Here is a 57,559-nt window from a genome sequence, read left to right on the forward strand (position 1 = left end):
AGCTGTACAGTTCATTGTTGAAGATCACAATATTTTTTGCACTGCGCCAGTTCTGCTCCAGAATATGCACATCAGCCATTTTAGGTGAGACTTCGCTGTGGTTGATAATGCCCAGCATCAGTTTACTTTCGCCACCCCGGAATCTGTAGATACTTTGTTTCGGATCGCCCACAACAGTAAAGGAAGTACCGTCTTCGGACACGCTGTGATCCCGCAGAGGCAGGAAATTTTGCCACTGAAGTTCGGAAGTGTCCTGAAATTCATCAAAGAAATAATGCTGGAACTGTGTCCCGATCTTTTCATAGATAAAAGGTGAGGGTTCATTTTTCAGATTTTCATTGATCAGTATGTTGAATTTGGAAAGGAGGACTATATCGTTCTCGCTTTCAATCTTTTCCAGCTCTGTCTGTATGTCCCTGTTCACCTTCAGAGGCAGGAGTGCTGCCAGTACTTTTCCTTTTTTTTGGCTGATGATATAGTTTCTGATAATTTTCCGGCGGCTCTCAATCAGGAAGTCAATGATTTCCATAATCAGGTGTTCTTTTGCCTTTCCTTTTACTGAGGCACCGGACAGGTATTTATTGATCTTTTTCTCTTCTGCTTCCACCGAAACGGGTAGTTTAGGAGCTTCGTTGGCAAGATAGTAGTCAAAGAAATACTGAATACTTTGGTTCCCGCCGCCGGCAAAATCAGCATTCTCAAGACCTTTTTCTTTAATCAGCTGCAGCGCTGTGTTTGCAAGGTTTTTATTTTCGGCTTTCAGGTCTGCAATTTCCTTACGGAGCTTCGCCGTGGCCTCCCGGTAACTTTCATTATTGAAATTACTGTTCTGCTTAAGGTTTTCGTAATGGATGTCATTTACAAATTCTTTTGCTGACTTATAGAGGGTTTGGTTCAGGTTAATTCTTTTCTCATTGTCCAGTCCATAGTTCACGTAATCAATGAGGGATTCAGACATTTCCCTGTCTTCACCTACCTGATTAAGCAGTTGGTCCACCGCTTCAATAAGAAAAGGTTCCGCCTGGATCTCCAGGTTGAAATTCTTTGCAAGACCGAGTTCATAAGAAAAACTGCGTACCAGCCTTGAATTAAATTTGTCAATGGTCCCGATATTAAGGGTGGAATAATGATGAAGCACATAGTCCAGCATCTTGCGGGAGCGTACATGAAGTTCATCCAGAGTAATATGTTTACCTTCCTTTGCCAAAGCCTGCTGCAGAGCCGAAAGTTCGCGGCAGTCCTGATAGTCTTCTGCTGCAAAATTGCCCAGCCAGGTAAGGATTCTTTCCTTCATTTCGTTGGCAGCTTTATTTGTGAAGGTCAGCGCCAGGATATTCCTGATGCTCCTGTGCTGGTTGGGCTGTCCCAGGCATATCATCAGGAGGCGCTGTACGAGGGTATAGGTTTTTCCCGAACCGGCGGAAGCACTGATCACGCTGTAAGAATTCTGCATTTTGTGTGGAATATTTCCTGCAATTTAATGAAAATTTAGGTGTGGGTTTTAACGCTTTTCCACCTGATTTAACAAAAGCTTAAAGATAAAATTTACTGAAATTGCCAAAAGCTGTTAACCATTGTTAAACTTAAATCAGCCTCTGTTTTAACGCTTACATTTGAAAGAAAAACCGTGAAAATAAAACTACTTTTTCTTTGTCTCATCCTCACTGTACTGGCTGATGCCCAATCTTATATTTTTGGCAAGGTGACCTCTGAAGACGGGATACAGCTGTCCGGAGTTTCTGTGATCAATTTGCGGACGGATGAAAGGTCTGAAACAACAGCTGAAGGGCAGTTTATGATACGGGCAGACAGGGGCGATGAGCTACGTTTCAGCCGGAAAGCTTACACAAGAAGTTCGCTCACTGTCAATGAAACTCATTATGAAAATCCGGTAACCATAGTGCTGCATAGTATTCCCACGGAGATTGAGGCAGTTAATATCCGTTATCAGGCTACCGGAAATCTGAAGGAAGATGTAAAACATTTCGGTGACCGGGGTAAAGTAAAGACGCTTAAAGATGATTTAGACTCTTACATTGCGCGAAAATCTTCACCTGAAGCTATGGCGCCGCGGCACGGAGAATTTGTGCAGCCGGTAGGTCCCGGAATCCCTGTTGGCAAAGTGAAGGACCGCTGGGACGATGTAGATCTTATGCAGTACCTGGCAGAGAGTCTGGGCAGTGAGTTTTTTACTGAAGAGCTGAAGTTGTCACCTACTGAAATACAGCCGTTTATTTATTTCGTTTTTACTAACTTTGATAGAAAGCAGGCACTGAAATACGGCGCAGCGGACCGCTCCGTAGTTGCACGGTTTGCAGATGCCGCTCAAAAACAGGTAGAGCCGTACCGCAACCGTACGGCAGTTCAGCACAGGACGCCTTAGAAGATTACGAAATTTTAAACCAAATAACATGAATAAAGGAGTACTTTCTGTTAGTATTGCAGCATTGGGATTCGTATTGGGTCTCTGGTTTTTAGGTAATGCGGTGAAAAACAGAAACAAATCGCAAAACACCATTTCGGTTACGGGTTTGGGAACAAAGAAGTTTACATCTGACCTTATCACCTGGAGCGGAAATTTCTCGCGCAGCAGTTTTGAGCTGAAGGCTGCATACGACGAACTGGCCAATGACAAACGTATTATTGAAAATTATTTGGCTTCTAAGGGCATCAGGAAGGAAGATATGGTCTTTTCGGCGGTAGATATCCAAAAACAGTACAGTTATGGGACCGATGCTAACGGGAGAAGCACCCAGACTTTCTCTGGCTACCAGCTTTCACAGCGCGTTTCGATAGACAGTAAAAATGTGGATCAAATAGAGAATCTCTCCAGAAATATTACTGAGATCATTAACCTTGGAATAGAATTCACTTCCTCGCCACCCAATTATTTTTATACAAAACTGGCAGATGTAAAACAGCAGATGATTGCGGATGCTACGAAAGATGCCAAAGCAAGAGCCGAAAAGATAGCCGAAAACGCCGGAAGTTCGCTGGGTGACCTTAAAAAGGCAACAATGGGTGTCACGCAGATCACTGAACCCAACTCAACAGAAGAATTTTCATATGGGGGAACCTTCAATACTACCTCGCGGGAGAAAGAAGCCAGTATAACTATTAAACTTGAATATGAAGTAGAATGAGTTAGCTGAAGTATTGCAGATCAGCAGTATACCACATCGTAAATCTCCTCTTTTATCCAGTCCGTTTTTTCGGGTTGCCAGTTCGCCAGAAGCCACAAATTCAAAGGATTCTTACCCACTTCATAACATGGCTGCACGTAACTCTCATCTATTACGCTGAATCCGTTTCTTTTGTAAAAAGCGATCCTTCTTGCGGCATCTTCATTAAGGTGTTGGGGTTCAGCTTCAAGTACGATATGCGAATAGGTACGGAAGAGATGCGACAGCATCTCGCTGCCAAATTTAAGGCTCCGGAATTCGGAGAAGATCTCAAAATGTTCAATAAAGACAAAATCGGTAAGTTCCCAGCAAATCAGATAGCCTATATTGTCCAGATCATTCAGTATAGTGTGGACCTTAACTTTTGGATTACTGAAAAGTTGTCTGAACTGATCCTGGCTGCGGCGCTCATCCTCCGGAAAAGTGCTGCAATAGGACTTGTAGATATAATTAGCGCGAAAATCGTCTGCCGTGCTAACCTGAAGATATTCCATAGAAAATACGGGGTTTAACCACACTCTGCAAATTGCTTTCCATAATAATTAACCCTGCAAAAATTTTTTGAATTCGGTTAGAGGTCAAACACATTAGGACGGCGTGTTACAAAAATGTCTTTTACCCAAAGTGAAAAGGCAAGGATAAGATAAATCAGGAAAAATATTCCCACTGTTGCGAAGGTGGAATAGATAAAGAAAACGCGCAGTTTTGCCACCGGAATACCAAGTTTTGAACCCATCCGTGTAAGTACGCCAAACCATTCGCGTTCTACATTATGACGTATTTTGGTGATGAAGTCAGGCTCGCGCATATTTATTTTAACTTTTCTTTAAAAGTTGAAAACCGATACTGCAATTTAAGCAATTTTTGGTTTCGCAAAAATGTTTATGATGATAAATAAATGCCTGACTTTGGGCCGCATCCTTAATATCAACTCCAAGGGAGGTCCATCCGTTGGTAATGCTGTTTTTTTCAGGATCAAGATTACGGTAAAGCCCCACAATATTTTCGGCGGCATCTTCGTCGGTGTTCTTTGTATATACATATTTCAGAGGCAGGACAGCGTTTAACAGAACGAGGTCAGTAAATTCGCGGGATAGGTACTTTTCACCGGTCACCGTACTTTCCCTGCCGAAATTAAACCGCGTATCCCAGTATTCACTGGATTTCACCTGGCCGAAGAGATCATAAAGGTCTGTGATCCGGCGTGCTGAAATCATTTTTGAAAACAGATTCTGGTTGAGGTGGTATAGTGAAGCCAACTGGGAAAGCCGTACCGTAGGGAAATTTGGTGGTCTGAGTTTGGAAAATTTGGGGAAGACACGCCATGGTGCGAGGCTGTATTTAACTTTCAGAAAGTCGAATTCACGCCGCCACAACTTCATCTGGTCGTCTATGGGTTGGTCCAGCCAGCCACAGAGACCGAAGAAAAGTGCTTCCAATTGAAGGAGGTTGCGGCTTATTTTAGTTATCAGAGAAAAGTCTATACCTTCCGCCATCAGTTTGAAGTGTTCCGCATTGACCTTAAGTCCAAACGCGTAGGCCATATTCTGAAAAAGTACAGCTTCATAGTTATTTCTTGTGCTTTTAAGCGATTTTTCAATGTCCGCTGCCTTCTCATCAAGTTTTCTGAGAAGGGTTTCCTCACTAAAGCCAACCGGAATATTGTCTGGATTGAAAATATCTTCACAGGGTATAAACCTGTTTTCTTTAAGAAGAGATTCATACTTCCAAAGCAGGGAAGTGTCAATATAATCCTGAAGTTCAAGTGTAGGCACGATCCGCTCTTCAAGTTCCGGAATCTCCGCATCATGAATCAGAACCGCATGCAGAATGACATTCTCAAACTCCGGGTTTCCCGAATGTCGGTGAAAAATCCAGTCTGATGATTTAAGATGAAGTTCAATATGACCGTATAAAGTAAGTCCGTTTATCTGCACCGCACTGTGCAGGAAATCGGGTCCTGAGTCATAGTTCCACTTGCCAAAATCAAGAATCTCAACCTTATTGCCGGCCGTATCTTTAAAATCAAAACTTTTAAAAATTTTGAAGTTCCAGAGATATTGCAACAATTTTTCGTTCATCGCCGTAAGATTTTAATAAGTTTAAAATCACCGAACCGGCGCGGAGCTTAGCTAAGGTATCACCTTTGTAGGGACGGTGTTAAATTTCCTGAGCGTTTCCGCATACATTTCCTCGTAAACAGGCAAAATATTCTGCAGGTCAAACCGGATGGCCTGCTGCTTTGCATTTTCCTTCATTACATTCAGCAGCTGTTCGTCAGAAAGCAGTTTGATGGTATAGTTACTCATTGCTTCCACATTTCCGATTTCTGCCATAAAACCCGTTTCACCCTGTATGTTTACTTCGGGTATACCTCCGGCATTGGAACTGATCACCGGAGTGGAGGCTGCCATGGCTTCCAATGCCGCAAGACCAAAACTTTCCTGTTCCGATGGCAGCAGGAAAACATCCGAAAGTTGCAGGATTCTGTACAGGTCATTTACCTTACCCAGCAGGCGGATCTCACCAATCAGTTCAGGGTTTTCCTCCAGAAACTGGTTGATCTTCTCCATTTCAGGACCTTCGCCGATGATGATAAGTTTCGACTTTATGCGGGCATGCACATTTTTGAAGATCTGCAGAACTTCCATGATTCTCTTTACCGGCCTCAGGTTCGAGACGTGAATCAGGATTTTCTCATCGTCCTTAGCAAACTGTTTTCGCTGGCAGGTCTGTACGCCTCCGCCGAAATCTGAATTATCAATGAAATTGGTAATGACCTGTATTTCTTTCTTTATGTTGAAGAATTTTAGCGTATCTGCTTTCAGGCTCGCGGAAACAGAGGTAACGGCATCGGACTGATTGATGGAGAATTCTACCGCATGTTTATAACTTGGATGCTGGCCAACCAGCGTAATGTCTGTCCCGTGAAGTGTCGTGACCAGCGGTATATCCCTGCCTTCTTCCTTCAGCATCTGTTTGGCAGTAAATGCTGCGTAGGCATAGGGAATCGCATAATGCGCATGCAGCAGATCCAGTTTATACAGATTGACAACTCTGTAAATCATTGAGGAAAGTGCTATGTCATATGGCTGATATTCGAAAAGAGGATAAGTCTCCACATTCACCTTGTGAAAGAAGATGTTTGGGTTGGTAATATCCAGGCGGGCAGGCAGGGCAGAACTGATGAAGTGTACTTCATAACCTTTATGTGCCAGGGACATCCCCAGTTCTGTAGCTACAATACCGCTACCGCCGTAGGTGGGGTAGCAGAGAATTCCTATTTTCATCATTTTAATTTAGCTGAGCATTTTACTCAATTACAGTAGTACTGTTCTCTCTTTATATTTATTTCCCACGGGCCGGTAAATCCATTCCTGCTCCGGCTTTCAGCTTTTGGTTCACCAGAACCGGAAGTCTGCCGGAAATTGCGGTTTTCCCCACTAATGCTCCTGCGGCTGCGACCATTGAGTCGTCATTGTTTTCATACGCTACCAGGACTGTTGCTATTTCTGACAGGTCAAGATCCTGCAGTGCGTAAGCCGATCCGAAAACACTGAGGATCACCTGATGATCTTTGGCTAAGCCAGCGATCATTTTTTTTGATCCCGCCGATATCTTATAAGGTTTATAAGCCGTGGAATTATCCTTGTGTAATCCTACGATTACTTTGGAATTGGCCGGGATTGATGCAATCTCCGATGGCTTCTTCAAAATAACCGTGATATTAAGGTTCAGTTGGTTTACAACTGTCTGGTATGGCGCCTCTTCCAAAGCTACATAATAATAAGTCTCCTTACAGTTCAGGGGAAGTAATTTTTGATTGTCTTTAAGTAGGGTGACTGCATTGGCATACATCTTCTGAACAATTTCTTTGTGGACGTTATTATTCAGGTCAGTATTAATGTTAACAGGATTACGCGCATCATATTTGGTCAGTCCAAGGTAATATTTCGTAAGCAGGATCTTCTTTACACTTTCCTCCACACGGTCTTGTGAAATCTCATTTCGGTCTATCGCTTCCTGTATAAGCCTTTTGCCTTCCTTCACACCTTCTGAAAATAACATGATGTCGTTACCGGCTTTAAAAGCCAGCGCATCCAGTTCGCCGGGTTTGTACCGCTTGGCTACGGCACCCATATTTAAGGCATCGGTTATTATAAGGCCTTTGTAGCCATACTTTTCCTTTAGAAGTCCGGTAATGATGCTTTTGGATACAGAAGCGGGGATGCCTTTCTCTTTTTCAAGTGCCGGCACATAAAGGTGGGCTACCATTACACCTCCAATGCCCTGGTCCATAAGTGCTTTGAAGGGCGCCAGTTCAACATCGTTCAGGCGCTGCAGATTATGTGAAACGACAGGCAAATCCAGGTGCGAATCCGTATCCGTATCGCCATGACCTGGGAAATGTTTAATGGCCGCGAGTACATTGCTATCCTGCAGGCCTTTTGAATAGGCGGTTGCGGACTTAACAACATTATTTACTTCCGATCCGAAACTCCTGTTTCCTATAATAGGATTGTTGGGGTTGGTATTTACATCCACCACCGGAGCAAAATCCCAGTTTACGCCCATCCTTTTGGCATCTGCTGCAATCTGGCCAGCCATTTCTGTAATAAGCCTTTTATCCTGTATGGCTCCCAAAGTCATGGCCCAGGGAAATTTATGGGCTGCCGCTATTCTTTGAAAAAGTCCCCATTCAGCATCCATGCCTATCATCATTGGGATTCTGGATTTTGACTGAAATTCGTTTACGAGTTTGATATGTTTTTCAGCATCATCCTGCATCAGTATCAGCCCTCCAATCTTTTCACTGAGTACCAGATTTCGGACGCCAGTTATATGTTCATCGCCCTTGTTTGTATAAAGGGCTACAATGAAAAGCTGTCCCAGTTTCTCGTCCTGAGAAAGTGAGTTATAAGTGGCACTTACCCAATCGGCAGCTTTTTTCTCTTCAGCGGCGGTTAAGTGTTTGGGCCGGTATTGAGCCGAAAGTGTTGCACTGCATACTGTAATAAGCGTAATGAAGCTTAGGAAAATCTTGTACATCCAGGAATTGCTTTCAACAAAAATACAACAAATCCGGTAATACCCCGGCTATACAAATAAATGGTATACGTTTTGAATAAGCCACCACAATTCAACAAATAAAATAATTTACAATGAAAAAATACTTTTCTCTCTTATTGATCGCGCTTTTCGGTTTGGTTGCGGTGAGTTGTGATACCAGGAATGATGATCCTTATCAGGACTACGATACGTATAGTGTCGTTTACGATATTACAAATGTAAATTTCATCAATGATCCAACTTATGGCTGGTCTACTTCCCACACCTTCAAAAAGCCTTTTTACAATACTGATGTACTTTTGGTTTACAGGAAAAGTGGGAGTACAGGCAACGGATCTCCGGTTTGGCAGCAAATCCCAAGGACACTGTACATCTCGGCCACGCAGGAACTGGATTACGACTTTGATTTTACAGCGAATGATGTAATGATTTATGCGGGAGGTAATTATGATATATCTACAACGCCCTCTTACCTGAACAACCAGACATTCAGAATTGTGCAGGTACCTGCCAGTGCCGGTAAAAATGCAAACGTCGACTTCAGTGACTACAACTCTGTTATTAAGCATTTCAATATTGATGATTCCAAAACGGTTGAACTAAAGTAAAGCCTTCAAAAAATCTTCTGATCCCGTAACCGTGTTGCGGGATTTTTTTTATTACCTGTGCCGGAACTCTAAGTAGTACAGCATTCTTCGTATCTTTGAAAAAAAAATTATGAGTGTACATATAGCTGCCGCCAAAGGTGAAATAGCAAAGACAGTTTTGCAACCGGGAGACCCCTTAAGGGCAAAGTTTATTGCTGATAATTACCTGGATTCTGCAAAACTGGTTAGTCAAACCCGTAATATTTTCTATTATACCGGATCTTATAAAGGTGCCGAAATCACAGTAGGAGCCAGCGGCATGGGCATTCCCAGCATTGGGATTTATTCCTATGAACTCTTCACAGAATATGAAGTAGATACCATTATCAGGATCGGTACCTGTGGTGCTTATACTTCAGACCTTAAGCTGTTTGATGTTATTAACGTGAACAATGCTGCCAGCGAGTCTACGTACGCTAAATTCGCATGGGGCATAGAGGAAGAACTGATTGGGCACCAGGGTAATATCTTTGAAACTATCAACAAAACAGCCGCCCAGCTTGGAAATAATATTGTAGAGTCAAACATCCATACCAGTGATATTTTCTACCGCAAGGACGCAGCTGTGCCGGCCATCGCGCAGAAACATAATTGTCTGGCTGTAGAAATGGAAGCTTTCGCCCTTTTTGCGAATGCGAAACACCTTGGGAAAAGTGCGGCGACCCTGCTTACCGTTTCAGATATCATCCCGACAAGAGAGCAGATCAGTTCTGATGAGCGTGAAAAAGCTTTACGTGTTATGATTGAACTGGCACTGGAATCTGCAGTTAAGGCGTAAATCAGTTGTCAGGCTCAAGGTCATCAAGCAGGTGACCGAAGAAATCTTTTTTGGTCTTAAGATACGAACGGCTCATGTCATGAGCAAGAATTTGAAGTGGTATCCTGCTGTTCAGCCGGATATCACTTTCTTCTACATACCGCACCTTATTGGGGTTATTGGTAAGCAGATTTACTTCTTTTACCGAAAGTAATTTAAGGATTTCAATGGCTACGCCGAAATCCCTGTCATCTGCCGGCAATCCCAGTTCAAGATTTGCCTGCACAGTATCCATGCCCTTTTCCTGGAGTGCGTAGGCTTTTAACTTATTAATGATGCCAATATTACGGCCCTCCTGCCTAAGATAAATAATGATGCCCCCATTGGTCTGAATGTACTGCATTGCAGCGTCCAGCTGCTGGCCGCACTCGCATTTGCGTGAATGGAAAACTTCACCTGTGATGCATTCCGAATGAAACCTAACATTTACGGGTTTGGAAAAATCGGTGTTTTCGGCTACGATGGCCATATGCGGCATCCAGTCCTGAGTATTATCGGAAAAAGCCATCATCCTATAGGTACCGTAATCGGTAGGTACATTGGCTTCTGCCTGCATTTTTAACATGGCTAAAATAAATTTTTAAGGCTGTAGTAATGTGGGAGTTTCCAGTACGGTAATGTTGGTTTTTATCCGTGTAAGATAACGGTTAAGGATAATATCTTCATCTTTATTCAGGAATTTACGGAGTTTCTGTATCTTCCGGTAACTTTTTTCAATATTCCTGTTCGCTTTCTGCTTTCCAATGAGGTTATATTCACTATAAGCATAGATATATTCCTGCAAATGCACCTTAAGGACGGAAACCTCCCTGTTCAAAGCATCATTGGTAAAGCGTGGGAAAGTAGCGATCAGATTTGTGATTTCGGCAGCATTAATGTTTTCTTTAAGGCTGGCCCCAAATCTCTCTTCCAGCGACCCACCACCGTTTACCGAATAAGTGCTCCCGTTTACTGGCGATGGTGTGAACTTGTCTGATGCGCACGAAGTTAACAGAAATATCGAGAAAAATAAAAATACTGAACTTTTAATCATTATTTTGCCTTTTGATAAAGGACGGGGTTAAGACTTTCATCATTATACATTTTCATCTGCTTATATGTTTTCATCTTAACCTTACCGTTCTCAATCTCAGCTAATAACTGATTAATTGATGTCATCAGATCCGTTTTCTGTTCCAGCAAAACATTAAGTTTTGCTGAACACTTCATACGGTGCTCTTCGCTGGCGGACAGTCGTTCTGCTTCCTGCCTCATATGGTACACCTTGAGGGCCAGAATTGAAAGCCTATCTACCGCCCATGCGGGCGTCTCTGTATTTATCCTTGCCTCCGGATGCGGAGTAATGTCTTTATAGCGGGTTAAAAACCAGCTGTCCAGGTACTCCACTAAATCGGTACGCTGCTGATTTGAGGCATCTATCCTTCTTTTCAGCAACAAAGCTGCTTCCGGATTAATGTTTTCATCCCGGATAATATCCTCTAAATGCCACTGAACGGTATCAATCCAGTTCTTTGTATACAATAGTTGTTCCAAACTACCCGCCGGAAAAGGTTGCTTCTGAGGTTCATCCACCTCATCGGTAAGATGATAGTCTGATATTGACTGGCTGAAAATCTCCCACGCACTTGATGCGAAATCCATATTCTCTGTCTTTACGCCGTGCGGTCTGTATTTTGTGTAGGCTGTTCTGTGTTAGCTTTCTTGTCGTCCTCCTTCACAGCATCTTTAAATTCCTTGATTCCTGATCCCATTCCCCTCATCAGTTCCGGAATTTTCTTGGCACCAAACAGTACGATGATGATCAGTGCAATGATTAATATTTCTCTAAATCCTAGTCCTCCCATGACATAAATATTTTTGCAAAGTTACGTTATTTTTTAGTTTACCCAACCCAGTGGGTCAACCGGCGTGGTGCCGTTCCAGATCTGAAAATCCAGTGTATATGAGCCGTCAAAATCTTCAGCAACTAGTCCGATGTTGGTACCTGCGGATACCTGTTGGTTCTGTGAAACAGATACGGTACTCAGGTTGGAATAGATGGTGAAATAATTTCCGTGCTTCACGATTACCGTACGTGTTCCGTCGCCGGAAGCCATCACTTTTGAAACTGTTCCGGGATAAATAGCTTTTGCACCCGTACCTTTGGCTACGGCTATTTTAATCCCATTGTTTTCTTCAACAATATTTTTAAAAACAGGATGCGGCTGGCGGCCAAAACGGTGGGTAATAGTTCCGTAGGCAGGCATATTCATCCGTCCCCTGTTTTCTGCGAAATTACTTGCTGCATTGGACGAAACTCCATAATTGGTGAGCGCTTTACTTTCGGCGGCTTTTTTCTCAACATCGGTCTTTCTGGTCAGTTCTGCCTCTGCAGCCCGTGCCGCGGCCAACTTTTTATTGGCTTCACGCGCTTTCTGTGCAGCCTCGCGCGATTCTTTTTCTGCAGCGATCTTCCTGGCCTCATCACGGGCACTCGCTTCGGCTTTTGCAGCTTCTTCAGTTCGTTTCCGCTCATCGGCCAGTTTTTTCGCTGCCAGATCAGCTGCTTTCTTAGCTTCTGCTTCCGCCAGACGTCTTTCTTTTTCCAGTGCATCGGCCTTCGCCTTATTTTCTGCATCAATCCTCGCTTTTTCGCGGGCAGCGGCTTCTTTCGCCAAACGCATCTTTTCCGCTTCGGCTTTTCTTACCGCTTCCTCATTGGCTTTGGCAATTCTGATTTCTTCGGCGATGATGGCCCTTATCTGTCCTTCCAGGTTTTTGCTCTGCGTCTGTTTCTGCTTTAGTTCAGCACTCAGGTTAGCCTCATTTTTCTTAAACTCCTGAACGAGTTTTTCTTTTTGCTGCTTTTCTGCAGAAATGGTTGTTATTTCTTTTTTCTGATTGGCGAGAAGGATTTCCTTCTGCTTTGCCGATTTGGCTTTCTCAGCTATCGTGCGCTCCAGGTCACTGGCAGCTTTTGCAATCTTGGCAGCCTGTTTGTCCTGATAATCTGAATAGAAACGCAGATACTGCACCCTTCTGATAGCTTCGCCCAAACTTTTGGACGAGAGTATGAAGGTCACTTTATTTTTCAGGTCACGGTTTTTATAGGCATTTACCAGTACATTGGCGTAATTTCGGCGCAGCACGGCAAGCTCCCTGTTCTGACGGTTGATCTCGAGCTGACGCAGATAAATATCATCTTCAATAAATCGCTTTTCCTTCTGCGTGTTTTGATACACTTTTTCACGAAGCTCAATCTTTTTATTTACGCCTTCCAGATAGGCCACCGAGAGTTTGGACTCATTACGGCTTTTGGCAAGCTGCGAATTGATCTGTGCAATCTGTTTTTTTAATTCAGCATTTTGCTTCTGAAGCTGCTCCTTATTCTGGCCGAAAGAAAGTCCAAAAAGGAGAACTGCGGTTAAAAGACTGACCTTTTTAATCATTTAATTTCAATTTTGGTATAGTTTCCGGGTACTGAAAACGGAGTCTGCATTTTAGTGTCGTCAAATTTCGTATTTTCAAGCAATATCTGACCTTCTTTAGACCCTTTTATAAGTATTTTAACGTTTTTTGGCAAGCGGAAATCTTTGTAGGCAAACCAGTCATTATAAGAAACCTGAAGTTCATCGTTTCTGTTCACTTCCTTCAGGTACACGTTCATCAAATCGTAGTTGGGAGCGTACTGCAGTTCAATTTTATATTCGCTCGTCTTACCGTCTTCGGTCTCAATCCGCTGATTCACGGTGGAAGCCATCTTAAAGCCCTGTGCATTACGGGTGAGACGGAATTCACGGTCATTGATTCTGACAAAAGTACGTCCCAGCAATAACCTCTGCAATGAACTATAGTTAATGAAATCGGTGTTCAGCAGTTTGTTCAGGTAGTCAAAATCCGAATCGATGAATGTCCTGTCTGTCTTATTGTAGGCCTGTATTCCCTCCGGTGTTGCAACTCCTCTGGCCATGCTTATGAAAAATGCCGAAAGATTCATCCAGACCTTTTCATTGTTCTGGATATAGATGGTGGCATCCAGCGTAGGCAAATAACTGGTTTGGGTTTCTACATTTATTTTGGAGTTTATTTTCAGCTGCTCAAACTTCGGCGGCACAAGTACCTGCTGAAAGAATTTAGCATCGGCATCAATAGGCTTATTTACATCACGCGGATTTTGGGCGACTGCAGTACTGTCGGTGGCACCACCATCTGCTGCTGCTTTTCTTGCTTTGCAAGAAAAAAGTAAAATTCCGGCCAGGAACAGTAGAAGATATTTCTTCATGATTCGTAAATTATTTGGCATAACGATAATAAGTTGCAATATTAACGCCAAACCACACAAAAAATTTGTGTGGTTTGGCTTCATATATTGTTTGAGCTGAATCAGTCTTTGGAGAGGAAATCCAGGACCGAGTAATCGCCTAATGAGATTTCACGGGATACACCATGGTACTCCGCAGAATTCCCTATCATTGAATTGCTGAGGTTTGCGTGATTGATTACCGTATTTTCCTGTATCAGTGAGTTGTCAATATTGGAATTGATAATTCTTGTATTGTTGCCCACACTTACATTGGGGCCGATTTTTGAGTTGGAAATACTCACATTCTCGCCTATAAAGCAGGGTTGGATAATCAGACTGGTCTCTATGTTTGCAGAGGCTGGATGATTCAAAAATTCTTCCTGCTCATAATTCAGGATTTTACCGTTGGTTTCAACCGTTGCATTTTTGTTTCCGCAATCCATCCAATCATCTACCTTTCCCAAAGAGAACTTTGCTCCTTTCTGTCTCAGGTTTTCCAGCGCGGTTGTAAGCTGATATTCGCCACCCTGCATAATATTGTTATTCATGATGAAGTTGATTTCCTCCATGAGTTTCTCTGCAGACTTGAAATAATATATTCCAATGATGGCCAGATCGGACACATATTCTTTGGGTTTTTCTGCAAAATCCGTGATATAGCCGTCTGAATCCAGTTTTACCACGCCGAAAGCAGAAGGATCTTCTACACTCTTTACCCAGATTACACCATCGGAATGTTTGTCGAGATTAAAATCGGCACGGAAAAGAGTATCGGCAAAAGCAACCACAACATCACCCTGCATAGACGCTTCAGCACATTTGATGGCATGGGCAGTTCCCAGAGGTTGATCCTGAGTATAGATGCTTCCCTTCGCACCAAGTTTCTCAGCGATCTTTAAAAGCGACGCCTCCACTTCCGGTCCGAAATCACCTATAATGAAGGCGATTTCATCAATATCCTCACCCGCAACTTTGGCAATGTCTTCTACAAGGCGCTGCACGATGGGTTTTCCGCCGATGGGAATTAAAGGTTTTGGAACTGTAAGTGTGTGTGGTCTCAGTCGGGAACCACGGCCCGCCATAGGAACGATTACTTTCATATTTGGTTTTAGTTTTTTATCATCATTCGGAGCATTATACTGCCCGTGTTTTTATTTTGCCGATGTACTGCCGAAGCCTCCTGCTCCCCGTTCTGTACCCGTTAGTTCTGTTACCTCTTCCCATTCGGCGCATTCATGTTTTGCAATCACCATCTGTGCGATGCGGTCTCCACGCTGAAGGGTAAATTCGCGGTCCGACAAATTTACTAAAATTACGCCGATTTCACCTCTGTAATCTGCATCTATGGTCCCGGGTGTATTGAGGACCGTAATCCCGTTTTTAATTGCCAGGCCGCTCCGCGGACGGATCTGTGCCTCATAACCTTCGGGCAGTTCGATAAAAAGCCCGGTAGGGATCAGTTTTCTCTCCAAAGGTTTTAAAGTAACCTCTTCATGCACGTCAGCAAAAATATCCATACCTGCCGCGCAGGGAGTCTGGTATTTCGGTAAATCCAGTCCGGATTTGTTAATGACTTTTATCTTCATTTCTTCAATCTTTTTAGTAGCGCCTGTGGCAACAGTTTTTGATAGGCGATGAACGCGGCTGCCAAGATAATAAACAGCAGGTTACCTAACATAATATGTTGCTGAAAATTTTGGTAGTAGGCAAGTCCGGCAACGATGGTGATCAATATTATAACTGCATTTTTGTACAGTTGATAGGGTATGGGATATTTGATCTGGCCCCATACCAATGAGATGACCATCATTATGAAATAAGCTGCTAATGTAGCCCATGCGGACGCCCAATATCCGAATAGCGGAACAAAATAGTAGTTGATTGCTACGGTTACGGCTGCCCCGGCTAATGAAATATAGGCGCCGTTGATGGTTTGGTCCGTAAGTTTGTACCAGATCGATAAGTTAAGATAGATTCCTAAAAACAGGGTGGCTATAAAAAGTATCGGAAGAATGTCAATGCCAACAAAATAGGCTGGATTCTTAAGGTACATTGGTGCCAGCCAGCTAAGGTTAACTGTAAGCCACAGAATGATCAGGCAGTTGGCTGTAATGAAGACATCCATAAGACGGGCATAGGCCCGGCCTGAATTCTCATTTTTGGAATGACTGAAGAAAAATGGTTCAATGCCCAGCACATAAGCCTGCTTAAACAATAGTACAAAAGTTACGATCTTAGTTACACCACCATATATCCCAAGTTGTGTTTGTGCAATGCCGTCGGGCAAAAGGAATTTAAGAAACTGCCGGTCCAGAGTCTCATTCACAATTCCTGCCAGCCCGGCAAACATGATAGGTAGAGAATATTTCATCATCTTTTTCCAAAGCGCAAAATCAAAGTACCGGAAACGGGCTACGATTACCTCGCTGAAAAGAAGCGCAAATGTGACAGCGCTGGCCACCAGGTTTGCTACAAACACATACCCGATTCCAAAGTCCGGCTGGTATCTGAGCCCCAGCAAACCCTGGGGATATTTTGGTAACAGAACTATAAAGAATAAGGTAAGGGAAAAGTTGATGAGACCGTTAATGATCTTAATTGCAGCAAACTTGATCGGTCTTTCCTGCTTGCGCAGAATTACAAAGGGCATAGCCGAAAGGGCATCAAGCGAAAGGATGATTACCAGGAAGGTAAGCAGGTGAACCTGAGTAGGAGTCTTGAAAGCCACTGCCAGTGGTTCGCGGAAAATCAGAGCCATCAACAGAAAACTTAGTGCAACAGTTACCACACTGAAAAAAGCCGTGGATACCAGTTTTTTCTGATCCTTTTCCTTAAGCGCAAAACGGAAGAAGGTGGTTTCCATTCCGTGAGTCAGCAAAACAGTAATGATTCCCGCTACGGAGTAAAAATCTGCGTACGGGGCATAGGCTTCAGGTCCGAAAGCCCGGAAAATAAACGGGCTCAGAAAAAACGGAAAAAGTCGAATGATGATTGTGGTTAGACCGTATAGGGCGGTTTGTCCCATAAGTTTTTTATACACTGACCGGCAAATTTTCCGCAAAGGTAATTATTCGCTTTAACTTGTTAGTGAACACCTTCTCAAATTGAATCCGGTTGTTTTGGTGGTAATGCGTACTTTTACCCAAACGTTGAAAAACTCATCATAAATGAAAATCCTTATAAAAAACGCCCGGATCGTCAATGAAAACAAAATCGTAGAGAATGATCTGCTCATTGAAAATGACCTTATTAAAAAAATTGGTCAAAATATAGATGCTGCTGATGCGGACCGTGTAATTGATGCTGCCGGAAAATATCTGCTGCCCGGAGTAATTGATGACCAGGTACATTTCCGCGAACCCGGCCTTACGCATAAAGGTGATATTGAAAGTGAATCCCGTGCAGCAGTCGCAGGCGGAGTGACAAGTTTTATTGAGCAGCCCAACACCGTACCCAATGCGGTAACGCAGGATTTATTGGAGGATAAATATCAGATCGCAGCCCAGAAATCATTTGCCAACTATTCCTTTATGATGGGTGGCACAAACGACAATCTGGAGGAAGTGCTGAAAACCAATCCGCGCAATGTGGCAGGCATCAAACTTTTCCTGGGTTCCTCTACCGGAAATATGCTCGTTGACAATCCCGAAACGCTGGAAAGTATCTTCAGCAAGACCAAAATGCTGATTGCTGTTCACTGCGAAGATGAAGCCACCATCCGGAAGAATACGGAAATGTACCGCGAGCAGTATGGCGACGATATACCTATGGAATATCACCACCTTATCAGAAGCGAGGCGGCCTGCTATATCTCATCATCAAAAGCGGTGGAACTCGCCGAAAAGACCGGTGCCAGACTCCATGTTTTCCATGTTTCGACCGCGAAGGAAACTTCACTTTTCAGAAATGATATGCCGTTAAGTGAAAAAAAGATCACTGCTGAAGTCTGCGTACATCACCTCACCTTTACAAATAAAGACTACGAAACCAAAGGAACCCTCATTAAATGGAATCCCGCGGTTAAAACAAGGGCAGACCGTCAGGGTCTTTGGGATGCCCTCCTAGACGACCGCATAGATGTTATTGCTACCGACCACGCACCTCATACCCTGGAGGAAAAGCAGAATGTATATACCAAGGCACCTTCCGGAGGTCCGCTCGTGCAGCATTCAATGCCGGTGATGCTTGAGAACTTCCGCAGTGGCAAGATTTCAATTGAAAAGATTGTGGAGAAAATGTGCCACAACCCGGCAATACTTTTCCGGATCGAAAAGCGCGGCTTTATACGCGAAGGTTATAAGGCAGATCTGGTTTTGGTGGATGATCAGTCGGAATGGACAGTTGCTAAAGACAACCTCCTTTATAAATGTGGCTGGAGTCCGCTGGAAGGCATGAAACTGCACTCAAAAGTGACGCACACCTTTGTCAACGGAAACCTGGCTTATGAGAACGGTGAAGTGAAGACGGAAAAATTTGGCGAAAGGCTGCTTTTTGAAGTTTAAACGGTTTAAATTTTTCAGGTCTGAAATTTTTATCAAAAATTCCGGTTCCATTGCAACATTTCCATAAAACAATCGTCTAATACCGTATTAACAACAATATATTATGATCAGAAAAAAGTTTTTAATGCTTTTTGCTGTTGGGATTCTCTTCACCGCTCAGGCGCAGGATTACCAGTGGAAGGAAGCTAAAAGTGGTGGGTACACTTACAGGTACGTAACCAATGATCCCACGCAGGCCAGATTCTATACCCTGCAGAACGGACTCACCGTAATACTGAGCCCCACCAAGAAAGACCCGAGAATTCAGGCGTACATTGCCACCAAAGCGGGCAGTAAGACAGACCCGGCAACCAACACAGGTCTGGCGCACTATCTGGAGCACATGCTCTTCAAAGGAACCGACAAGTACGGATCTCTGGACTGGGCAAAGGAAAAAGCCGAACTCGACAAGATAGACGCGCTGTACGAGCAGTACAACAAGTCCAAAGATGAGGTGCAGCGTAAGGCTATCTACAAAAAAATCGATTCCGTTTCAGGTGTGGCTGCAAAATATGCCATTGCCAATGAGTACGATAAAATGATGACCGCCATGGGTGCACAGGGTACCAATGCCTGGACGAATTTCGAAGAAACTGTGTATACAGACGATGTTCCGTCCAGTTCACTGGACCGTTACCTGGCTGTTCAGGCTGAAAGGTTCCGTAATCCGGTACTGAGGATTTTCCATACTGAGCTTGAAGCGGTATACGAGGAGAAAAACCGGACTTTGGATAATGACGGCAGAAAAGTTTTCGAAACGCTGTTCGCCACACTGTTCAAAAACCATAATTACGGTAAGCAAACCACGATCGGAACCGTGGAGCATTTAAAGAACCCTTCGCTGGTTCAGATCCGCAAATATTTCAACAATTACTATGTTCCCAATAATATGGGCGTCATCCTTTCCGGTGATTTCAATCCGGATGAGGCAATTGCGAAGATTGACAGGGCGTTCGCCTATATGAAAAACAAGCCGGTGCCGAAATATACCTTCCAGCCTGAACAGCCTATGACGGCTCCTGTGGTTAAGGAGATCGTAGGTCCCGATGCCGAAAGCCTTACCATCGGTTACCGTTTGCCGGGGAACAAAGACAAAGACGTTCTGCTTGCCGATTTGGTGGGATCTATCCTGACCAACGGAAAAGCCGGACTTCTGGACCTGAACCTGGTTAAGAAGCAGAAACTGCTTCGCGCAAGTGCATTCACCTACACGCTGCAGGATCACGGCATCCTTTATCTTTCAGCTGCGCCAACAACAGGACAGACTTTGGAAGAAGTGCAGACTTTAGTTCTCAGCGAGATTGAAAATCTGAAAAAAGGAAATTTTGATGCTGATCTCATTCCATCCATCGTCAATAACATCAAGAAAGAGAAAATCCAGAGTCTTGAACGTTACGGCGACCGCGCGTCTATGCTGCAGAGTGCCTTCAATGCCGAGCTGGACTGGAAAGATCAGGTGGCGTATGTAGATGATATCTCCAAAATCAAAAAAGAAGATGTTGTAGCCTTTGCCAATAAATATTTCGGAAATAATTATGTGGCTATCTTAAAGAGAAAAGGCGAAAACAAAAACCCGCAGAAAATCGAGAAACCGGCCATTACACCTGTTGAAACCAACCCGGACAAACAGTCTGCCTTCGTGAAAATGGTGAACGAAATGCCGTCTACACCTTCACAGCCTGTGTTCCTGAACTTTGATAAGGACATCCAGAAATCAAAACTTGGTAAGGCAGAAGTACTTTACGTGCCGAATACTGAAAACCAACTGTTCAGACTCAGATACCGCTACAAAATAGGAACACTTAACGATCCTAAACAGTCGCTGGCGTCACAGTATCTTCAGTTCCTGGGAACCGACAAAAAATCTTCAGAAGAAATCTCCAAGGAGTTCTACAAGATCGCTTCTAGCTTCAATGTATCTACCGGTGAGGAATACACCATGGTGACCATTGAAGGTCTGCAGGAGAATTTTGACAAAGCCGTTAAGCTTTACGAAGACCTTGTAATGAACGCGAAGCCGGATGAAACCGCTCTTGCAGCGCTGAAAGCACGTATCGCCAAGTCCAGGAAAGATGCGAAAGCCAATAAAGGCGCCATCCTGCAGGGACTTACAAGTTACGCGATGTACGGTCCGAAGAACAAATTCAACAACACACTTTCCGATGCGGAAATCAACGCGGTTACTGCGCAGGAACTGGTGGACAGGATGAAAAACCTAAACAACTATGAGCAGACCGTCATCTATTACGGTCCGGAACCGCTTAAAAATCTGACGGCAAAACTCGGAACCATGCACAAAGTGCCGGCAACCTTTGCCTCTGCAGGCCCGCTGAAGACGTTCAAACAGCTTCCGCAGACCAAGACTCAGGTGCTGTTCACCGATTATGATATGGTGCAGGCCGAAACCAGATGGATCCGCAATACCGAAAACTATGATGCATCCAAAACGCCTATGGTAATGGTATTCAACAACTATTTCGGTGGCGGTATGGGTTCTGTGGTTTTCCAGACCATTCGTGAGAGTAAAGCTTTGGCTTATAGTACGTACGGTTATTATGTGCAGCCTCAGAAAAAAGACGACCAGTATTATATGATGAGTTATGTGGGCAGCCAGGCCGATAAGTTTGGTGATGCCGTTGGTGCCATGAACGAACTTCTGACCACGATGCCTCAGCTTCCGGTAAACCTGGATCTGGCCAAGAATTCCGTGAAAAAGGACATCCAAACCGAAAGGATTATGCAGGACGATATCATCTTCCGCTATCTGGCCGCGCAGCAGCTGGGTCTGAAAGACGATATCCGCAAAGACCTCTACACCAATGTGGACAAGATCACGATGAACGACCTTCAGAAATTCCATGCGACCAATATTTCGGGGAAACCATACACCTATGCGTTGGTAGCATCTGAAAAGAATGTAAAAATGGACGATCTTAAGAAGATTGGCGAAGTGAAGAAAATTACCCTGGAAGAACTTTTCGGGTACTAAACCTTACAGAATACTGCTTACAGAAACTGCTCCGGATTGGAGCAGTTTTTTTTGGTCATTGCGGTAAATCTAAAGTTGTCATTGCGGGGAGGGGGCACGACGACGAAGCAATCCCAAAGTTTTTATTTGGGCGCCTATTTCTGCCAGAGTTTACCCTGATCCTGTCGAAGGGTTTATCCTGATTTTGTCGAAGGATTATATCACACCTCTTGTGACTTTATTTCTAAAAATAATCAGAAGAACAATTAAAACAATATCAGAATAAATTAATGTTTTCAAGTTGCTGACAGAGTCACATAAATTATCTCCCGTTATTTTTGAAATACATTCCTCTGGAGAATCTGTTTCATATTTTAAACTTACCATAGTATTAATTATTCCGAAATAAAATATTGGAATTAGAACAATCAAGAGCACAATCAGAATGTAAAAATATTTCTTCTTCAATTTAAACGATTTATGTAAAAGATTTCCGTTCCCGCTTCCGCCGTGGCGGAGAACTCCACTCAGGTCGGGGCGTAGGGAATGTTTGAAAGAAAGATTGTCTATAAAAAGAAAGAAACAATGCAAAGACGGGAGGGGTTGTGCAGCGGGTAACGTTATTTAATATCTATTTTTGTCAGTGTTATTCCAATTCCGTTTTCCATCAATTCTGATTGGTACAGTTCAATGTGTGAATTATATTTTGTGACGGTTTCTATAATCTTTTCTTGAAATTCTTTGGGCGTCCTAAGACCAAAAACAATACTTCTTACAGATGTACTTTCGAAATAATGTTTCCCAGGTGAACTTTTAATTAATCGGATTTCATATTCTTCTCTCCATAATCTCAACTTTTTAAAAAACATCTTGCGTATAGCATTAGATTCTCTTTCTGTTCCTATGGAATAATTTAGGATTTCCAAATTATCAACATATTCAACATTACCTAAAGTATTAAAGAAATTCCTATCATATTCTATATTGTACTGTACGCAAATTCCTTGATGATTATTTGCGTAATTTGCCCATAGCATTATATTAACCGGTGAAATCGAAAAGCAGGCAATACCTGTTTGATTGATAAATTCGACGATCCCTTCTTTAAGAAAATTTACAAAGTGTTCTTTGTTTGGAAATGCATTGTTAAAGTACTTTATTTCACTATGATTTTTAAGGCGTTCTTTTAAGACGCTAATAGACTTCAATATATTTCCTTCGTTTTCATCAATCTTAACCAGTCTATGTGACGCATCAAATGGGTCATTTAGCATTTTTGAATTTGGGAAGAATATGTAATTATTTTTAATCTCATCAATTGTGAAATCGCTGTTGCTTCTGTATCGAAATAAATATGGAACACCTCCTTTTTTGATTTCAAGTTTATCCATGACTTTGAGAATTATTTTGACTAAAAAAGTAGCACAAACATCAAGATTGACGCAAAACCCGTGTTATAGGCTGTTTTTCTTTTCGGCTCTTTGTCTGTCAATGTTGTCAAGTATAATTCTTTCAATTTTATGAGGTTCATCACATTGTCCGTCACTAGCTCTAAATTCACATCTTGGACAGTCAAAACTTAAACCGTATATACTCGAATGCTCAATCATCGGAGTGTCGCAATTAGGACAGTGGGCTTTCATGCCAGAAATTATCCAGGCGTTTTTACTACTGTTCCAGTTCCATCCCCACGTCCATCTCCACCGCTTAAATTTCCCTTCTCTGTAACTATAAAAGTCTGGCTTAAACGTTTCTTCGTTTTTAAATTTGTCAATAAGTATAATTATCAAGATAAAAACTATAACTGCAACAATAATCCACCAAACTTTCAGGTCAAAATTCAAAACAGTCCAAATGAGATTTGCTACCCACTTTAATATTGTCCAAACCGTTGTCAAAATTGGTTTTTCTTTTGAGTAGTCATAACCCATTGTCAGCAGTAAGCTGAATATTGCTGTCCCAATACTAATCGTCCAAGCTGAATTTGTCCAATGTTCTTTTTTATTAGTCACTTTGTGTTGCGGATTGTCCTAAAATAGCCCATAACGTTTGGGTATTTCTTTTGGAGGGGATTATGATAACTGGTTTTTGTAAATATAATAAAAAGAACAAGTAGCGAAAATCTTTATGATGTAAACTTCAACCGAGCTGATAGAAATACTTTTTTAGCAGAAGTTAAAATAGTAGTTGATCTTTAATTTCATCAATCTGCACTCTAATTTTTTTATATTCTTCGGAGTCACTGTCTAAATTTTGGGTGTATTTGTACAAAGTATTAATTTCTTTGAGAGTATCTGCATTTTTACTTACCCATATATTTAATCCATTTTTAAAAACAGGATTTATATGAAAATTATTATCATCATAATTTATAATAATTTCTAATAATTCCAATTTAGCCAAACCACCTTTATTCCATCCTGACGGAATAAAATAATTATTTAGATTTTTCTTAATATCACTCTTGCTTTTACTTCCAGTCTGTACAATAGCATATATTAGGTTGTAGAATGCTGGCCATTTAAAAAGTGAAATTAATTTTTTATTGAGCTCCACTGGAATCTCAAATTCTTCTTTAATCTCATCGAATGATTCTTTGGTAATTGAAGTAATTTCGTCTTCTATCTTTTGAATCTCATTTGTTATTGATGGATTTTCATTCTTTAATTTTATTAATTTTTCATTTATTTTCTCATTAATTCTTATTTCAATTTCGTGTGATACTTTTTTGGATAAATCTGTGCTTGATTTCGAAATTTTCACGTTTCCATATAATGAATCAATAAAATTTTTATCGTCTGTATAATCACTTGGGGAGTACATAACTTTAGTATTATAATTTAAAGTAACAAAGAATAGAATTACTAAAAGTGTTGGGAAACCGATTACGAACCATATAAAAATACTATGTAGATTCTTATCGATTAAAGAGATTGCTACAGTTGCATTAATTTCAGCTAAAGCTGCAAATATTGCTATTATTGTCAGAGGATTATTAATTCTTTTAATCTTATCGGTCATTTTAAATACGGATATTGGTTTTTAATTTCTGCTATGTACAACAAAATCATCCATATCCCCCAAACTCCCGTTGGCTTTGTATAATAAGTGTCGTACTTTTCCGCCCGCTAATCTACTCAAAAAACCCACCCACGCAAACACTTCCCGCCAAATGTTTTTACGGAATAACCCGAATATGCCAATATCATTAATTACCCTTAAAATATTCTCCTGAAACTTTACCAATCCAGCAATATTTTTTTAATTTTGATAGAGCCCGAAAGCGTAGATGCGCAGCGCGATGCAGGTTGTTTTCAGCACACAGAGGGGGCGCGGTTGCTGGTTTTCCGGTCTTGCGGAAAACTTCCTGCATTACGGAACAAGCCCAAAGTATAAGCGAGTTTTGAAACGTGGGATTGCCGCGCTGTACTCCGTTCCGCTCGCAATGACGCGTGGTGTAAGCTGAAAGCTGAAAGCCGAAAGCCAACAGCTATGCATTTTCGATTACCCTTTGCGCGCTTTGTGAAGCCTTTGTGTTCTTTGTGGTTAGATAGAGCCAAGAGCCAGGAACCGAGAGCCAGGAACCAAGAGCCAAGAGCCAGGAGTCAAGAGCCAGGAGCCAAGATTCAAGAATGAAGAACCAGAAAGAACAGTGCATCAATAATCCAAAATCAAAAATCCTGAATCTAACCAACAGTCACTAATCACTAACCACTAATCACCAACCACTAATCACCAAGCCCTAAATTAATTTGTAACTCGTGGCCACCGCGATGGCCTGCGAAATATTGGGCACCTCCAGCTTTTCGAAGAGTTTCTTTCTGTGAAATTTTACAGTATCCGGAGCTATGCACATTTTGTCGGCAATCTCATTGATTGAAAGCCCCTGTGAAGCGTACATGAGGATTTCGGTTTCGCGGGAACTCAGGTTTACCTTTTCCCTCGTTTTCCAAACTTCGCTCACTTCATCATACTCATGGATGATATTGCTGCCCTGACGCTGGATCTGAATATTCCCCGCTTCGGTATTGTTGGAGAGTGAAAAGATGCAGAGCGCCTTCCAGATCTTTCCTTCATCGGTTAAAAAAATGGGGGTGTATTTATGATTAACCAGAATTTTGCGCTTCTCCGCGGTGATAAGATGAAAATCGTAAGTAATGGAGTATTGTTTTCTGTCAGCTACCGGGATCCCATCGTAGAATTTAAAACCAACTTCATTGATCTTCAGCAGCAGTTCCTGATCTTTGGTGGGAGCATGATGGATATAGAATTCATATCCCATCGCTACAATTTCTTCCGGCGTACGTCCGCACAAGAACAAACGGTTGTCGGATACATAGTCAAAACCCTGCTTCAGATAGTCTATGACATACATGCTTTGATAGGTTGTATTCTCAAAAGCTTTCACTACCTGCAGGAAATCGGTAGACTGCGAAGCTTCGGCATCTGTAAGTTGGTTTACTGTATTTTGGGTAAGGAAAAAATCGTCCGCGGCAGGAAATTTCATAAATCAGGGTTAATTAAAAGAACTACCCGCGCGGGTAGTTTCAGGGCGGCCAAATCTACATATTTTTGCTGAGTTATTAATGCCGTGCAAAATGATGGTTTTTTTTCTGGAGGTGCTGTTATATATCGCCGGTATTTTGGGTGCGCTTTCATAGCGTACTCCGGTCCCGGGATTACTGACGGACACTAAAAACACATTTCTATATATTACCCACCTGGGTGTACCAAAAGTTTACAGGATATCAAAGACATCCTGTAAACTTTTTTTAAGTCCGGACGTCTGTGGGTGTCGCTTAAAGCTGAAAACTTCAGATCATAACATATGCCGTGATGCTGCAACAGCAATCCAACTTTCGCTGTTTACCACATAGCAGTCTTAAAACCCCGCGCTCAAATTTTCATTAACTTTAAGGCTTAAACTCAACCTCAACCTTAACCTATGAAATATACAGAACCTATGCTGCGCGAAGGCGCCCTGAAAGATAAAGTAGCCATTGTAACCGGTGGTGGAAGCGGCCTCGGTAAGGCCATGACCAAATACTTCCTGGAACTCGGTGCCAAAGTTGTGATTACCTCCCGGAACCTTGAAAAACTTCAGGCCACGGCTAAAGAACTCGAAGACCAGACCGGCGGAAAAGTCCTCTGCGTAGCCTGCGATGTGCGGAACTGGGATGAGGTGGAAGCCATGAAAGAAGCGGCGGTTAAAGAATTCGGCCAAATCGATATTCTGCTGAATAACGCGGCCGGAAACTTTATTTCGCCAACGGAAAGGCTTACGCATTCGGCCTTTGATTCCATTCTGGATATTGTATTGAAGGGCACTAAGAATTGTACGCTCTCGGTTGGAAAATACTGGATTGACAATAAAATTCCGGGAACCGTGCTCAATATTGTGACTACCTATTCCTGGACCGGATCTGCTTACGTGGTGCCATCCGCCTGTGCCAAAGCCGGTGTTTTAGCCATGACTAGAAGCCTTGCTGTAGAGTGGGCGAAATACAATATCCGTTTCAACGCCATCGCACCGGGACCGTTCCCGACCAAGGGTGCCTGGGACCGGTTGCTGCCGGGAGATTTGCAGGAAAAATTTGACATGAGGAAAAAAGTGCCGCTGAGAAGGGTAGGTGAGCATCAGGAACTTGCGAACCTGGCGGCTTACCTGGTGTCGGATTATTCGGCTTATATGAATGGTGAAGTCGTAACCATAGACGGTGGCGAGTGGCTGCAGGGTGCCGGCGAATTCAATATGCTCGAAGAAATTCCACAGGAAATGTGGGATATGCTGGAGGCGATGATCAAAGCCAAAAAATCAACTTAACTGATAATTTACTGTTTTCTTAGACGCCCGAACCAAAGGTCCGGGCGTTTTTGTGTTTTTATATATAAGGAAAACAATTTAAAGTCCGGATTATTGGTTAACTGATTATATTTCACAAAAAAGGTGTTTTTCCTTAAATGCAGTTTTTATTTGTTTCTAATTTTGATATTCAAATCCTTAAAAATATCATCATGGAAACTTTAAGATCAATTCTGGAAAAAGACCAGTCCAAAAAAACGAAATCGGAACTTATACAGTTGCTTACCGGCCTGGAAAGTATAGTGTCGCCTGCCGTGTATGAAAAAATAAGCGGTTTAAGTCCATCGGAACTTCAGGATTTGCCAAAACGGGACATCCTGGAAATCCTCAACAGCTTTAGAGACGGTTACGATGCCAAATGGGAAAATGCTGTGGCCAATGTTTCTTCAGGCGTGATAAGCGCGGTGTTCGGGCAGATGCGCGCAGATGAAAAGGCTTTTGCTGCGGCCGCGGTTTCGGACGGAAATTTTGCTGCTGAACTGGGAAGTATCGATTTCGCCAAGATTATTGGTGGTCCGCTGGATGCCTGCGTTTCCGCACAGACCAATGCCTCCGTTAGTACCGTAAGTTTCATTAATGAAGTTGGTTTTGAAACCACGGCTGAAGGTAAGAAGTTGCGTATGGCCGAATTCAAATATAAAAAGAATGTAGCCAACCCGGAATTTGATGAAGACGAGGCAGAAAGTGATTCCAATCCTAAGACCATTGAGCAGGATGTTGAAATCACTGTTCCGTTCATAGCGCTGCTTAATGTGCCTTCCTTCCGCATAGAAAGCTGTGATATTGATTTTAATGTAAAACTGAATTCCACCTTTACACAAAATACACAGACGGAATTTGGAATCAATACGGGCTTCAGTTCTGAATCTTCAGGTCTGGCCAATCTGTTTGCCAAAGTGAAATTTAAAGTTGATGTTTCGATGAAAAGGACTTCCACAACCGGTGTGAAGATTGAAAAGGAATATTCACTGGGGGTAAAAGTGAGGGCTACAAACGACGAAATGCCTGCGGGTCTGGAAAAAGTACTTGGATTGCTGTCTAACTAGATGATTTTGGAATGATTAAATTATCTGATTACCTGGATTATCTGAATCAGGAAATTATTCAGGCACGTAAGAAGGCCGATGAAAATGCAGTACTGGTAGCGAAGCAGTACGCTCAGCATCCTTATCTCAAGTTCTTTAAGGTTCCCCGGTATTCTATTCCGGTCATAAAGATGGATATCCCGATAAAAGTTGCTGATATTGATGCCGATTCCAAGTTTAATTTCAAGATTGATCCTAAACTGTTCATGGTGGAGGTGAATGAAAAAATCGCTTTGGTGAATAAGGAGAAAAACCTGAATATTTCACCTGTTACAGAAGCCCAGACCCGTAATGATGATTTCAAAAACCTCTTTAAGACGCTGGAAAACAGGGATCAGCGTTATATCAAAAACCTCAGCACAGTTATCAAGAAAATTGATTTGGCACCGCAGATCAAATCTTTGAACCTGGGCATCTTCCGTCCACAAGCGGGCGAAGATGAGAATAATGAGCTGGCGCGGATCCTTTCAGAAACCATTGCGAGTAAATATACGCTGGTGGCCTCACGGCTTAATAACCTGTATATAGATCCTGACACTACAAAGGCGGAGGATAAGGATAAGATGTTCATTAACCTCCATGTGGAAATGGAAGAGGAAGGCTTGCGCATTGTAAAGTTTACAAATAAGGACGGACAGGAGATTGAGGAGATAACATTTGAGTAATGCAGGATTTCATTCATCACAAAGTTAAACTTGCGGAGGAAATGCTCATGCAGTTCAATCAGGTTCAGCGGCTGTTTGCAGCGCGTGCCTTTGAATTTGACCAAACGCTGGATCAATTCCTTAAAGACCTTCTTCTTCATTATTCACAGTACGGCAATACTTCTGCGGAGTCAGAGATTCTGCGCCTTCTGAATTCTGTGTCCCTGGTGAAGAAAGGTTTTAATCCGCTAAAAATGGAAAAACTTGCTTCCGGTAGGAGGGAATATTATTATGGATTTGCATTTTCAGCCATGGAAGTCGTACACGGATTGCTGGCCGCGGATTTGAATAAGCAGCAAAGTAAACTGGATGAGGCCTCGGAGCTTATCTCCAACCTGATACTGAGCATGCATCAGAATGGCGTGCTGACGGACAGGAAAATAAAGAACCTGAATTCCGTTGCCAAGATTGAGGCCTTCTGGAACAGCATGGTAAGCCAGAATGAATCGGTTTCCAGCATTTATAAAAAGCTCTGCATGACCCTAATTCCGGAGGATATCTACCTGCTTACTGAGAAAATTCTTCTGAAAATTACATAAAGAATAAAATGGAAAGTAAAAAATATGTAGTGCTGCTTCAGGATCAGAATTCTTCGGCAGTAAAAAAGGTGGAACGTGAATTTAAGGTCAGTTTAACCTCCTCGGAAAATCTTTCCTCCACCAACAAATCTTATGACATCATTGATGCAGATAACGGTGTTCTGTATAAGAATCTTGGTGTGGCCGTAATGGACGAACCGGATGTTGAGCAATTGGAAGCTGCTGTAAATAATGACAGGAGTCCAATACTTTATTACGAAGAGGAAAGGGAATTTTTTGCTGTAAACGAAATGGATCTGATCAATAATCTGAACTTTAAAGCGGCAGAACTGAGTTCATTGATTTCGGAACTGGAGAGTTTTATAAATAATAAGCCACTTCCACAAAAATCACTCACCGAAATGGAATGGGGACTCAAGGCGATTGGTATAGACCGCGCGCAGTTTACCGGCAAAGGAATTGACCTCTGCGTGCTCGATACCGGATTTGACCTTTCTCATCCCGACTTCTCTGCCCGCAATATTGAAGGCAAATCTTTCATACCCGATGAGGTTTGGGACAGGGATCCCTACGGGCACGGTACGCACTGCGCGGGTACGGCTGCCGGTAATATGCGCCAGGACAGCGGTAAAAGGTATGGGATTGCCGGAGACTGCAATCTGAAGATCGGAAAGGTGCTGAGCAACAAGGGAAAGGGCACGACATCCGGTATCATTGACGCAATAGACTGGGCGCTTGAACATAAATTCAGAATTATATCCATGTCGCTGGCCTCTCCTGTAAAAATAAATGAAAAACCTTCTCCTATTTTTGAAGCGGTAGGCCGTAAGGCGCTGGCCAGCAATTGTCTGCTTATTGCTGCGGCAGGAAATGACAGTAAAAGGCCGGCCGTCCCGCTTCCTGTGGGTGCGCCGGCTAACTGCAGCTCCATTATGGCCGTGGCGGCAATTGACAGTCAGATGAGAGTTGCCGCTTTTTCCAATGGAGGTATTAATTCTGCCAATGGGGGCAATGTGAATGTTTGTGCGCCGGGCGTCGATATTTTAAGTGCCCGCCCTGTAAAGGCACCCGATAATTTACCTTATACGATGATGAACGGTACCAGTATGGCCACGCCGCATGTTGCCGGGCTGGCAGCGCTTTATATGGAGAAGTTCCCTGACCTTACAGCAGATAAGATTTGGGAGTTGCTGGAAAATACAGCGAAACCGATTCAGAATTTAAAGTACCGTGATATAGGTAGTGGTTTAATACAGTTTGTACCTTAAGATGATGGAAATTTATATAGCACTGCTAAAGCAGGATGTGAAGCTTGGTGAGGTGAAGGAGAAGCTGGCTGAGGAAGGCATTGACTTCCTGAAATTTTACCCTATGCTCAATATGGTTAAAATCAGGGCTGAGAAAGATCCGTCCAAGCCCTGCCATGAGATTTTTGAAACGGTGGAGAAAGAGAAAGATGATTTCTCCTCACACAGTCATTAAGTTTACGGAAGAATATTACTGCTGGCTGAATAAAAAAGAGTCCGCTGAAAAATCAACGGACCCCAAAAACACAAATGATGAAAAAAAATTTCAACTTAAGAACGCAGGAAAATGCGTTGTATTATGTTAACGGAAGTTAAAGTTTAAATCTCTGTCGGACGGAAGACCAATCCGCTTTCCTCAAAGTAGTCCAGAGTGATTCGGTCTCCGTCATTCACTTCACCGGCCAGCAGTGCTTTGGACAGCTTGTTCAAGACTTCCTGCTGAAGCACTCTCTTTAGTGGTCTGGCACCAAAACTTGGGTCATAACCCTTATTCATCAGGTAATTAACCGCATCTTCTGTGGCAGTCATAATAATTCCTTTTCTCTCCAGCATGTGGTTGAATCCGCGTAACTGATACTGCACGATCTTGCCGATTTCCTTCCTTGTAAGAGGCTGGAATAATACGGTTTCGTCAATCCTGTTCAGGAATTCAGGTCTTAAAGTCTGTTTCAGCAGAGCAAAAACTTCATCTTTCGTCTTGGCCACGATTTCATCCACATTTTCGTCAGTGATATTTTCAAAATTCTCCTGAATAAGATTCGACCCCAGGTTGGACGTCATTATTATGATGGAATTCTTGAAGTTAACCACACGGCCTTTGTTGTCGGTCAGGCGCCCGTCGTCCAGTACCTGCAGCAGCGTGTTGAAAACATCCGGATGCGCTTTTTCAATCTCGTCCAGTAAGACTACGGAATAAGGCCGTCTCCTGACAGCTTCCGTGAGCTGCCCACCTTCGTCATAGCCTACATATCCGGGAGGCGCGCCCACAAGTCGTGACACCGAATGTCTTTCCTGGTATTCACTCATGTCAATGCGGGTCATATTGTTTTCATCATCGAAAAGATATTCTGCCAGTGCTTTTGCCAACTCTGTTTTACCGACACCGGTGGTACCCAGGAAGAGAAATGATCCAATAGGCTTTTTCTCATCATTCAGACCAGCACGGTTTCTCCGGATAGCATCTGCCACAGATTCGATGGCTTCATCCTGACCAACGACTCTCTTGTGAAGTTCATCTTCCAGGTGCAATAGTTTTTCCCTTTCGCTCTGAAGCAGTTTTGTTACGGGGATTCCGGTCCACTTGGAAATGACTTCGGAAATGTTTTCGGCGGTGACTTCCTCAGTAATGAGCTCGTTCTGGTTGTTCTGCATTTCAAGTTCCAGCTTCTCCAGGTCACTTTCCTTCTCTTTTATTTTGCCGTACTGTATCTCGGCTACCTTTGCGTAGTCCCCCATCCGGCTGGCTCTTTCGGCTTCGAGTTTTAATGCTTCGATCTCTTTTTTAATGGAAGTCAGGTCTTCGGACTTCTGTTTTTCCTTCAGCCACTTCGCATTAATCTCATTACGCTCTTCAGAAATCCTGGAGATATCCTCTTTCAGATGGTTAATCCTTATTTCGTTACCCTCGCGCGAGATGGCTGCAAGCTCAATTTCCAGCTGCATAAGTTTGCGGTCCAGAACGTCAAGTTGCTCCGGTTTGGAGTTGATTTCCATCCTGAGTTTCGCGGAAGCTTCGTCAATCAGGTCAATGGCTTTATCCGGCAGAAAACGGTCAGAGATATAACGCTGCGACTGTTCCACAGCGGCTATAATCGCTTCATCCTTTATTCTGACTTTGTGGTGTGCTTCGTATTTGTCTTTAATCCCCCGCAGTATGGAAATGGCGGATTCGGTATCCGGTTCTTCCACCATCACCTTTTGGAAACGTCTTTCCAGTGCTTTATCTTTTTCGAAATATTTTTGATATTCGTTAAGTGTGGTGGCTCCAACTGCGCGCAGTTCACCTCTCGCCAGAGCAGGTTTCAGGATGTTAGCGGCATCCATTGCACCTTCGCCGCCGCCGGCACCCACCAGGGTGTGGATCTCGTCTATGAACAGGATGATCTGACCGTCGGATTTAATCACTTCGTTAACTACCGATTTCAGTCTTTCCTCAAACTCACCTTTGTATTTAGCTCCGGCAATCAGGGCGCCCATGTCCAGGGAATAAAGGGTTTTATCGGCGAGGTTTTCGGGAATGTCACCGGCAATGATACGGTGGGCAATTCCTTCGGCAATAGCGGTCTTACCCACACCCGGCTCGCCTATGAGGATAGGATTGTTCTTGGTACGTCTGGAAAGGATTTGCAGGACCCTTCGGATCTCCTCGTCACGCCCGATTACCGGATCCAGCTTGCCTTCCGCGGCGAGTTCATTAAAATTCTTTGCATATTTGTTCAGGCTTTGGTAGGTCTCCTCTGAGCTGGCCGAAGTTGCTTTGGACCCTTTTCTCAGTTCATTAATCGCGGATTCCAGACCTTTTTTGGTTACACCCATATCCTTCAGCATTTTGGCGACTTCGGAACCGCTTTCCAGCAGTGAAAGCCAGAGATGTTCAATGGTTACGAACTCGTCGCCCATCTTTTTTGCAATGTTGGGTGCATCTAGCAGGACTTTGTTTGCCGATTGTGAGAGGTAGATGTTACCACCTTCCACTTTAGGGAGTTTCTCAAGGGCAGCGCGGTTCCTCTCCCGCACCAGTGAGAGTTCCACTTCGGATTTCTTCATCAGGAAATCCGAGATATTCTCATCTGTCTGGAAGATACCTTCCAGTAAATGTTGTGGTTCAATACTTTGGTTGCCGAATTCCATCGCAATCTGTTGCGCTTTCTGAATGGCTTCCTGCGATTTTACAGTATATTGGTTTAAATTCATATTAATGTTATTTTAGTTATTTATCATGTTTATTTTACAGATATCAGGAATCCAGTTTGATGTGAATTCCCGGTATCATTATCAAGTAATTAATCACCACAGCTGCGGCAAAAATTGTACTTTACCATTATTTAAGCCTCTTTTTCAGCCAAAATTTCCGAAATTAACGTTTTGAGCCTGTGGGAATTAGGTCATTTTTACCGAATTTAATTTGCACAGTAATTATCTTGACTAATTTAACAGCGGTATTAAGGGTGGTTTTTATGCCTTGTAAAAAATAAGTATATTTGTAGAACTCACTTATATAGAGTTTTTATAAAAATATGCATCATTTTCATCTGTTAAAAACGGTCCTTGTAAAGAAGGAAACCAATGATTCCATACATATCGCATTTGAGATTCCGGCGCACCTGCGTCATGAATTTTCATTTAAACAGGGACAGTATATCAATGTCCGCTTTATTTTTGGTGATGAAGACCTTCGCAGGTCTTATTCTATTGTAAATGCACCAAGTGAGGGGAATTCAAGAATTGAAATATTGGTAAAGCACCTGACCGACGGAAAGGTCTCAACTTTCCTGAATAATGAGCTGAAGTTAGGTGACGAGGTTGAAGTTCAGGCGCCAATGGGTCATTTTTATACCCATTATCATGCATCCAACGAAAAGACGTATGTTGGTCTGGCAGCAGGCAGCGGGATTTCGCCCGTACTTTCCAATTTGAAAGAAGCGCTGTATCAGGAGCCGAAAAGTAAAGCATATCTGTTTTTCAGCAATAAAAGTGTAAATGATATTATTTTCCGTCAGGAAATAGATGATCTTGTTGCGAAATTTGAGGGAAGGCTTCAGGTAATTTATCTGCTTTCCCGCGAGAAACATTTTGAGGACGAACTTTTTGAAGGCCGGATCTGTGCCGATAAACTGGAGCAGCTTTTCAGCAGGTATACTGATATTCCGGTTCAGGAAGCCACCTATTTTATCTGTGGCCCTTCGGAAATGATCAAGGATATTTCCGGTTACCTCAAGAATTCATGTAAAGTGCCGTCACTACAGATCATGTATGAGTATTACGCTGCGCCGGATGATGATGAGAATGCGGAAATGAGCGACGAGTTTAAGGCGATCCCAAACCTGGAAAGTATGGTAACCTTAATAATTGATGATGATGAATATTCATTTCACCTGAACTCAAAGAAGAGAAATATTCTTGATCAGGCCCTGCATGACAATCTGCCTGTACCGTTTGCCTGCAAAGGTGGGGTTTGCTGTACCTGCAAGGCACAGGTGATGGAAGGCGAAGTTTTTATGGAGAAGAACTTTGCGCTTACAGAGGAAGAGGTGGAGCGCGGCTTTGTTCTCACATGCCAGTGTCACCCCACGACAAATGTAGTGATGCTGAATTATGATGTTTAATGTATGTCTGAAGCAGCTGCATATTAACAATACAAATAAAAGCTATGACTTACTGGAAGTTTTCTAAGGCCATTAACGAAAATGAAGAATACAGGATTGAAGGACTCAATATCTGGAATCATTACTGGCACTGTGTAGATAAGAAAGTGGAAGTAAAAGGGCCGGACAGCGGCAATGTATACTTTTTCAAGGAATACCAGATTGAAGGTGACGGCAAAACAGTCAATTTTGTCGCAGGAGAGTTCATCGACTCTAAAGTCGGGATCTATCTGAAAGACGATTTGCACGACGGCAAATTGTAAATCAGCAACTATCAGCGCTTACCTATTATAATATTAAGATGAATCAGGAAAAATTTTTAGAATACGTTCAGGCAGAAAACAAGGTGGAGCCTAAGGATGTAATGCCGGAAGATTACAGAAAACTTCTCGTTAGGCAGATCTCCCAGCATGCTCACTCCGAGATTGTAGGTATGCTGCCGGAAGCCAACTGGATTACAAGAGCACCTTCCTTAAGAAGGAAAATGGCCCTTTTGGCTAAGATCCAGGATGAAGCAGGGCACGGTTTATACCTATATGCGGCTACAGAAACATTAAATAACGGCGAAATAGCTGCAGACCGCGACACCACCTACAATGATATGCTGTCCGGGAAAGCAAAATACTCAAGCATCTTTAATTACCCTGCACTTTCATGGGCCGATATCGGTGCCATTGGCTGGCTGGTAGACGGCGCGGCAATCATGAACCAGGTAATGCTGATGGGTAACTCCTACGGACCTTATTCCAGGGCCATGGTGCGGATATGTAAGGAAGAGTCCTTCCACCAGAGACAGGGTTATGAAATCCTGATGACATTATGCCGCGGAACAAAGGAGCAGAAAGACCTGGCACAGGAAGCACTGAACCGCTTCTGGTGGCCGGCGCTGATGATGTTCGGACCTAACGACGATGCTTCACCAAACTCTCAGAAATCCATGAATTACCGTGTGAAGCGTGAGAGTAATGATGCTTTGAGACAGCGTTTTGTTGATGTTACCGTAGGTCAGGCGGAATTTTTGGGTCTTAAGATCCCGGATGAAAAACTGAAATGGAATGAGGAAACCCAACATTATGATTTTGGCGAACTTCCGTGGGATGAATTCATGGAAGTGCTGAAAGGCAACGGCCCATGTAACCGTAAGCGTTTGGAAACAAAAAGAAAGGCGCAGCGTGAGCATGCCTGGGTTAAAGAAGCAGCTATGGCTTATGCCGCGAACGAAAATACGAGAAAAGTAAGCTGAAGATACAGTCAGCAGAACGATTAAAATTACGATTGAATAATGAGCAATTTAGAAATGTGGGAGGTCTTTATCCAGACCAAACCGGGACTTTCACACAAACATGCAGGTACCGTGCAGGCACCGACGGCCGAAATGGCACTGCAGAATGCCAGGGACGTTTATACCCGCAGGATGGAGGGCACTTCTATCTGGGTGGTACCCAGCAAATATATGGTGACCTCCGAAGGTGTGGACAAGGAAGCTTTCTTTGACCCCGCTGATGACAAACTATACCGTCATCCAACCTTCTATACCATCCCGAACGATGTGAAAAATATGTAAAACAGAGGTGAGATATCAGACACCGGATATCAGATTTTAGACCGAGTGTTTATTTATCTGATGTCTGAAATCTGAGATCTGAATTCTGAAATCTATATCAATGAATCCACTTTACAACTATACCATAAAACTGGCCGATGATACCCTTATTTTCGGGCAGAGGCTGGGGGAGCTTTGCGGGCAGGGACCATATCTGGAAGAAGATATTGCCCTTACCAATATCGCACTGGACTATCTGGGACAAAGCAGCAATTTTTTCAAATATGCCGCGCAGCTTCAGGGTGAAAACCGTACCGAAGATGACCTGGCATTTCTTAGACTTGAAAAAGAATACCTGAACTGCCAGCTATCCGAACTTCCGAACGGTGATTATGCCAATACCATCCTGAAAGTATACTTCTTCTCATTATATCAGAAATTGCTTTATACAGAACTGATGAAAAGCCCGGACACTCAGTTGGCAGCCATCGCTGAAAAATCCTTGAAAGAAGTGAAATACCACTACACCCATTCATCAACGTGGGTAAAAATGTTTGCCGGCGGCACGGAAGAAAGCAGGACGCGGTTGACAGATGCTGTGGCAAATCTTTGGGAATACACTCAGGGAATGTTTGCGGAAACACCGGGTGAGCAGGAACTTATAGACTCTGAAACAGTGCCGGATTCAAAGATCCTGCATGAAATCTGGACGGCTGCCGTTACCGAAGACTTTGCAAATTTTGGAATTCAGATCCCGGAAAGCACTTTTATGCAGAAAGGCTCGCGCACAGGCTACCATACCGAATACTTCGGCTTCATCCTTTGCGAGCTTCAGTACATGCAGCGTACCTATCCCAACTGTACCTGGTAAGTGTTTTGGTTGAACATTCAACAGAATAAAACATCTTAAACCGGCTTCTTTTAAAACAAGTGAACTGGAAATAAAGTATGCAGATTTTACTCGAAATATTAGCTGAAATCCCGGATCCTGAAATCCCGGTTATCAATATCGTCGAGCTCGGTATTGTGCGGGAGGCCAAAATGACCGCTGAAGATGAGGTGGAAGTTGTAATTACGCCCACCTATTCGGCATGTCCGGCTATGTTCAATATTGAAGAGGACATTATTAAACTGTTTCGTGAAAGAGGAGTAACTGCGAAAGTTATTACAAAGATTTCACCCATCTGGACTACCGACTGGATGACTGATGAAGCCCGGGAGAAACTGCGTGCCTATGGAATCACGCCACCCGAAAGAGGTGCTGATAAAGATCATCTGGATATTCCCAAGAAATGTCCGCGTTGTGGATCTGCCAACACAACGCAGATCAGCCGTTTTGGCTCCACACTGTGCAAGGCAAGTTACCAGTGTAACGACTGTCTGGAGCCCTTTGACTATTTTAAATGTCACTAAATGTTAGTATCTTTAAGGAAATAAAAAAACAGACTATGTATATCTATTCACAATTTGATGTGGAATCTCATTTGGGAGGCCGGTTAAAGATCGCCTATTTGAACCAGCCGGAAACCATGAATGCGCTTACCAAACCGCTTTTGGCAGAATTGCGTGATTTTGTTGAGTTTTATAACAAGGATGAAGATACACGCTGTATCGCAATTGCGGGCCGCGGCAAGGCTTTTTCTTCCGGTCAGAACCTGGCAGCAATTGATTTTATGGATCCTGAGGTAAATGTTCCCCGTGAAGTGGAGCGCATTGTACTGGATTACTATAATCCACTGGTTATGTCCATTGCTTATGCACGTAAGCCGGTTATTTCTCTGGTAAACGGTCCTGCGGTGGGAGCGGGAGCTATGCTGGCACTGATCTGTGATTTCTCAGTGGTTTCGGACAGAGCTTATTTTTCGCAGGCATTTTCAAACATAGGTCTGATTCCCGACACGGGAGGTACGTATTTTCTGCAGAAAGTTCTGGGCAGACAGATGGCTCATTATCTGGCCTATACCGGAAAGAAACTTAGCGCTGAAGAAGCGTACAGACTTGGTATGGTAGCTGAAGTATGGCCCGAAGATGAGTTTGAAGCAAAAGCCATGGAGATGCTGGAAACCATTACCAACCAGCCCACCACAGCATTGTCTTTAACAAAAAGAGCATTGCGTAAATCCTATGATAACAGCCTGAAGGAGCAACTGGACATTGAAAGCAGGTACCAGTCGGCGGCATCGGCAACTGAGGACTTTCGTGAAGGAATACTGGCATTTTCGGAAAAAAGAAAGCCTCTTTATAAAGGCAAATAGTTTAAAATTTAAAACATTTCAAGATAGTTTTGGTTATTCAAAGCTATCTTTTTACATTAAGGTCTTATGAAACAAATAGGAATAATTGGTTCCGGCACCATGGGAATCGGTATTGCACAGGTAGCAGCTACCGCAGGCAGTACTGTTTTTCTATATGACGCAAACTCTGCACAAACTGAAAAATCACTAGCTGGTTTGCAAAGGACATTGGCAAGGCTGGTGGAAAAAACAAAGATTTCGCAGGAGGAATCTGCAAATATATTCGGAAGGATAAAGTTTTGCCGGGAAATTTCTGAATTGAAAGATTGTGACCTTGTAATAGAAGCGATTATAGAAAACAGGGAAATAAAAACTGAGGTTTTCCGCAAGGTAGAGCAAACGGTTTCTGAAAACTGTGTGATTGCAAGTAATACCTCTTCAATTTCCATTACATCGCTTTCGGCAGAACTTAAGCATCCGTCACGGTTCATTGGAATTCATTTCTTCAATCCGGCACCTCTGATGCCGCTGGTAGAGGTGATTCCGGGCTTACTGACGGAGAAGGAACTTCCCCAGCAAATTTATGACCTGATGAAATCATGGGGAAAAGAGCCCATCATTGCCAAAGATGTTCCCGGTTTCATTGTTAACCGTATCGCCCGGCCATTTTATGGGGAAGCCTTACGGATTGTAGAGGAAAATATCGCCACTCCCGAACAGGTGGATGATGCCATGAGAACATTAGGTAATTTCCGGATGGGACCTTTTGAACTGATGGACCTTATCGGTATCGACGTTAATTTCTCGGTAACCAAAACAGTTTATGCCGATTATTTCTTTGATCCAAAATATAAACCAAGTCTGCTGCAGCAGCGGATGAGCGAAGCAAAACTGCACGGACGCAAGACCGGCAGGGGATTTTATGATTACAGTGAAAATGCAGTAAAACCAGAGCCTGTAAAAGACGAGAACCTGTACGCGGAGATCTTTATGAGAATTATTTCTATGCTCATCAACGAAGCAGTAGAAGCCAAACGTTTGGGAATTGCCAGCGATGCCGATCTTGAACTTGCAATGCAGAAGGGCGTTAATTACCCGAAAGGCCTGCTGGCGTGGGGCAGCGAGATTGGCTACCGCTATGTGGGCGCTACATTGCAGAGGCTGTATGAAACCTATCAGGAAGAAAGATACAGACAAAGTCCGCTGCTTTCTAAATTATAAACCTCCTGATGAAAAAGCTCATATTTAAAAGTTTACTGAAAGCACTATTCTTTACATTGCTTGTTACAGTTTTCAGTTATTTTTTTGAGGAAGATGTTTCATTCAGTCAATATGTTCAACGTGAATGGTTAGGGTTTATGATTACAGTTCCCGTTATATTCGCACTCTTCTTTGTTTTTGACTATTTCCAGTATAAGAAAATAAAAAAAAGTCATGGAAAGAACTGATTGTAGATAACCTGCTAAGCACAGAAAATAAACTTTGACTAAACTAAATTGATATGATAACGAACATACTTCTTAAAAGCCTGCGCGGAACCTTGACCTTCGGCGTGCTGTTTTTTTTGCTTCAGTTTATTTGGGACGGCTTCAATATGGAAACGCTGAATTCGGTATTGGCCGATGCGCCGCGGCATCTTTTCATGCTCCTCTTTATTTTTATTGTTCTGATACTGCAGAATATTATCATCCAGCAAAGTAAAGTTAAGCTGCAAAGTGATTTAAATAAAAAGGTTCGCCGTTAATTACTTTTACATTGTTAAACTATTACATTGACACATTAAACTAAATGACTCCATTAGAAACTGCTCAATACATGCTCAATCAGGATGAATTCTCAAAATGGATGGGAATTCAACTGGTGGAGGTTCGCGAAAAATACTGCCTTATTGAGATGCCTGTAAAAGCCGAAATGGTTAACGGTCTGAAAACCGTACACGGCGGCATCACCTTTTCCCTGGCCGATTCGGCGCTCGCATTCTCCAGTAACAATACTAATGAAGCTTCTGTTGCGCTGAACTGCGTAATCAATTTTACAAAAGCTGTGAGGATGGGCGATATCCTTACAGCTGAAAGCGTACTGATCTCCGACACGCGGAAAACGGGAATTTATGACATCTCGATAAAGAATCAGGATCAGGTCCTGGTGGCATCTTTCCGGGGAACGGTCTATAAAATTGAAAAGAAAGTTACGGATTTGTAATTATATAATGTTTAAAGGATGCAGGAACTTAAATTAATGCACTCAACAATCTTGATTGATGATAATGAACTGGTTATTAAAGACCGCCTAAAATATCAGAAAATATTTTCCATTATTGCAGGAACGTCAGGGGTATTGTTTGCGCTTACCACTTTTATGAATGGCGGTGAATCATTTACTTATGAAAAGTTTTATTATTATTTCCTTTTCCTGTGCGGAATCTCCTTGATTTTTTTTAGTTTAAAGCTGAATGTTAGAGATCGCCTTTCGAAAGATGAAATCCTGTTGGTAAACTTCCAGAAAGACGTATTCCGTTTTGAGCATGCTTATTTTATTCTGCAAAACGGCAAGAAGAGAAAAACCTATTTTTTTCCTGACGAAAAAGAAAAATTAATAAGTTTTTTAGAATTCAACAATATTAAAATCCGTAATTCAAAGTACATTAAATTATAATATGGTAGAAAGTTATCTGCCCACCTTAACATTATAAATTAACCTGACATGAAACTAAAAAATTATATATACGGCCAGTGGACAGAAGGTTCCGGCGAAGAGATTCCATTATACAACGCGGTAAACGGTGAACTTGTTGCCATTTCTGATACGGGCGGCATCGATTTTCAGCAGGCGCTGGATTATGGTAGAACGGTAGGGTACAAAAACCTTTCGTCTATGACCTTTTACGACCGCGGCGAAATGCTGAAGAAAGTCGCTCTTTATCTTCTGGAGAGAAAGAAGAAGTATTATGAGCTTTCTTACAAGACCGGAGCCACGCATACCGACTCCTGGGTGGATATTGAAGGCGGTTTCGGTACCTTCTTCACTTATTCCGGTCTGGCAAAAAGAATGTTGCCCAACACTCCTTTTTGGGTAGACGGCGATACCCAGAAGATTTCAGCCAACGGAACCTTTCTGGGAACTCATATCCTGACGCCAAGTGAAGGCATTTCGGTTCAGATCAATGCCTATAACTTTCCGGTTTGGGGTATGATGGAGAAACTTTCCACTTCACTGTTGGCGGGAGTGCCCAGTATTGTAAAACCGGCAACACCGGGATCCTACCTTACCAATGCGGTTTTCGCCGATATGATTGAAAGCGGTCTTCTTCCTGAAGGGGCCATTCAGCTGGTTTGCGGGGAGCCCGGAAATATACTGGACTATGTTCAGGACGGTGACTCAGTTCTTTTTACAGGTTCGGCCAGAACGGGTAAGAAGCTGAAGTCACTTCCGTCAGTTTCCACCAATGCGGTACGCTTCAATATGGAAGCCGACTCACTCAACTGTTCCATTTTAGGCTTGGATGCAAAACCGGGCACGCCGGAATTTGATCTCTTTATCAAGGAAGTCCGCAATGAAATTACAACCAAGGCGGGGCAGAAATGTACAGCGATCCGCCGTATTATGGTACCGGAAAATTTGGTTGATGAAGTTCAGACTGCTTTAGGTAAAGCGCTGGACCAGACTAAAATCGGTAATCCGCTGAACCGGGAAACCCGCATGGGCTCGCTGGTAGGAAAACAGCAGTATGAAGAAGTCCTGAAGAATGTAAATCTGCTGAAAGCCGAAACCGAACTGATCTATGACGGACAGCATGAACTTCTGGATGCCAGCTATGAGTCAGGCTCCTTTATGAGTCCGAAAATCTTTTATAACGATAAGCCTTTCGAAAAAAACATCTCTCACGATGTGGAAGCGTTCGGACCGGTTTCTACACTGATGCCTTACCGCGATGCCGAAGAAGCTGCGGCACTTGCAAAGCGCGGAAAAGGCAGCTTGGTAGGCTCCATTGTTTCCAACGATGAAAAATTTGTGGCTGAAACTTCCTGGAGAATGGCATCACAGCATGGACGTATCTTCGTGCTGAACCGCGACAGTGCCAAAGAAAGCACCGGTCACGGCTCGCCTCTGCCGACCTTAATGCACGGCGGTCCTGGCAGGGCAGGTGGAGGTGAAGAGATGGGCGGCCTGAACGGTCTGCACTTCTTCCTTCAGAAAACAGCTGTTCAGGGCTCGCCCGATATGCTTACGGCCATAACAAAAGTGTATCAGCAGGGGGCAGTGCAGAAATTCTCAGATAAGCATCCTTTCAGAAAGTTCTTTGAAGAGGTGGAAATTGGTGATTCTCTGGAAACTGCCGGCAGAACGGTTACGGAAGCCGACATTGTAAATTTCTCCAATGTTTCCTGGGATCATTTCTACGCCCATACAGATGCCACCAGCCTGAACGGAACCATCTTCGACAAAACGGTGGCACATGGGTATTTTATCCTTTCGGCGGCAGCCGGACTGTTTGTGTCGGGTAAAAAAGGTCCGGTGATCGCGAATTATGGGCTTGAAAATGCGAGTTTCTTTAAACCCGTTTACGCTGGCGACACGATTACCGTCTATCTGACGGCAAAAGAGAAAATCAACAAAGGTGTTAAAGGCCGCAACATTCCAAGTGGGGTAGTAAAATGGCTTGTAGAGGTCGTGAATCAGCGTGATGAGATCGTGTGTGTAGCTACCATCCTGACTTTGGTAGCAAAACAGTCACCGTTTATGGAACTGAATGCGAAGGATATTCAGAAGCGCCTGAACGGTCTGACAGAATCCACCGAAAGAAAATTCGGCGAAATGACGCCGCAAATGATGGTAGAACATCTGGAAGAAGTTATGCGCAACGGTTTCAGTAAACTGGATCCCTCAGATTTCCCGGAAATTCCGGCTGAAAAAATGGAAAAGCTTCAGGACTGGATCTATACCGACCAGAAAATAAGACCCGGCGCACAATATCCTTTGCTGAAAGAAGGTGAAAAACCAGCCCTCAGATTTAAGAACCTTGCCCAGGCGAAAGAGAACCTGATGCAAACCCTGAAGGAATATCTGATCTACTACCGGGAAAACCCCGAGGCCGAACATTTCCACCCGCGTTTCGGAACTTTGAACAAAGAAATGATGGAACTCTTCCACAGGAAACATTTTACGCATCATTTCGAGCAGTTCGGTCTGTAAAGAGGTGCACAGAAGGGTTTTAAATTATTTTATGCTGCGGATTCGCTTTGGTGTTCCATAGGAACACCATCTGTGTAGAAATAATCATTTGATAAATTTGCGCTCCGTAGGAGCGCAATCTGATGTTATAAAATATTGAGAATGCCAAATACCTACTCGCAAATATATTTGCAATTGGTTTTTGCCACGAGAGGCAGGGAAACTAAAATAGTATCTGCAATTAAGGATGAACTTGAAAAGTACATCTGTGGGATTTTTCGTAATAAAGGTCAGAAGGTAATAGCTATTTATGCCAATCCCGATCATATTCATATTCTTTTAAGTTATAAAAATCTTCAAATAGCTATTCCTGATTTAGTAAAAGTTGTAAAAACTGAGTCCACGAAATTTATTAATGAAAAGAGAATGGTTGTTGGACATTTTTCGTGGCAAGAAGGTTACGGTATATTTTCATATTCTAGAAGTCAGAAGGAAGTAGTAAGAAACTATATTTTAAATCAGGCTGAACATCACCAACGAAAAAGTTTCAGAGAGGAATATCTGGATTTTCTGCAGAAATTTGCTGTAGATTATGAAGAGAAATATCTTTTTGATTTTTACGAGTGATTAGAGATAGCGTCCCTACGGGACGCCCTTTCACAACATCTCAAAACCTCTACACAGATGATACGATTCCTCTGGAATCTCTAGGAGGAAACGTTGGTGAAATTAATACAAGCACTCAAAAGTATATAGTTACATAGTAAATTAAAAATGCAAAAATCCTTTGGCCAGAAAGTAATAACCTTCAACAAAAACCTGAAGTACACCGGATCTCTCCCGCCTGGTTTCGATGTCCTCAATCCCTTCTTTCATAATCCGGAAACATTGGAGGTGATGACCGCTTTTTACCATAAGTTCTATAATGATAATCGAAAGCGGAAATTCATAATAGGGATTAATCCGAGCCGGCATGGTGCCGGAGTGACGGGTGTTCCGTTTACTGATACGAAACGTCTGGAAACAGTGTGTGGCATTGAAATGAAATCGGCGCATACACACGAGATTTCGTCAGTATTTTTATATGAGGTCATCAGTCAGTACGGAGGTCCTGAACGGTTTTATGCAGATTTTTATATAAATTCGCCGTTTCCTTTGGCTATTATCAGAAAACAAAAGAACGGCAGTTGGCTGAATGCGAATTACTACGATGATAGATCACTGTTTGAAGCGGTGAAGAGTTTTATGACTGAAAGCATCAGATGCCATATCGGTTTAGGCCTGGATACTTCCGAAGTGTTTGTTTTGGGAAAGAAAAATGCTGCTTTCATTGAAAAACTGAACAGTGAGAACCGCTTTTTTGATAAGATGACTGTTCTGGAACACCCCCGGTACATTCAGCAATACAAAAGTAAAGAGAAACAGCTATATATTGATAAATATTTAATTGCGTTAAATAAAGAATAATGAAAAACGGATTTGTAAACCACGAAGTCAGAAACAATATTGCCGAAATAACTTTCGGACATCCAAAAAGTAATTCGCTGCCGGGTGAAATACTTGAAAAACTGGCCCAAACCATTCTGGACAAGGGAAAAGATGAAAGTGTGAAAGCCATCCTGCTGAAGTCAGACGGTGAAAAAGCCTTCTGCGCCGGTGCCAGCTTTGATGAACTTTTAGCAATTGAAGAGCTTGAGGCAAGTACAAAATTCTTTGGCGGATTTGCAAAAGTGCTGAATGCCATGCGTAATTGCGGCAAGCTTGTAATCGTTCGAGTGCAGGGTAAAACAACCGGTGGTGGAGTAGGAATTGCCTGCGCGGCAGACTACTGCTTCGCTGTTGAAAATGCCGCCATGGCACTTACAGAACTCAATCTTGGTATCGGCCCATTTGTTATCGGACCTTATGTGGAGCGTAAAATCGGTAAGTCAGCTTATGCAGCCATGTCTATTGATGCCGACTTCCGCAGCGCAGACTGGTGCGAAAAGCACGATGTTTACCATTCGGTTTCGCCAACAATTGCTGAGATGGATGCGCAACTTCAGCAGTTCCTTACCGGACTTTCAGCCAGAAGTACAGACGCTTTGGCCTTAATTAAAAAGGTTTCATGGGAGGGAACTGAACATTTTGAAAAGCTGATGCCGGAAAGAATTCATATGAGTGCAAGTCTGATCCTGGAAGATTCTGCAAAGCAGAACATTGAAAAGATCAAAGAAAGACTGCGCGCTAAGTAATTATCAGCTTCGGTAAAAATAAAAAGCAAAGATTTTGTCTTTGCTTTTTTCATTTATGCCTTCAGGAGGTTTATAGAAACTGTTGCCAAATCTGAGTCGGGGTATTTTTTAAACAGATCTTTATCCACGGTCAGTCCTACTTCATTGCATATTTTGTGGAAAACGTCAATCTCAACAATATACTGATCCGAAAATCCATGTGTTGCATCGTAAGCTGTTGCGGCCGTCTCACCAAGATGTTGGCGGGTAAGTTTAGGATTCAGGGTATGAAGTTCTATCACCAGTAAGCCGTTCTTCTTAATATAGGGAAGCCAGAGATTAAGGTGTTCCCTCAGATTTTCTTCCACCAGTTTGTTGGGAATCCTTCTGCCCCGAAAAGCAAAGGCTCCACTTGATGTGGAAATTCGGTCCGGGTTCATATTCGCGGGATCTTTCCAGATTCTGTTGTGATCCAGGAAGGTACGGATGTTCACCAGATCAGACAGGTCTATTTCATAATTTTCTTTCAGGTCCTTTGCCAGTCGGTCGGGATCACCAATATCGCCCCAGATCACTTTCGCCCAAATGTCATTGTTGATGAGGTTAGCGCGCGTAACATTAAGTGCTGCCTGGTTGTAATCGGCGCCCACGAGGAAAAGTGGGTAATCCTCAAGCATTCTTCCGCGTAAAGTATGCCTTTCAATAGTTTCAAAAATGTGCTGGATAAAGGCACCGTTGCCACAACCCATATCCAGGATTCCTTTCGGCTGCAAATGTATAGGCTGATTGAAAATGGAGACGATGAAATCTGTGACTACTTTAAAGTAGGTAGAGTGGGCGCCACCGCTTCCCCAAACGTTCATTTTCCTGTCCACATGGATTTCGTCTTCTCCTTCGGCAGTTTCACGCAACTTTTTTGGATCACCGAAAAGTAGGTCGTCCAGCCGGTTGAACAGGGGTAAATAGGACACGGTCACACCATACGAGGCAGCGCGCCGCGCAAAATACAATCCACTTTCGGTGAATTTATAATTCTGATTGTTTTTGGTAAACCAGCCCAGGTCACTCAGGAAGTCGAGAATCTTTTCAAAGTTCTCCGGGTTTTTGTGAAATTCTACTGCCTGGAACGAGGTCTCCATGAAATATTTATGGAACATGCCGTTCATCCCGAGTTGAACAATTATGGGCCCCACCAGACAGCCTTCAATATGTTTAAGTACTTGCTCCTGAATTCCTGATGCGCCCTGCTTCCCGGAATTTTGGATGCCGAAACCGTTCCGGAACTCCTCAAACAGTAAGACGAGGTTATTGAAGGACTGAGGTTCAAGCTGCTGGAAATCGAAGGTGGTGGATTCCCGCTGAAAAGGGATAACCTTTTCATATAAAGAAACGAAAGAGAGCAGCTGGATGGTATTGTCATTTGCAGAAATGGTAACCGTTTCATCATCGCTGGTCAGCTGGTAGTCCAGAAATCCCTGCGATGCCAAAACTCTTAAGGCTACATTCAGATAACCTTCATTGGCCCCTGTTTTTTCGGTCAGTTCCCGCAGTATAATTGTTTTTGCCTCTGTGATGAGGTCCAGGATCTGTTTTTTCTGCAGCGCAGCAACCACCGGCGCGGTTACTATACCGTCCAGATGTCTGAAAATGGAACTGCGCAGTTCTCTTTTATCCATATTATTTTTAGAATGATGCTGTTAAATATAGGAATATTTTGACTCTGTGGAGATATTCCGACACTGATAATTTCAAGTTTGGACCTTTCAAAAAAAATTATCAGTAAACTGTTTGTCTAATCAGATTTTAATTTAACTTTGTAATTCAAAGTTCTTTTTATGGAGTCAAAGAATTATCACGAAGACCTGGCGCACATCCGCAGCATGATGGAGCGCAGTTCCCGCTTTATTTCCCTAAGTGGCCTTTCCGGAGTCTTTGCCGGCCTGGTGGCCCTGGTGGGAGCAGTTTATGTTTATTTTGTATTCAAGCGGGAGGGAATTGATTACTTTGATGGGAAAAGAAACGTTTTCAGTGAGGTCCTTGTGAGCGAACTGGTGATAATTGGTGCTGTAATACTTATTTTGGCTGTATTTTCCGGTTATATTTTTACGGCCAGAAAGAGTCGGGAGAAAAATCTGCAGATTTGGGACCATACCACAAAAAGACTGCTGTTTAATTTCTCGGTGCCGCTTGTAGCCGGCGGGGTATTCTGTTTGGGTTTGCTTTACCATGATTTTTTTGTCTTTGTGGCTCCCGCCACCCTGATCTTTTACGGACTTGCTTTGGTTAATGCTTCAAAATATACATTCAATGATATTCAGTATCTGGGGTATTGCCAGATTGTGCTGGGCCTGATCGCTCTCTTTATCCCGGGTTGGGGACTGCTGTTCTGGGCAATTGGATTCGGCGTTCTCCATATAGTATATGGTTTGTTGATGCATAGAAAATACAGGTAAGTGTCTGAGCCAGGAACCAAGAATCAAGAGCTAAGAATCAAGAGCCAAGAACCATGATGTAAAACACACTAATCAGCACGAACAGCAGTTCATCTTAATTCAAAATTCAAAATTCAAAATTTTACAAAGCCTCAATCAAATCTCTAACTTCTAACCTCTAACCTCTAACCTCTAATAATGATAAGTAAACTCAACAAAGAATTCGAAAGCCGCGTCAGACTGGGTATTATGTCCGTTCTGATGGTGAATGACTGGGTTGACTTTACAGAGATGAAAAATTTGCTTGAAATCACAGACGGTAATTTGGCCAGTCACAGTACCGCACTGGAAAAATCTAAATTTATTGAGGTAAAAAAAGAGTTTGTGGGCAAAAAACCAAAGACTTCCTACAGGGCAACTGAGACAGGAAAAGATGCCTTCAGGGAACATCTGGTGGCTCTGGAAAAACTGCTGGGACGGTAGCTCTATATTTTTTTGCTTTTGAACTTTGAAAAACAAAGGACTTTGAATTATATTGTTAAGAAAAAACAACATATCTAAATAATTAAAAAATTAAAAAATGAAAACACACCAACTGATCCTCCTCACTACGGTACTTTTTGTAACCTTATTTTATGACGAAGATATGGGCCTGAACCTGGGAATTTTAGGAATTTCCTATGCCTTGTTTACTTTATTCCGTACACCGGAAGCCCTGCGCACCCGTACTTTTCTGCTCCTTTTTGTCCTCAGCATCCTGTCGGGCGTTTCATTTGCCTGGTACGGCGATTTTGCTTCTTTTTTGGCAGTATTCACTTCGCTTGCGCTCCTCACGTTTCACTCCCGGGAGCACGGATTAAAATCCCTGTTCGTAATCCCTGTATTCGGTGTAAATTTTATCACCTTTATCTACAGAGTATTTCAGTTTGGCGAATGGCTGCCCGCGATAAGTACCTCCTCAGCCTTTAGAAGACTGATTGCGGTGATATTGATCCCGGCATTTTTCATCCTGGCCTTCTTCGGCATTTACTCACTGGGAAGCACGCACTTTGCCGGAATTTTTGATAATTGGGAGTGGAATTTTGATGTCTGGCAGTTTATTGTTCTCACCTCGCTGGGATTTTTTATAGCCTTTAACTTCTGGAATTTTAAGATTTATAATTTCTTTCCCGAGTGGAATAATTATTTGAAGAATGATTTTAATGCCACCCGTCTGGCACAAAAGCCTACCTCGTCTTTTCTTGGCATTGAAGCAGAACGGACCAGTGGAATTATATCCTTTGCCGCACTGAATATCCTGCTGCTGATCTTTATTATTACATTTAATTTTGAACAGTTTTTTGAAACACCTGCTTCTGCAGCTGAGTTGTCAATTGAAACGCATGAGCGGGTGAACGCTGTAATTCTCTCCATTGTGATGGCAGTGTTGGTCATTATGTTTTACTTCAAAGGAAGTTTTAATTTCGATCATAAAGCCCGGCCATTAAAGGTTCTTGCCGAAATCTGGCTTGCATTGAATGTGATACTGGTGCTATCAGCATTCATCAAGAATTCAGAATATGTTCTTCATCTGGGGCTTACCTACAAAAGACTGGGAGTTTTTACCTTTCTGATTCTCTGCATTATCGGCCTTGTGCTCACATTTGTCAAAATCAGAAATCGGAAGACCAACGCTTATCTCTTTAATCACATGGCCTGGTACTTTTATGGAACAGTATTGGTGGCTGCTTTTTTTAACTGGGGGTATCTGGCCACTACGTATAACATCAGCAATAACAAAGGTAGTTTTGAATTTCACCGGACAATGAACTATAATGATGATCTTCTGATTGAAAAATATCCCCATGAAGCAGCCAATGTTACAGAAAAAGTAGCGGAGCAAAAGGACAGGAGCTTCCTTTCCAGCATCCTTTATTACCAAACGATTAATTATTAAGCAATATGAAAGTGTACGTCCTGGGAATTTTTTCCTTGCTTTTTACAACATGCAGCAAAAAAAAAATAAAGGAAGCACATTACACTGGAAATGATTCCAGTTCTGTTACGGGAAAAACAGCCGCACAACAAAATGCAGCTGTTCCGGACAGGGCGGTGTCGGTTCAGGAAACAGCTGATTCAACCGGGCACTCAGAAACTTTCCGCACAATAGACGGTAATAAAATTATCAGAACAATTAGTGGGGATATGATTCCACTTACTGTTGAGGACGAATTTTCCGATCCCGATCAGCAACTTATTGTAAAAATAAAGAATTTCACAGGCTCAAAGATATCTGCCAGGATCGTCCCGTCGATACCTGAGATGAACATCCGTGTCAATCAGCTTCGTCTGCCCGACGGTCAATGGGATGGCCCATTCGGCAGAGAATTTTCCTACGAAATAAAAGATTCCGGGGAAATTTGGTTAGTCGTGGGAAAGAGCAATATGGCATCGGGTCGTTCTTTAGGTAAGTTCAAACTGTTTCTCCGGTGAATAATGTTAATTACTGTTAAGAATTTAACTCTGGTATAATATCTGAAGTACGGTTTTGCAGAAAATCAATACTATGAAAAATACATTCCTTACCGCAGTTTTTGCTACCGCAACTTTAGCAAGCTGTTCCACAGTTTCATCCATTATGCAGAATACTTTTCCCTATACTACCAATATCGTGGTGACCCAGGCTTCGCCTGCAAACACTACACTAAGTGCTGTAGGTGCAGGTACCAGCATCAATCAGTTGGTGGGTGCTACTTCCAATGTGAAAGATATCCGTGTTGCCAGCGCGAATATGACAGTTACCGCCGGTGGCCAGAGTATGGGTGTCTTCCAAAGTGTTAAAGTATATCTTTCCGCCGGTGGAAGTGAAGTTCTGGTAGCTTCCCGTGAAAATATTGCCGATAATATTGGTAATACGCTTTCTTTGGATGTGAATTCCAATCAGGTTCTGGACAATGTGATGAAGTCCGGGAATGCTGTGCAGCAAAGGATTGTCTATGTTTTGAAAACCAGTCCGGCCACGGATTTGGGCATCAGAACTTCAATGAATTTCAGCAGCCTGCCCGTTACAACCAACTAAGCATCAATTTCTCATATATATTTCAGTAGAAAGTCTTCATTTTTTTGAAGGCTTTTTTGTTTTACGGCCTGCTGTCCATGGTGATAGTAACCGGGCCGTCATTGAGAAGTGAGACTTTCATGTCTGCACCAAAGATGCCGCTCTGCACATTCAGCTGCGATTTGGTAAGTTCGGTTTTGAAATATTCAAAAAGCGGAATAGCTGTTTCTGGTCTGGCAGCTCTAATAAATGACGGGCGGTTGCCTTTCCGGTAATCGGCAATCAGCGTGAACTGGCTGATGCAGAGTATTCCGCCGTTAATATCCAGGACAGAACGGTTCATCTTTCCGTCTTCATCGCCAAAGATGCGAAGGTTGATTATCTTCTGTGCCAGCCATTCAGCATCTTTGTGAACGTCTGTTTCTTCAATACCCACAAAAAGCAGGAGCCCGGTTCCGATTTCTCCCGCAATTTCACCGTCTACCTTTACGCTGGCTTGCGACACTCTTTGAACTACTACACGCATTCCTTTCGTCTAATTATAAATGTTAAGGATGTTTGTGCCGGCGTTATAATTGGACTGATACGTCTTTGGCGGAACCTGCGCAATCTGGGTAGGCTCGCCGGTATATAAAATCCATTCGGCACCGTCTTTGGCGCAGGTGATCTTTATATTGTCCGTTACCATAAGTGTGGTATTGGAATCCGGACAAAGGTGAGGCGCATTACGGTCGTAAACTTTAAATCCTGTAGTGGTACGTACTACAATCAGGCCGCGCGTACCGGGACTTTGTTCATTTACATAAATCCAGCCACCTACATTTTGCAGACTTTGGTATGCGGGTAAATTCAGATTAAGAACTACATTTATATTCGTGTCGGGAAAGCAGCTCACAGTTTCAGCGGTCCGGCCGCAGGAAGTTAGATTTAATGCGCTGAATACCAGAATAAATACTGCTGTTATCAGGGTGCCGACCTGTTTCATATTAAATTATATTTTATATATTTGTACAACGAAATACAAATATAATCATTGTCCGGGCTGTAATGGTCGGATAATTTTTTTTTACTTAATATAAAAATAAGATCATGTCAACATACGTAACGCAGGAGGGATTGGATAAGATGAAATCCGAACTGGACAAACTTGAGAGTATTGAAAGACCAAAGATTACCCAGCAGATCGCTGAGGCGCGGGATAAGGGCGATCTTTCCGAAAATGCAGAGTATGATGCCGCAAAGGAAGCACAGGGTATGCTGGAAATGAGAATTTCCAAACTGAAAGACCTGATTGCTAATGCCAAAGTAATTAACGAGAATCTTCTGGATACTTCTAAAGTATCTATACTTACGACCGTGCGTCTTAAAAATAACGGAACCAAGCAGGAGCAGAAATTCACCCTGGTTCCTGATAACGAAAGTGATCTTAAGAGCGGGAAGATCTCTGTGAACACGCCGATTGCAAAAGGACTGTTGGGTAAGTCAGTTGGCGACCAGGCAGAAATTGAGTTGCCTAACGGTAACAAACTGTCTTTTGAGGTGCTGGAAATTTCACTGTAATATTGAAAAGTTATTTTACTGACTGTAATATGAGCACAGTATTCACTAAAATTATTGAGGGCGAAATCCCGGCATATAAAATTGCTGAAGATGACCGTTTCCTGGCATTCCTGGATGTGATGCCTCTCGTAAAAGGACATACACTGGTAATTCCGAAAAAAGAAACGGATCTTATCTTTGATATGGAAACGGAAGAATATAAGGAACTTTGGGCTTTCGCACAGAAGGTGGCTGCCAAAGTTGGCAAGGCCATTCCCTGTGTCCGCGTTGGAATCGCGGTTGTGGGTCTCGAGGTTCCCCATGCACACATTCATCTTGTTCCGTTAAATTCAGTTGGAGATCTCAACTTTGTAAATGAGAGGCTCAAACTGAGTGAAACAGAATTCAGGGACATTCAGGAAGCTATAGTTAAGGCCTGAACATAAATTAAGTCGTAAAATTTATTTTTTTACGACTTTTTCATCCGGTGAACAGCACCATTTTACCTTACAAATTATATTTAAGAAAAAACATGAATAAAAATCAGTGTTCATTTTGTGGCAGAAAAAGAAACGAAGTGGAGATGCTTGTGGCCGGTCAGGAAGGCTTTATCTGCGAAACCTGTATTGAACAGGCACACGGTATTGTGAAGGAAGGCACAAAGAAGGATGGATCGGCACCGGCTCAAAAGCTGGAGGATCTGAAAAAACCGAAGGAGATCAAGACTTATCTGGACGAATACGTAATAGGACAGGATCAGGCTAAAAAGCAGCTCTCGATTGCAGTATATAATCATTACAAGAGGTTGCTTCATTCCAAAGTGGAGAACAGGGAAGTGGAGATCGAAAAGTCCAATATCATTATGATCGGCGAAACCGGAACGGGTAAGACCCTCTTGGCCAAAACTATCGCCAGGGAACTGAACGTGCCTTTCTGTATTGTTGATGCTACTATTCTTACCGAAGCTGGTTATGTAGGCGAGGATGTGGAAAGTATTCTGTCCAGACTCCTCATGGTGGCTGATTATGATGTTGAAAAAGCGGAGCGCGGTATCGTTTTTATTGACGAAATAGACAAGATTGCCAGAAAATCAGACAACCCAAGCATCACACGCGACGTTTCCGGTGAAGGTGTGCAGCAGGGTCTGCTGAAACTTCTGGAAGGAAGCATTGTTAATGTACCGCCGCAGGGTGGGCGCAAGCATCCGGATCAGAAATACATCCAGGTAAATACACAGAATATTCTTTTTATCGCAGGTGGAGCTTTTGACGGGATAAAAGAAATTATAGAAAGAAGACTGAATAAGCAGGCTATCGGTTTCAGTGCCGAGAAACTGAACAATACAGCCGAGGAAAGTTATATCCTGAGCCAGATCAATGCAATTGACTTAAGGAAATTCGGACTTATTCCCGAACTGTTGGGCCGCTTTCCAATCGTTACACATCTTGATGCCCTTACAAAGGAAACGATGATAAGGATTATGACCGAGCCTAAGAACTCAATTGTAAACCAGTTTGTGGAACTCTTTAAAATGGACGGAATAAAGCTTGAATTTACCCAAGGCGCGATTGAAAGGATTGTAGAAGAGACCATTGAAAAAGGGTTGGGCGCCCGTGGTCTTAGAGGTACTACTGAAAAGGTGCTGGAAGATCATATGTTTTCCATTGGCGAGCATGACGAAATCATTCTCACTCCGGAAGATATCAGGATCAGCAGTTAAACGGAACTTCAGCGGCTTTTTGCCGGAGGATTTTAACCATCACTCTCAATTTCAATCAATACAATTCGGTTGTTTCAATTATTTCAGAGACTTTATAAATAAATATGAGCAAATACGCATTTCTTATCGCCATCATTACAGGGTCTTTTTTGCAGGCACAGTTTTCGGTTACAGTAGACGCACCGCCGGCATTTACTGCAAAAGAAGCAATTCTCTATACACTGAACGGTTCCAAGGATATTATTGTGTCCAGGGAAATGAAAAAGAATTCGGGCTGGACCTTTAAAGTTCCGCAGCGTTACGTGGGGATGATGAAAATTTACTTTCCGGAGAACAATGCTTCATTCAGCATGATTTCTGAAAATAAGGATGTCAGTCTCAAACTCGAGTCCGAAGGCAATAAGATAAATGTGGTATACAATGATCCTGTAAATATGCTGATGGAAAAGGTACAGGACCAACAGAAGAAAAAAGATCTCATTTATCCTGCCCTCGTCCAGATTAAGGAATATTACAGGCCGGGGACAGATTTTGGCAAAGCTTTGGAAAAGGAAATCCGGGAAATCGGCCAAACCTATACCGTTGATCCGTCCAGCAATCCGTTTGTGAGCTATTACAACACCAATTACAATAAATTTCTGGTAGAGAGATCTGCCGAGACGATGCCGGCACAAAAAGAAATTGCCGATTTTATTGCGAATTCGGGTGAGATGCTGGAGTCATCATCACTGCTTCGTCCGGTACTGGTGAATTTCCTGAACTCCGCCGGAAGTGCTAATGTGGATTCCTCCGTTGATGCCTTACTCAAAAGGTTGAATGTAGAAACACCTCGCGGACAGACGGTGATGTCGGAACTCATTGATATTTTTGATGTTTACGGTATGACAGCTTTAAAAGACAAATACCTGACCCAGGCCAAAAACCTCAAATGTACAATCAATGACAGATTGGCTTCTACAATAAAAGCGAATAACAATGTGGAATTGGGAGCCCTTTTCCCTGACTATAAATTTGTACGCTCCTCCAATACATCGGCCAAAAATCTTCACAGTGTAAAAGCGGATAAAAAAGTGATTGTTTTCTGGTCCGCTACATGTTCACACTGCGAAGCTGAACTTCCTAAATTATTGGAAATGTACAATGCCATGAAGGCTCAAAATATTGAAGTAGTTGGATTTTCATTGGATTCTGACCGCGGAGTGTACGAGAACAAGGTAGCGGCATTGCCCTGGATTAACGACAGTGAACTGCGCGGCTGGAACAGTTCCTATACGGAAACCTATAATATCCATGCTACGCCCACCTATTTTGTTGTAGATGCCCAAAACCGCATCATTGCGAAGCCTGATCATGTAAGTGATGTTTTACAGTTTTTAAACCTAAAATAATTTTGTCAGATTTTAAAAACTTTATATATTTGCACCACTTTAACGGCGAGGTAGCTCAGTTGGTTAGAGCGCAGGATTCATAACCCTGAGGTCACGGGTTCAATTCCCGTCTTCGCTACACAATCCCACTCTATACGGTGGGATTTTTTTGTTTATGGATGAATTTGTAGTTTATGTGTTATACAGCAGAAGCTCCGGCAAGACTTATGTCGGCTTCACCTCGGATTTAATCACCAGGTTTCATTCGCACAATTATTTTTCTGCCAAAGGCTACACAGCAAGGTTTCGGCCTTGGGAAGTTGTACATGTTGAATTTTTTACAACGAAGCATGAAGCGATGGTTCGTGAAAGATGGCTGAAGTCCGGTGCCGGCCGGGAGTGGCTCCGGGCGAATATCCTGTTTTGAGCAGGATTCCTATCCGCCGCGGCGGACCGGGTTCAATTCTCGTCTTCGCTACACAATCCCACTTTATACGGTGGGATTTTTTTGTTTATGGATGAATTTGTAGTTTATGTGTTATACAGCAGAAGCTCCGGCAAGACTTATGTCGGCTTCACCTCGGATTTAATCACCAGGTTTCATTCGCACAATTATTTTTCTGCCAAAGGCTACACAGCTAGGTTTCGGCCTTGGGAAGTTGTACATGTTGAATTTTTTACAACGAAGCATGAAGCGATGGTTCGTGAAAGATGGCTGAAGTCCGGTGCCGGCCGGGAGTGGCTCCGGGCGAATATCCTGTTTTGAGCAGGATTCCTATCCGCCGCGGCGGACCGGGTTCAATTCTCGTCTTCGCTACACAATCCCACTTTATACGGTGGGATTTTTTTGTTTATGGATGAATTTGTAGTTTATGTGTTATACAGCAGAAGCTCCGGCAAGACTTATGTCGGCTTCACCTCGGATTTAATCAC

General features: G+C 42.9%; 61 protein-coding genes and 1 tRNA gene (1 of these 62 cut by a window edge). 39 read left to right on the forward strand and 23 right to left on the reverse strand.

The window, feature by feature from the left end; all coding sequences use genetic code 11:
• Positions 1–1,453: the 5' end (the start) of a UvrD-helicase domain-containing protein gene (locus tag P0M11_RS05695; protein WP_275624807.1), read on the reverse strand. It extends 1,673 nt beyond the left edge of the window; the window shows 1,453 of its 3,126 coding nt (coding positions 1–1,453); its start codon is at positions 1,451–1,453; the stop codon falls past the left edge of the window.
• A gap of 174 nt (positions 1,454–1,627) precedes the next feature.
• On the opposite strand from P0M11_RS05695, the gene P0M11_RS05700 reads away from it, so the two are divergent.
• Together P0M11_RS05700 and P0M11_RS05705 are read left to right on the forward strand one after the other, a co-directional pair.
• Positions 1,628–2,383 carry a hypothetical protein gene (locus P0M11_RS05700; protein WP_275624808.1) on the forward strand — a complete coding sequence of 252 codons (756 nt, stop codon included), beginning with the start codon at positions 1,628–1,630 and terminating at the stop codon, positions 2,381–2,383.
• A 28-nt stretch (positions 2,384–2,411) separates the two neighbouring features.
• Positions 2,412–3,143: an SIMPL domain-containing protein gene (locus P0M11_RS05705; RefSeq protein ID WP_275624809.1), complete on the forward strand. Its 732-nt coding sequence runs from the start codon at positions 2,412–2,414 to the stop codon at positions 3,141–3,143.
• A gap of 20 nt (positions 3,144–3,163) precedes the next feature.
• Here P0M11_RS05705 and P0M11_RS05710 read toward each other — a convergent pair whose 3' ends face one another.
• The 5 genes from P0M11_RS05710 to P0M11_RS05730 form a co-directional block, all read right to left on the reverse strand.
• Positions 3,164–3,676, reverse strand: coding sequence for a GNAT family N-acetyltransferase (locus tag P0M11_RS05710; protein ID WP_275624810.1), 513 nt, complete (start codon positions 3,674–3,676; stop codon positions 3,164–3,166).
• A 77-nt stretch (positions 3,677–3,753) separates the two neighbouring features.
• Positions 3,754–3,990, reverse strand: a complete 237-nt coding sequence (locus P0M11_RS05715) for a PspC family transcriptional regulator (protein ID WP_275624811.1) — start codon at positions 3,988–3,990, stop codon at positions 3,754–3,756.
• 7 nt (positions 3,991–3,997) lie between these two features.
• Entirely contained in the window at positions 3,998–5,263 is a 1,266-nt protein-coding gene (locus P0M11_RS05720; RefSeq protein WP_275624812.1) for a DUF2851 family protein, read from the reverse strand.
• Between the two features lie 51 nt (positions 5,264–5,314).
• Entirely contained in the window at positions 5,315–6,472 is a 1,158-nt protein-coding gene (gene bshA, locus P0M11_RS05725; protein ID WP_275624868.1) for an N-acetyl-alpha-D-glucosaminyl L-malate synthase BshA, read from the reverse strand.
• 58 nt (positions 6,473–6,530) lie between these two features.
• Positions 6,531–8,231, reverse strand: coding sequence for a glycoside hydrolase family 3 N-terminal domain-containing protein (locus tag P0M11_RS05730; protein ID WP_275624813.1), 1,701 nt, complete (start codon positions 8,229–8,231; stop codon positions 6,531–6,533).
• Between the two features lie 113 nt (positions 8,232–8,344).
• Between P0M11_RS05730 and P0M11_RS05735 the strand changes: the two genes are divergently transcribed.
• Together P0M11_RS05735 and deoD are read left to right on the forward strand one after the other, a co-directional pair.
• Complete coding sequence (locus P0M11_RS05735; RefSeq protein WP_275624814.1) at positions 8,345–8,860, forward strand: hypothetical protein; 516 nt, start codon at positions 8,345–8,347, stop codon at positions 8,858–8,860.
• Positions 8,861–8,969: 109 nt separating this feature from the next.
• The gene (deoD, locus tag P0M11_RS05740) at positions 8,970–9,677 is read left to right on the forward strand and encodes a purine-nucleoside phosphorylase (protein ID WP_275624815.1); all 708 of its coding nucleotides are present in this window, start codon (positions 8,970–8,972) and stop codon (positions 9,675–9,677) included.
• A gap of 1 nt (position 9,678) precedes the next feature.
• On the opposite strand, the gene ribA is transcribed toward deoD, so the two are convergent.
• The 9 genes from ribA to P0M11_RS05785 all read right to left on the reverse strand — a co-directional run bounded on the left by ribA (position 9,679) and on the right by P0M11_RS05785 (position 17,023).
• Complete coding sequence (gene ribA, locus P0M11_RS05745; RefSeq protein WP_158063295.1) at positions 9,679–10,281, reverse strand: GTP cyclohydrolase II; 603 nt, start codon at positions 10,279–10,281, stop codon at positions 9,679–9,681.
• 15 nt (positions 10,282–10,296) lie between these two features.
• Complete coding sequence (locus P0M11_RS05750) at positions 10,297–10,749, reverse strand: hypothetical protein (protein WP_275624816.1); 453 nt, start codon at positions 10,747–10,749, stop codon at positions 10,297–10,299.
• Positions 10,749–11,357 (reverse strand): DUF4254 domain-containing protein, encoded by a 609-nt coding sequence (locus P0M11_RS05755; protein WP_158063297.1) that lies wholly within the window; start codon positions 11,355–11,357, stop codon positions 10,749–10,751. The genes P0M11_RS05750 and P0M11_RS05755 overlap by 1 nt, the downstream gene beginning before the upstream one ends.
• A gap of 11 nt (positions 11,358–11,368) precedes the next feature.
• Positions 11,369–11,560 carry a twin-arginine translocase TatA/TatE family subunit gene (locus P0M11_RS05760; protein ID WP_158063298.1) on the reverse strand — a complete coding sequence of 64 codons (192 nt, stop codon included), beginning with the start codon at positions 11,558–11,560 and terminating at the stop codon, positions 11,369–11,371.
• A gap of 33 nt (positions 11,561–11,593) precedes the next feature.
• On the reverse strand, positions 11,594–13,144 hold the full coding sequence (locus P0M11_RS05765; protein WP_275624817.1) for a peptidoglycan DD-metalloendopeptidase family protein: 1,551 nt from the start codon (positions 13,142–13,144) through the stop codon (positions 11,594–11,596).
• Positions 13,141–13,977: a DUF4292 domain-containing protein gene (locus P0M11_RS05770; RefSeq protein WP_275624818.1), complete on the reverse strand. Its 837-nt coding sequence runs from the start codon at positions 13,975–13,977 to the stop codon at positions 13,141–13,143. Before P0M11_RS05770 ends, P0M11_RS05765 begins: the two co-directional genes overlap by 4 nt.
• A gap of 101 nt (positions 13,978–14,078) precedes the next feature.
• Positions 14,079–15,098: a sugar phosphate nucleotidyltransferase gene (locus P0M11_RS05775; protein WP_275624819.1), complete on the reverse strand. Its 1,020-nt coding sequence runs from the start codon at positions 15,096–15,098 to the stop codon at positions 14,079–14,081.
• Between the two features lie 51 nt (positions 15,099–15,149).
• Entirely contained in the window at positions 15,150–15,584 is a 435-nt protein-coding gene (gene dut, locus P0M11_RS05780) for a dUTP diphosphatase (protein ID WP_275624820.1), read from the reverse strand.
• Positions 15,581–17,023, reverse strand: a complete 1,443-nt coding sequence (locus tag P0M11_RS05785) for an oligosaccharide flippase family protein (RefSeq protein WP_275624821.1) — start codon at positions 17,021–17,023, stop codon at positions 15,581–15,583. Before P0M11_RS05785 ends, dut begins: the two co-directional genes overlap by 4 nt.
• A gap of 142 nt (positions 17,024–17,165) precedes the next feature.
• On the opposite strand from P0M11_RS05785, the gene P0M11_RS05790 reads away from it, so the two are divergent.
• Both P0M11_RS05790 and P0M11_RS05795 read left to right on the forward strand, forming a co-directional pair.
• The gene (locus P0M11_RS05790; RefSeq protein ID WP_275624822.1) at positions 17,166–18,500 is read left to right on the forward strand and encodes a dihydroorotase; all 1,335 of its coding nucleotides are present in this window, start codon (positions 17,166–17,168) and stop codon (positions 18,498–18,500) included.
• A gap of 100 nt (positions 18,501–18,600) precedes the next feature.
• Positions 18,601–21,528 (forward strand): M16 family metallopeptidase, encoded by a 2,928-nt coding sequence (locus P0M11_RS05795; RefSeq protein ID WP_275624869.1) that lies wholly within the window; start codon positions 18,601–18,603, stop codon positions 21,526–21,528.
• A gap of 599 nt (positions 21,529–22,127) precedes the next feature.
• Here the strand turns inward: P0M11_RS05795 and P0M11_RS05800 are convergent.
• From P0M11_RS05800 to P0M11_RS05815, 4 genes are all read right to left on the reverse strand, one after another.
• Positions 22,128–22,898: a hypothetical protein gene (locus P0M11_RS05800; RefSeq protein ID WP_275624823.1), complete on the reverse strand. Its 771-nt coding sequence runs from the start codon at positions 22,896–22,898 to the stop codon at positions 22,128–22,130.
• Positions 22,899–22,961: 63 nt separating this feature from the next.
• Positions 22,962–23,519 carry a hypothetical protein gene (locus tag P0M11_RS05805; protein WP_275624824.1) on the reverse strand — a complete coding sequence of 186 codons (558 nt, stop codon included), beginning with the start codon at positions 23,517–23,519 and terminating at the stop codon, positions 22,962–22,964.
• 163 nt (positions 23,520–23,682) lie between these two features.
• Positions 23,683–24,528 (reverse strand): hypothetical protein, encoded by an 846-nt coding sequence (locus P0M11_RS05810; RefSeq protein WP_275624825.1) that lies wholly within the window; start codon positions 24,526–24,528, stop codon positions 23,683–23,685.
• 721 nt (positions 24,529–25,249) lie between these two features.
• Positions 25,250–26,014 (reverse strand): helix-turn-helix transcriptional regulator, encoded by a 765-nt coding sequence (locus P0M11_RS05815; RefSeq protein WP_275624826.1) that lies wholly within the window; start codon positions 26,012–26,014, stop codon positions 25,250–25,252.
• Between the two features lie 438 nt (positions 26,015–26,452).
• Here P0M11_RS05815 and P0M11_RS05820 point away from each other — a divergent pair, with 438 nt between their 5' ends.
• From P0M11_RS05820 to P0M11_RS05845, 6 genes are all read left to right on the forward strand, one after another.
• On the forward strand, positions 26,453–27,331 hold the full coding sequence (locus tag P0M11_RS05820) for an SDR family oxidoreductase (RefSeq protein WP_158063309.1): 879 nt from the start codon (positions 26,453–26,455) through the stop codon (positions 27,329–27,331).
• Positions 27,332–27,522: 191 nt separating this feature from the next.
• Positions 27,523–28,416, forward strand: a complete 894-nt coding sequence (locus tag P0M11_RS05825; protein WP_187695249.1) for a DUF2589 domain-containing protein — start codon at positions 27,523–27,525, stop codon at positions 28,414–28,416.
• Positions 28,417–28,427: 11 nt separating this feature from the next.
• On the forward strand, positions 28,428–29,120 hold the full coding sequence (locus tag P0M11_RS05830) for a hypothetical protein (protein ID WP_209814597.1): 693 nt from the start codon (positions 28,428–28,430) through the stop codon (positions 29,118–29,120).
• Positions 29,120–29,698: a hypothetical protein gene (locus P0M11_RS05835; RefSeq protein ID WP_275624827.1), complete on the forward strand. Its 579-nt coding sequence runs from the start codon at positions 29,120–29,122 to the stop codon at positions 29,696–29,698. Before P0M11_RS05830 ends, P0M11_RS05835 begins: the two co-directional genes overlap by 1 nt.
• 8 nt (positions 29,699–29,706) lie before the next feature.
• Complete coding sequence (locus P0M11_RS05840) at positions 29,707–30,966, forward strand: S8 family serine peptidase (RefSeq protein ID WP_275624828.1); 1,260 nt, start codon at positions 29,707–29,709, stop codon at positions 30,964–30,966.
• Between the two features lies 1 nt (position 30,967).
• On the forward strand, positions 30,968–31,180 hold the full coding sequence (locus P0M11_RS05845; RefSeq protein ID WP_275624829.1) for a hypothetical protein: 213 nt from the start codon (positions 30,968–30,970) through the stop codon (positions 31,178–31,180).
• A 143-nt stretch (positions 31,181–31,323) separates the two neighbouring features.
• On the opposite strand, the gene clpB is transcribed toward P0M11_RS05845, so the two are convergent.
• Positions 31,324–33,918, reverse strand: a complete 2,595-nt coding sequence (gene clpB / locus P0M11_RS05850; protein ID WP_275624830.1) for an ATP-dependent chaperone ClpB — start codon at positions 33,916–33,918, stop codon at positions 31,324–31,326.
• Positions 33,919–34,241: 323 nt separating this feature from the next.
• Between clpB and P0M11_RS05855 the strand changes: the two genes are divergently transcribed.
• The 15 genes from P0M11_RS05855 to P0M11_RS05925 all read left to right on the forward strand — a co-directional run bounded on the left by P0M11_RS05855 (position 34,242) and on the right by P0M11_RS05925 (position 46,552).
• Complete coding sequence (locus P0M11_RS05855; protein ID WP_275624831.1) at positions 34,242–35,330, forward strand: FAD-binding oxidoreductase; 1,089 nt, start codon at positions 34,242–34,244, stop codon at positions 35,328–35,330.
• 44 nt (positions 35,331–35,374) lie between these two features.
• Positions 35,375–35,632, forward strand: a complete 258-nt coding sequence (locus tag P0M11_RS05860) for a hypothetical protein (RefSeq protein WP_158063317.1) — start codon at positions 35,375–35,377, stop codon at positions 35,630–35,632.
• A gap of 38 nt (positions 35,633–35,670) precedes the next feature.
• Complete coding sequence (paaA, locus tag P0M11_RS05865) at positions 35,671–36,612, forward strand: 1,2-phenylacetyl-CoA epoxidase subunit PaaA (RefSeq protein ID WP_345774353.1); 942 nt, start codon at positions 35,671–35,673, stop codon at positions 36,610–36,612.
• A 39-nt stretch (positions 36,613–36,651) separates the two neighbouring features.
• Positions 36,652–36,933 (forward strand): 1,2-phenylacetyl-CoA epoxidase subunit PaaB, encoded by a 282-nt coding sequence (gene paaB / locus P0M11_RS05870; protein ID WP_158063319.1) that lies wholly within the window; start codon positions 36,652–36,654, stop codon positions 36,931–36,933.
• A 100-nt stretch (positions 36,934–37,033) separates the two neighbouring features.
• A complete protein-coding gene (gene paaC, locus P0M11_RS05875; RefSeq protein ID WP_275624832.1) occupies positions 37,034–37,783 on the forward strand; it encodes a 1,2-phenylacetyl-CoA epoxidase subunit PaaC in 750 nt (249 codons plus the stop codon).
• Between the two features lie 77 nt (positions 37,784–37,860).
• Positions 37,861–38,325, forward strand: coding sequence for a 1,2-phenylacetyl-CoA epoxidase subunit PaaD (paaD, locus tag P0M11_RS05880; RefSeq protein ID WP_275624833.1), 465 nt, complete (start codon positions 37,861–37,863; stop codon positions 38,323–38,325).
• Between the two features lie 41 nt (positions 38,326–38,366).
• Positions 38,367–39,167, forward strand: a complete 801-nt coding sequence (locus P0M11_RS05885) for an enoyl-CoA hydratase-related protein (protein ID WP_275624871.1) — start codon at positions 38,367–38,369, stop codon at positions 39,165–39,167.
• Between the two features lie 66 nt (positions 39,168–39,233).
• Positions 39,234–40,367 (forward strand): 3-hydroxyacyl-CoA dehydrogenase NAD-binding domain-containing protein, encoded by a 1,134-nt coding sequence (locus P0M11_RS05890; protein WP_275624834.1) that lies wholly within the window; start codon positions 39,234–39,236, stop codon positions 40,365–40,367.
• Between the two features lie 280 nt (positions 40,368–40,647).
• A complete protein-coding gene (locus P0M11_RS05895; protein WP_275624835.1) occupies positions 40,648–40,890 on the forward strand; it encodes a hypothetical protein in 243 nt (80 codons plus the stop codon).
• A gap of 44 nt (positions 40,891–40,934) precedes the next feature.
• Complete coding sequence (locus P0M11_RS05900) at positions 40,935–41,348, forward strand: hotdog fold thioesterase (protein WP_275624836.1); 414 nt, start codon at positions 40,935–40,937, stop codon at positions 41,346–41,348.
• Between the two features lie 36 nt (positions 41,349–41,384).
• Positions 41,385–41,801, forward strand: a complete 417-nt coding sequence (locus P0M11_RS05905; RefSeq protein ID WP_275624837.1) for a hypothetical protein — start codon at positions 41,385–41,387, stop codon at positions 41,799–41,801.
• Between the two features lie 48 nt (positions 41,802–41,849).
• Entirely contained in the window at positions 41,850–44,339 is a 2,490-nt protein-coding gene (paaZ, locus tag P0M11_RS05910) for a phenylacetic acid degradation bifunctional protein PaaZ (RefSeq protein ID WP_275624838.1), read from the forward strand.
• Between the two features lie 141 nt (positions 44,340–44,480).
• Positions 44,481–44,945: an IS200/IS605 family transposase gene (gene tnpA, locus P0M11_RS05915; protein WP_275624839.1), complete on the forward strand. Its 465-nt coding sequence runs from the start codon at positions 44,481–44,483 to the stop codon at positions 44,943–44,945.
• Between the two features lie 147 nt (positions 44,946–45,092).
• The gene (locus P0M11_RS05920; protein ID WP_275624840.1) at positions 45,093–45,785 is read left to right on the forward strand and encodes an SMUG2 DNA glycosylase family protein; all 693 of its coding nucleotides are present in this window, start codon (positions 45,093–45,095) and stop codon (positions 45,783–45,785) included.
• Complete coding sequence (locus tag P0M11_RS05925; protein WP_275624841.1) at positions 45,785–46,552, forward strand: enoyl-CoA hydratase/isomerase family protein; 768 nt, start codon at positions 45,785–45,787, stop codon at positions 46,550–46,552. The genes P0M11_RS05920 and P0M11_RS05925 overlap by 1 nt, the downstream gene beginning before the upstream one ends.
• Positions 46,553–46,605: 53 nt before the next feature.
• Here P0M11_RS05925 and P0M11_RS05930 read toward each other — a convergent pair whose 3' ends face one another.
• The gene (locus tag P0M11_RS05930) at positions 46,606–48,207 is read right to left on the reverse strand and encodes a class I SAM-dependent methyltransferase (protein ID WP_275624842.1); all 1,602 of its coding nucleotides are present in this window, start codon (positions 48,205–48,207) and stop codon (positions 46,606–46,608) included.
• 159 nt (positions 48,208–48,366) lie between these two features.
• On the opposite strand from P0M11_RS05930, the gene P0M11_RS05935 reads away from it, so the two are divergent.
• The 5 genes from P0M11_RS05935 (at position 48,367) to P0M11_RS05955 (ending at position 52,021) form a co-directional block, all read left to right on the forward strand.
• Positions 48,367–48,984 (forward strand): hypothetical protein, encoded by a 618-nt coding sequence (locus tag P0M11_RS05935; RefSeq protein ID WP_275624843.1) that lies wholly within the window; start codon positions 48,367–48,369, stop codon positions 48,982–48,984.
• A 177-nt stretch (positions 48,985–49,161) separates the two neighbouring features.
• Complete coding sequence (locus P0M11_RS05940; protein ID WP_158063333.1) at positions 49,162–49,446, forward strand: transcriptional regulator; 285 nt, start codon at positions 49,162–49,164, stop codon at positions 49,444–49,446.
• Positions 49,447–49,543: 97 nt separating this feature from the next.
• The gene (locus P0M11_RS05945) at positions 49,544–50,899 is read left to right on the forward strand and encodes a DUF4173 domain-containing protein (protein WP_275624844.1); all 1,356 of its coding nucleotides are present in this window, start codon (positions 49,544–49,546) and stop codon (positions 50,897–50,899) included.
• Positions 50,900–50,904: 5 nt separating this feature from the next.
• Positions 50,905–51,435, forward strand: coding sequence for a hypothetical protein (locus P0M11_RS05950; protein WP_275624845.1), 531 nt, complete (start codon positions 50,905–50,907; stop codon positions 51,433–51,435).
• 73 nt (positions 51,436–51,508) lie between these two features.
• Positions 51,509–52,021: a hypothetical protein gene (locus P0M11_RS05955; protein WP_275624846.1), complete on the forward strand. Its 513-nt coding sequence runs from the start codon at positions 51,509–51,511 to the stop codon at positions 52,019–52,021.
• A gap of 61 nt (positions 52,022–52,082) precedes the next feature.
• On the opposite strand, the gene dtd is transcribed toward P0M11_RS05955, so the two are convergent.
• Positions 52,083–52,526, reverse strand: a complete 444-nt coding sequence (gene dtd / locus P0M11_RS05960; protein ID WP_275624847.1) for a D-aminoacyl-tRNA deacylase — start codon at positions 52,524–52,526, stop codon at positions 52,083–52,085.
• Positions 52,527–52,535: 9 nt separating this feature from the next.
• Positions 52,536–52,985 (reverse strand): hypothetical protein, encoded by a 450-nt coding sequence (locus P0M11_RS05965; protein WP_275624848.1) that lies wholly within the window; start codon positions 52,983–52,985, stop codon positions 52,536–52,538.
• Positions 52,986–53,089: 104 nt separating this feature from the next.
• Between P0M11_RS05965 and greA the strand changes: the two genes are divergently transcribed.
• The 7 genes from greA to P0M11_RS06000 all read left to right on the forward strand — a co-directional run bounded on the left by greA (position 53,090) and on the right by P0M11_RS06000 (position 57,392).
• Positions 53,090–53,560: a transcription elongation factor GreA gene (greA, locus tag P0M11_RS05970; RefSeq protein WP_275624849.1), complete on the forward strand. Its 471-nt coding sequence runs from the start codon at positions 53,090–53,092 to the stop codon at positions 53,558–53,560.
• Between the two features lie 29 nt (positions 53,561–53,589).
• Complete coding sequence (locus P0M11_RS05975; RefSeq protein WP_275624850.1) at positions 53,590–53,979, forward strand: HIT family protein; 390 nt, start codon at positions 53,590–53,592, stop codon at positions 53,977–53,979.
• A gap of 92 nt (positions 53,980–54,071) precedes the next feature.
• Entirely contained in the window at positions 54,072–55,259 is a 1,188-nt protein-coding gene (clpX, locus tag P0M11_RS05980) for an ATP-dependent Clp protease ATP-binding subunit ClpX (protein WP_275624851.1), read from the forward strand.
• Between the two features lie 104 nt (positions 55,260–55,363).
• Positions 55,364–56,647 (forward strand): TlpA disulfide reductase family protein, encoded by a 1,284-nt coding sequence (locus tag P0M11_RS05985; RefSeq protein WP_275624852.1) that lies wholly within the window; start codon positions 55,364–55,366, stop codon positions 56,645–56,647.
• A gap of 44 nt (positions 56,648–56,691) precedes the next feature.
• Positions 56,692–56,765, forward strand: a tRNA-Met gene (locus P0M11_RS05990).
• Positions 56,766–56,801: 36 nt separating this feature from the next.
• The gene (locus P0M11_RS05995; RefSeq protein WP_275624853.1) at positions 56,802–57,053 is read left to right on the forward strand and encodes a GIY-YIG nuclease family protein; all 252 of its coding nucleotides are present in this window, start codon (positions 56,802–56,804) and stop codon (positions 57,051–57,053) included.
• Between the two features lie 87 nt (positions 57,054–57,140).
• On the forward strand, positions 57,141–57,392 hold the full coding sequence (locus P0M11_RS06000) for a GIY-YIG nuclease family protein (RefSeq protein WP_275624853.1): 252 nt from the start codon (positions 57,141–57,143) through the stop codon (positions 57,390–57,392).
• Positions 57,393–57,559 lie beyond the last annotated feature (167 nt).

The organism is Kaistella sp. PBT33-4 (assembly GCF_029194425.1).
Classification (GTDB): domain Bacteria; phylum Bacteroidota; class Bacteroidia; order Flavobacteriales; family Weeksellaceae; genus Marnyiella.

Coding starts and splice junctions, on each gene's coding strand:
- P0M11_RS05705 (WP_275624809.1), top strand. CDS start 2,412: ATGAATAAAGGAGTACTTTCTGTTAGTATTGCAGCATTGGGATTCGTA.
- P0M11_RS05710 (WP_275624810.1), bottom strand. CDS start 3,676: ATGGAATATCTTCAGGTTAGCACGGCAGACGATTTTCGCGCTAATTAT.
- P0M11_RS05715 (WP_275624811.1), bottom strand. CDS start 3,990: ATGCGCGAGCCTGACTTCATCACCAAAATACGTCATAATGTAGAACGC.
- P0M11_RS05720 (WP_275624812.1), bottom strand. CDS start 5,263: ATGAACGAAAAATTGTTGCAATATCTCTGGAACTTCAAAATTTTTAAA.
- bshA (WP_275624868.1), bottom strand. CDS start 6,472: ATGAAAATAGGAATTCTCTGCTACCCCACCTACGGCGGTAGCGGTATT.
- P0M11_RS05730 (WP_275624813.1), bottom strand. CDS start 8,231: ATGTACAAGATTTTCCTAAGCTTCATTACGCTTATTACAGTATGCAGT.
- P0M11_RS05735 (WP_275624814.1), top strand. CDS start 8,345: ATGAAAAAATACTTTTCTCTCTTATTGATCGCGCTTTTCGGTTTGGTT.
- deoD (WP_275624815.1), top strand. CDS start 8,970: ATGAGTGTACATATAGCTGCCGCCAAAGGTGAAATAGCAAAGACAGTT.
- ribA (WP_158063295.1), bottom strand. CDS start 10,281: ATGTTAAAAATGCAGGCAGAAGCCAATGTACCTACCGATTACGGTACC.
- P0M11_RS05750 (WP_275624816.1), bottom strand. CDS start 10,749: ATGATTAAAAGTTCAGTATTTTTATTTTTCTCGATATTTCTGTTAACT.
- P0M11_RS05755 (WP_158063297.1), bottom strand. CDS start 11,357: ATGGATTTCGCATCAAGTGCGTGGGAGATTTTCAGCCAGTCAATATCA.
- P0M11_RS05760 (WP_158063298.1), bottom strand. CDS start 11,560: ATGGGAGGACTAGGATTTAGAGAAATATTAATCATTGCACTGATCATC.
- P0M11_RS05765 (WP_275624817.1), bottom strand. CDS start 13,144: ATGATTAAAAAGGTCAGTCTTTTAACCGCAGTTCTCCTTTTTGGACTT.
- P0M11_RS05770 (WP_275624818.1), bottom strand. CDS start 13,977: ATGAAGAAATATCTTCTACTGTTCCTGGCCGGAATTTTACTTTTTTCT.
- P0M11_RS05775 (WP_275624819.1), bottom strand. CDS start 15,098: ATGAAAGTAATCGTTCCTATGGCGGGCCGTGGTTCCCGACTGAGACCA.
- dut (WP_275624820.1), bottom strand. CDS start 15,584: ATGAAGATAAAAGTCATTAACAAATCCGGACTGGATTTACCGAAATAC.
- P0M11_RS05785 (WP_275624821.1), bottom strand. CDS start 17,023: ATGGGACAAACCGCCCTATACGGTCTAACCACAATCATCATTCGACTT.
- P0M11_RS05790 (WP_275624822.1), top strand. CDS start 17,166: ATGAAAATCCTTATAAAAAACGCCCGGATCGTCAATGAAAACAAAATC.
- P0M11_RS05800 (WP_275624823.1), bottom strand. CDS start 22,898: ATGGATAAACTTGAAATCAAAAAAGGAGGTGTTCCATATTTATTTCGA.
- P0M11_RS05810 (WP_275624825.1), bottom strand. CDS start 24,528: ATGACCGATAAGATTAAAAGAATTAATAATCCTCTGACAATAATAGCA.
- P0M11_RS05815 (WP_275624826.1), bottom strand. CDS start 26,014: ATGAAATTTCCTGCCGCGGACGATTTTTTCCTTACCCAAAATACAGTA.
- P0M11_RS05820 (WP_158063309.1), top strand. CDS start 26,453: ATGAAATATACAGAACCTATGCTGCGCGAAGGCGCCCTGAAAGATAAA.
- P0M11_RS05825 (WP_187695249.1), top strand. CDS start 27,523: ATGGAAACTTTAAGATCAATTCTGGAAAAAGACCAGTCCAAAAAAACG.
- P0M11_RS05830 (WP_209814597.1), top strand. CDS start 28,428: ATGATTAAATTATCTGATTACCTGGATTATCTGAATCAGGAAATTATT.
- P0M11_RS05835 (WP_275624827.1), top strand. CDS start 29,120: ATGCAGGATTTCATTCATCACAAAGTTAAACTTGCGGAGGAAATGCTC.
- P0M11_RS05840 (WP_275624828.1), top strand. CDS start 29,707: ATGGAAAGTAAAAAATATGTAGTGCTGCTTCAGGATCAGAATTCTTCG.
- P0M11_RS05845 (WP_275624829.1), top strand. CDS start 30,968: ATGATGGAAATTTATATAGCACTGCTAAAGCAGGATGTGAAGCTTGGT.
- clpB (WP_275624830.1), bottom strand. CDS start 33,918: ATGAATTTAAACCAATATACTGTAAAATCGCAGGAAGCCATTCAGAAA.
- P0M11_RS05855 (WP_275624831.1), top strand. CDS start 34,242: ATGCATCATTTTCATCTGTTAAAAACGGTCCTTGTAAAGAAGGAAACC.
- P0M11_RS05860 (WP_158063317.1), top strand. CDS start 35,375: ATGACTTACTGGAAGTTTTCTAAGGCCATTAACGAAAATGAAGAATAC.
- paaA (WP_345774353.1), top strand. CDS start 35,671: ATGAATCAGGAAAAATTTTTAGAATACGTTCAGGCAGAAAACAAGGTG.
- paaB (WP_158063319.1), top strand. CDS start 36,652: ATGAGCAATTTAGAAATGTGGGAGGTCTTTATCCAGACCAAACCGGGA.
- paaC (WP_275624832.1), top strand. CDS start 37,034: ATGAATCCACTTTACAACTATACCATAAAACTGGCCGATGATACCCTT.
- paaD (WP_275624833.1), top strand. CDS start 37,861: ATGCAGATTTTACTCGAAATATTAGCTGAAATCCCGGATCCTGAAATC.
- P0M11_RS05890 (WP_275624834.1), top strand. CDS start 39,234: ATGAAACAAATAGGAATAATTGGTTCCGGCACCATGGGAATCGGTATT.
- P0M11_RS05895 (WP_275624835.1), top strand. CDS start 40,648: ATGATAACGAACATACTTCTTAAAAGCCTGCGCGGAACCTTGACCTTC.
- P0M11_RS05900 (WP_275624836.1), top strand. CDS start 40,935: ATGACTCCATTAGAAACTGCTCAATACATGCTCAATCAGGATGAATTC.
- P0M11_RS05905 (WP_275624837.1), top strand. CDS start 41,385: ATGCACTCAACAATCTTGATTGATGATAATGAACTGGTTATTAAAGAC.
- paaZ (WP_275624838.1), top strand. CDS start 41,850: ATGAAACTAAAAAATTATATATACGGCCAGTGGACAGAAGGTTCCGGC.
- tnpA (WP_275624839.1), top strand. CDS start 44,481: ATGCCAAATACCTACTCGCAAATATATTTGCAATTGGTTTTTGCCACG.
- P0M11_RS05920 (WP_275624840.1), top strand. CDS start 45,093: ATGCAAAAATCCTTTGGCCAGAAAGTAATAACCTTCAACAAAAACCTG.
- P0M11_RS05925 (WP_275624841.1), top strand. CDS start 45,785: ATGAAAAACGGATTTGTAAACCACGAAGTCAGAAACAATATTGCCGAA.
- P0M11_RS05930 (WP_275624842.1), bottom strand. CDS start 48,207: ATGGATAAAAGAGAACTGCGCAGTTCCATTTTCAGACATCTGGACGGT.
- P0M11_RS05935 (WP_275624843.1), top strand. CDS start 48,367: ATGGAGTCAAAGAATTATCACGAAGACCTGGCGCACATCCGCAGCATG.
- P0M11_RS05940 (WP_158063333.1), top strand. CDS start 49,162: ATGATAAGTAAACTCAACAAAGAATTCGAAAGCCGCGTCAGACTGGGT.
- P0M11_RS05945 (WP_275624844.1), top strand. CDS start 49,544: ATGAAAACACACCAACTGATCCTCCTCACTACGGTACTTTTTGTAACC.
- P0M11_RS05950 (WP_275624845.1), top strand. CDS start 50,905: ATGAAAGTGTACGTCCTGGGAATTTTTTCCTTGCTTTTTACAACATGC.
- P0M11_RS05955 (WP_275624846.1), top strand. CDS start 51,509: ATGAAAAATACATTCCTTACCGCAGTTTTTGCTACCGCAACTTTAGCA.
- dtd (WP_275624847.1), bottom strand. CDS start 52,526: ATGCGTGTAGTAGTTCAAAGAGTGTCGCAAGCCAGCGTAAAGGTAGAC.
- P0M11_RS05965 (WP_275624848.1), bottom strand. CDS start 52,985: ATGAAACAGGTCGGCACCCTGATAACAGCAGTATTTATTCTGGTATTC.
- greA (WP_275624849.1), top strand. CDS start 53,090: ATGTCAACATACGTAACGCAGGAGGGATTGGATAAGATGAAATCCGAA.
- P0M11_RS05975 (WP_275624850.1), top strand. CDS start 53,590: ATGAGCACAGTATTCACTAAAATTATTGAGGGCGAAATCCCGGCATAT.
- clpX (WP_275624851.1), top strand. CDS start 54,072: ATGAATAAAAATCAGTGTTCATTTTGTGGCAGAAAAAGAAACGAAGTG.
- P0M11_RS05985 (WP_275624852.1), top strand. CDS start 55,364: ATGAGCAAATACGCATTTCTTATCGCCATCATTACAGGGTCTTTTTTG.
- P0M11_RS05995 (WP_275624853.1), top strand. CDS start 56,802: ATGGATGAATTTGTAGTTTATGTGTTATACAGCAGAAGCTCCGGCAAG.
- P0M11_RS06000 (WP_275624853.1), top strand. CDS start 57,141: ATGGATGAATTTGTAGTTTATGTGTTATACAGCAGAAGCTCCGGCAAG.